A 47262-nucleotide genomic window follows, 5' to 3' on the forward strand; every position below is an offset into this window, starting at 1 on the left:
GTTCGTGCCCTGATTGGTTCGTTGTTGGATACAACGCCGGATAGTACCGCGACGCATTCGCTGGGCATAGCGGCCCGGCGACTGTTTGACCGGGTGTCTGCCGATGAAGGCTCGCTGGGATGGCTGGCCCCGCAGGCCGTCACGTATGTCGCCCGCACCTACGGAACCAGCCCCGCTGCTTCGCGCGAGTGCCTCATCCAGCTTTTTGAGCCCGAACGCTTTGCCCATTTTGGGTACATCGAAGTGCCTTGGCTTGCAGAACAGGTCTTAGCCATCGCGCCGCACGATGCAGACTTTGCCGCACAACTGTTTTGCCGGGTTTTTCGCGGGGGGCGTTTTAGTCGCGAACAAGTTACTTCTCTCTCGCGGAGTTGGATAATCGGCATGTCGTCGAACGCGGCGCAGGATTATGCGATGGCCCTTCATTCCCTCGCCCGGGCGTATCCAGCGTTGCTGCGCCAATTTCCACGGGTCGCTATTCGGGCGTTTGGCGCTACCCTTCGCGGGGTAAGCGAGCCGGAGCTGACCCATGGTAATCGCCCGCCAGGTGAAGTGTTAATCGGAACGGTCGCTCACATTTTTGCCGATGACAGTAGTTACATCTGGGCATGGGAGGTAGAGGGAGACCACCATGCAGATTATGCTACCGTGTACCAAGCGTTTGTAGAATGGGTACCGACGATTGAAGACCATGGGCTACTGATGGAACTACCCGCGCTCGTCCTTCAGGAGACGGGTACTGCATTAGCCTGGCGAGCGCTTTTCACCGTGGCTGCTACTAAGTTGGAGGTGCTCGGCCAGTTACTGTGGCGGGCAGCCGCTACATCGACAGTGCTCAGCTCGCTTGATACGCGTCAAAGTGCCGTGGCTTTAATTGCGGCAATCTATCCTCGCCTTTCTACAATAGAGCGCAAACTAATTGAAGTAGAATGGCTACACTATGATTTTGCGGACTTTGTTCAGCCAACGCACGTTCGTAACCAAGTCCTCGGCACTCTATTCACGAGTATTCGAGCAGAAAACTTAGCCACGACTGAAGCAATCGATTTTTTACAAGCTGCGAAGGGAACGGGTGGCTATTTTGAAAATGCCAACCCGTTCGAATTTTATAGCGACTACCCGAGCTCTGATAATGACTCTGAACCAGCCAGTGGTGACTCCAATGCTCCTATCAATCCCATTCTTGTACTGAGTAACCAGGTAAGACGGGCGAGTGAGGAATTGAAAACGGCGATTTCTTCGGAGCAGGCTGCTACCCTATGGAAGGCGGTTCAATCACTCACCCTTGCCTTAGAAGCTGTAGGAGAGACTATTGAGGCAGCAACAGAATGTGAGGCATCGGATGCGCTGGCCGAGGGACTTGGCTTGGCATTGTTGCACAATGGCATGCCGGCACCCGTTCGTCCGGCAGCCCTTGCGAAACTGCTTGCCCTCGCGCAGCATCCTATACCCAAGCCGTTAGACGAACCAGACGAACCAGCTGTTCATCTACCTTATTGGAGTCCCCCAGCCCCCCGAATTACCGCCGCTAAGGCAATCGCATCGTTGGTTTCAGTACCGGGGCAGTGGCCCCAAATTAGGAAGCAGTTCGAGGAGTTGTTAGTCGATGCTTACCCTGCCGTCCGCTTGCAAGTGATACATGCCCTTCCCCGGATAGGCCGGGTAGACCCTGAAAGCATGTGGTTGCTAGCCGCCAGCTTTGCAGATAATGAATTAAATTTAAGCTTGTTACAGCACGGCTCTTCCGTGCTAGCTGCTTGGCGAGACCAAGCAACCGAATGCTTGGAGCCTATTATCCTGCTGCTGGCTAAACGAACTAGCTCGATTATACGGGGCAATGACAACGTAGCCGCCCAAGTGACATACCTTGCGCTCTATAAGGGGCTAGAAGCATCTCGAACTGCCTTATGGGAGTGGGCAGCAAATTATGAACTGGAGGAAAATCGTCTGCACTTGGTGTTAGGTAATCTCCGGCAAACCTTTCTGCGGGGCTTCGACCCGGCTGACGCTGCTGCCGAAGGGATTAGGGTGCGAACGATTGAATTTATTTGGTTCCTAATTGCTGCGGTCGAGCCTTCAATTACAACTTGGCCAGTCGTTGGCCGCCCGACCGACTCGCAGATTACAGCATTGAAGCTCTTCACTGAAATATCAGACCAACTGTATTATGCGGTCAGCTTCGACAGCACCGAGCCAGGTCTGCCGAGCGTCGCCGCGAAGCAACAATTCCTAGTAGTATATGCTCCGCTCATTGCCAAACTCAATGCGCTTGGCAGTCCCAGAACGGTGCATTACATGCTGCAGGTAATAAGCAAGTTGACGGCCGTTGCGCCGGAGCGGTGTTTTGACCTTTTAAGCGCTGCTATTTTACGTCCCAGTGGAATCGCACATTATGAGCACGAAAGTTTAGGCGCGACGCTCTTCGTCGAACTCATTGGGCTATACCTAGCTGATTACCGAGCCATATTCACCGACTCCAATCGCCGAATGCGACTAGTAGATTGCTTATCCGTCTTCGTAGACGCGGGATGGCCAGAAGCCCGGCAACTATTTCAGCGCTTGCCTGAAATGCTGTAGTAGCCTTCTACGTTATGCATTGATATGAGCAAAGAGGCCCACACCGTCTGCAAACGTACTCATCGCTACGCTCTACCCAGATTGAGGTACCGGACAGGGTTTTATAATCAGCAGCCAAGCCTAGCCTTCTTACCGAAACGAATTATTGCCTTCTTTGTCCAATTACTAACGCATTTCCCTGATGACCCTACGTGGGCTAATGCTGTAAAAGTTTGCCTACATGCAGTGGCAGAAAGACTCCTATTACCTTTACCCGTGACCCGACCAATTCCACGATGGGACTACACACTTAGCTAATACCAAATTTCTCGCAGCGTCTCGGACAGAGACATCGAGCGGTTTTCCACGATATTGTAGCCTCGGCTGCTCAAATAAGACTGTTGAGCCTGCTTCCATTTAGCTAAATCGGCTGCCTTAGCATTGGTGCGGGTAAGCAGCGCATAGTAGGATACCTTGCAAGCCATGTCCGAAGTGCGCCCTAACTCCTCCATTAAGCTGTCCTGTAGGAATTCATCGCGTACTATGCGGGCCAGGAGAGGCTGAATAAAGTAACGATGGTGGTAACGCATATCCTTTTCGTGGGTGACCACCTGCGCTAGAAATGCCATGATGTTGGGCACATCCCGAAATAAGAATTTCAGGTTAAATCCAGCATCATGGTCAATGTATTCCTGAGTTGCAATGGCTTTCTCAAATAGAGCTCGTAGTTGCGGCAAGTCGGGCCAGCCGATGCAGGCGGCCACTATCTTACCCGTGTCGCAAAATGTATCCTCTATGGTCGCCACAAGCGCCCGCACATCGGCATATGCCATAAACTGCTGGCCAATTACTTCGCCGGCATAGGCGCTTTCCTCGCGCTTGTACGATTCGAGCATCCGAAGCGCAATACGCTTAAGCACTTGACTGCCTGGAGCCGCCGTCGCCAGCCAAGCCAGCAGGTCGGGGTTGGTGATGGTATCCGCGTGCTGCTCTACAAAGTTTAGCAGATAGGGCGCGGTGGGCGAGTCGACCGTTGAGTGCTTAGCCAGCGCCCCCCATATCCGCTGTGGTTCTGCCAACGCATACGAGTCGGCGATTACCTCAAAATTTCTTTGAATGCCCGCATACAGCACGTCGAAGTGTTCGACGAGCACTTTCAGCAAGATTGGTTCATGCTTGTTAAATCTGTTCTCAAACTCAAATGCTGGAGACGGTTTCTCATGGGTGTAGCTGTCCTTGGGCAAAGCAAAATACGCCGGCAGGTCATTGAGCAACAGAAAGCCCACAAAGCCAATCTGCCGGCTGGTTTCCTGACCGATATATCTGATGTGAGCCAGACGCGTGCAGATAGCTCGAATAATCTCCGGCTGAGCGTTTTTGATGCCGGTGAAGTACTGCACTGCCGCTTCGCTCCGTAGCAGATTGTCTGACTCCTGTTCGAAGGAGGCGAGTTGCTGCAGGCTCTGCTCATCGGCCAAGTAACGCTCGCCCAGTTTCTCAATCATGGGCAGCCTGTAGCTGGCTGCCAAAGGTTGCGAATATGCCAGCAGGCGGTCAATTACCTCGGTGGCCGTCGGGTAGTAGCGAATAAGTAGGTCGACCGCGTAGACGTCGTGCTGACTAGCTTCGGCGAATACCAGTGCCCGCACTCGCTCGTCGGTATGACACTGTTCCACTAGCGTGGTCAGGCAATTATAATACTGCCCCAGCAACTCCTTCGAAAGCAAACCCAACTCGTGCTCCAGAAACGGCCCCAGCAACTGGCGCACAAAATAATCCCGGTCCAGTTCAACGAGCGGCACCACGGCACGGTTACGGTCGTAGCGCTCGCGGTCAAAGAGTATTTTCTCCAAAATGGCTACCCCCTCGGCCGTTTCCTCCCTAAATAGCTGGCTGACGTAATGAGAAGCAGAGTCCTTATGTGGCGAGTCGCGCCGGAAATACTCGCGCAGCCGGTCCAGCACCTGCGGGTCGTCGCCCCACCCGTCCAGCAAGGCCATCATCGGCCACTGCGGCGATACGGAAGTATCCAGGATGCGCAGTAAGTATTCCCTCGCCACAGGAGTTCGCCCCACCAGGCAGGCAAATGCTACCTCTAGTTCACGAAAGCCTTCGACCCGCAACAGCCACTGGTCGATAGCTGCTACGACGCGCGGGCTGTCGCGGAAGTAAGTAACCATATACTGCCACCCCTGATAGTTAGTCAGGGCGTGAAGCGGATATTCCTGGGTTTCTAACTCAGTTACCAGCCAATCTATTACCTGCTCGTGGTCGTGGAAGCCGTGAAACAGCAGCTTCCAGGCAAGGTCCTTCTTCAAGCTCGAGCGCTCTGTCTTTAGTAACTCCACGCCTGCTAGGCACGCTTCCAGCAGCAGAGGGTCCGTGGGCCAGCCAGTGGCTAGCAGGCTGGTCAGTTCTTCATCTAGCTCGTTTTCCAGCCCGTTTGCTCCCGCCAGCAACTCCAGCAGGTCCTGCTCGGTGTGCTGCTTCAACTCAACTTTTAACTTTGTGCTAAACAACAGCAGTGCGCCCGTAACTGAAGTCGGTACCTGCGCCAGAGCGGCCGCCTGCCGTTCCGGCTGGCCGGTTGATGCCGCGACGCTGTTAAGCGCGAAAGCCAGCAGGTCAGGGCGGGTTGGCCCATTTAACAGGGCCTGCACCTGTTCCCACACCCATTCATCAGCCAGAAACCGACCCAGGGTAGCCGAAGCGGTCAGCTTGGTGGCAGTATTGCCATTCAGCAGCGCCTTAACCAGAAAAGCCTTTTGCGGCACCGAGAGCAATTCGACAGGTACGGCACGCAGGGCGGTCGTTCGGTAGTCGTTGTATGGATAAACGTTGGGGAAATAAGAGTTTAGGTAAGTAAATATCTGCGCTTTAAGCTTTGGGTTCTCGGCTGCTCCCAGCAGCAATTGCAGCAGCAGTTGCTTTACTGCTTCATCCTGCTCGTACTCAAACTCGTATTGAATCTGCGTTAGTGCCTCCCGGGCGGTCGCGTTGGGTGAGTTGGGCAGCCGCAAGCAGATGTCATAGCGCAGAAAGCGCACGTAATGCGCCTTAGCCCGGTCCGGCCCCTCATAATTCACTTGGGCCATAAAATCAGTAAAGTCCGTGGTTTTCTTGGCGGGTATCAAGTTAAAGAAGGTCAGCAGCACCTGATTCCAGGTCTGCTCGGCCGCGTAGGTCTGCAACAAACTGCGCGTTTCCTCCTTGTCCGACTCGTAGAGGTAGCGGGCCGCCAAGTATTCCTGAAACTGGCGATGCCGGAACGCGACTTCCTCGGTGGATTTCTCGATAAGGATACCGATGCTGTTGGCGCTCAAGTCCACAAATTCTCGACCCAGCTTTTTAGCCTTGGCTGGCTCGTAGCCCATCATTCGGTTTAGGTAGCCTTCCACCACATGGGCAGCATCCGTCTTGGCAACGGCCCCATCGTTGCTGTGCCCCTGGATGTAGAATGCCAACTCGGCAAACACATCATTCAACTCAAAATCCCAGCGCACCTCGTCTACAATGCCAGCTTCCCACTGCCGTTTGCCTGGGTGCTTATTCACCAAGTAGTCCGTTATATCTTGAAGGGCGCGCAGCTTGTTGCGGGGCAGTACTGAGTCGCGCAGCTTTTGGGCTACTAGGATACTGAGCAACAATGGGTTTTCAGCCAAGTGCTTTAAGTCGTTTGATTTATCCAGCTCGGCGAAGAAATTGTTCGTTTCGGCCGGGGCCCGTTCTGTGCTGCCCGGTCCGATAGCCCGCAGCCACTGCTCATACCAATTGCGCACGAACGCCCGCTGCTGCGGACGTGAGAAGGGGGCCAGCTCCAGTTGACGTACATTTAGCAGGCGCTCCTGCAACAGCTTATACCCGTATGGGCGGCTGGAATACACGACGGGCACCCCTCGCAGGCTGGCCTGAATCTCAATTTTGGCAATAGTCTGCTCGGCCGCGGCCAGACTATTCCACTCGTCTACCCCATCGATAAGCAATAGTAACCGCTCGTCCTGCAGCGCGAGTTGCACCAGGTCGGCCAGATGCTTTTTATCCATGCTACTGAACCACAGGTGTAACAGTTCGGTCAGGCTGTAGTTGGCATTTACAGTCAACTGCTTGGTCAGGTAAGCGAAAGGAAGCCAAACGGGCAGGCGGCCGGGCAGCTGCCGGGCCACCGTTTCCAGCGTAGGGCTGCTGCTAAGTAAATCGAGCGTTAGATAGCGCAGCAAGGTGCTCTTGCCGGCACCAGGGTCGCCGATGATAATGCTGCGGGGGTGGCGTACCAACTGTACCTCGAAGCGTACCCGCGTCTTAGGAGCAGGACGATAATATTGCTCAGTAGAATTATGGCGTGGTTTGAGGAGCCCGGCTCGTTGCTGCTGCCGGTGGGTATGCATATCCTGGGCCTGCTCACGAACTGCATCGTCCACCGTATCCGCCACCGGTTTGGTCGACAGCTGCGAATAAGCAGCGCTGGTGGTTACTTCGTACACATCGGGTACAATGAAGCGCTGCTGAAGCAAGAAAGGGCTTTCATATAGCTCAGGAATAGTCAAGCCCGGGTCGTAGTGGTTAAACACTACCGCGTAAAAAGCCGCTAATTCCTGTCGGTACTTCACTACTAGATTGGCATCGAGGCGCTGCTGTTCCGTATGAAGGCGCTCATAGGCTTCTGGCCCATTGAAAAGTTTGACCCATTCCCGGCCGAAAAAATCATAGACGATAGGCGGATATTCTTTGAGCAGCCGGGGCAGTTGCACCTTATCCCATTTGCTGAAGCCGATACCTCGGGCAGCCAGTTCGTCGCGCAGTTTTTCAAACTCGTCCTGCTGCTGGGTAGTATTGAGCGCGGCTGTGGTGCACAGCACAAATTCATCACTCTTAGCTGCCCACTGGCCTTTTAAAAACAACTCAACGATTTCCCGGAGCGCACCAGGTGTCAGCGTTTCACAGCGCTTGCACTGGTAAGTAGCGTAGGTTCCGGAGGGCTTCCGAACAAATATATCAATGCCTTGCTGGTCCTGTCCCCTGATGCCGTACAACTCACTGGCCGTTACGCCCGCTTTTGCCTGTACGAGGCGCAGACACAGGCGTTCAAAGTCCTGCCATGCCAATTGCTCTACTGGCAACTCCTGCTGGTTGGTCGTCAGCGGCGGGGCGATAGCGGTAGTAGAGGGGGTAAGCAGGTAAAGCGGTAACAACTCCATATGGCAGTGGGCAACGGCGTACTAAATCACAACAAAGCTGCGGCGCAATTGGCGTTGCGACAAATAAGCCCCTCAATGACTGTTAGCTGAACGATTAATCAACCTGATGACCTCATCGAGCCGGTGTACGCCCCCCCAAATTGAGAGCCGGTAGAGAAAAGCATCTACTCACTACTCTATACTTGACAGTAACTTACCAGGCTTTGAGCCTAAGACCAAGGAGTAGAACGCAACGGCATCCCTTATGGTCATTTTACAAACATTCCTCTGCAAGGCGTCTCAATGGGGCGAACATTAGCTAGACAGGCGTTTTGAAAAGGCCACCGCTTCTCAAACTGCCAACACGGTAGCCCGACACTGAAAATAGCGGAGCTTTTTATACATCGTAAACGAGCGATTATTAGATGTCATCATTCGTTAACACTCATCAGAGGAAAGCCTGATGCGAAAAGCTTCTCGGGGCTGAAACGAACGAAAGGTCTATAGTAGGAGGGGGAATCGAGCCGTAGGGGAAACCGTTTCAACCTGACGTATCGAGCCATGCTCGCCAATAACCCTGCCTGTAGCCAGCCAAGACTTATGGGTCCCCTCCCGGGTCCCCCGGAAAAGCAAAAGGCCCTTCCTGATATCAGGAAGGGCCTTTTATGTGGTCGTGTAAGGAGTCGAACCTTAAACCTTCTGATTCGTAGTCAGATGCTCTATCCAATTGAGCTACACAACCGTTTCCCGTGTTGGGAGCACAAAGGTAAGGATAGAAAAACGGGCTTCACAAGCCTGCTGCGTGTTTTTTGCTGATATTTTTTCGATTTTGGTGCAAGCCGCTCATAATCAAGGGTGCATTTCGGCGCTGGCGGCCCCTTTGCTGAGGGCGCGTTTCAGCGCGTGGCTGAAAATGTAGTAGAGTCCGAAGAATGAGACGACCACCAGGCCCAGCAGCAGCAATTTGCCCGTGGTGCCGGTGCCGGGGTCTTTGAGCAGGGTGAAAACATCCTGCGCCTTGGTACCGAGCCAGTAGAAAAACAGGCTGCGCGGCAGCATGCCCGCCACCGAGGCCAGCAGAAACGGCCAGCGCCGCACCCCCATAATGGCCAGAATGAAGGTCATGAGGGCGAAGGGCGTGACGGGCGACACGCGGGTGAGGAAAATGAGCTGCCAGCTGTCGGTTTTCAGCTCCTTCATCACGGCCTCGGCCTTGGGGAAGCGGCTGATAAAGGCCGTCATCTTGCCATGGTCGAGGGTGGCGGCTATCTGGTAGCCGAGCAGGGCGGCCAGGGCATACGCCACCACCATGCCCGGAAAGCCGCTCCAGCCTAGGTAAAAGCCCGTGATGAGCACCACGGCGGTGGTATTGACCAGCGAAAACGCCATGGCCACGCCCACGATGACAAAGTAGAGCAGGCTCTGGGCCGTGGTGAGCTGTTCGAGCAGCTGCTGGTTGCGGTAGAGCACGAAGGTGAGCGACGAGCTGCCCACAATGGGCACGGCCACCAGCAGCAGCATGGAGAGCAGGGTGGAGAAGTTTTTTTGTAAAAGCTCGCGCAGAAATTTCATGGGCAGCGAAGGTAATAGGGGGCCGGGGCCGGTGAGCCCGATGGGGCCAGCCCCGCCGGATGCAGTCTGTACGATGGTCCGGGGGCGGGGGCTGCCCCGCGCCTCAGGATTCTTTCGCGCCAAGGCCGAGAAACCGTTTCGCGGCGGCCCAGGCACCGGCCACGGCCAGCAGGCCCAGCTTCCAGAATTTCAGCACCACGGCAAACAGGCCCACTTTGGCCAGCACCTTGCCCGCCACCAGGCCGCCGATGGTGTAGGCGGCCACTTCGTCGAGGCCGGGGTTGAAGTCGACGTAGCGCTGGCCCTTGGCAAAGGTGACGCCCGCCAGCAGGCCGGGAATGCTGGCCTTGATTTCCTCAATCTGGCGGCGGTCGCCGATGGCGTTGAGCACCAGTACGCCCTTGCGGCCCAGCAGGCGCACGTTGTAGTTGAGCACCGTGTCGGGGCCCGCGCCGAAGCGCAGCGATTTGGCCCAGTGCAGGGCATTTTTGTCTTTGTCGTAATACGGGTTGGCCGCCCAGCCCAGCAGGTACACCGGGTCGTAGCCCACGGCTTGCCGGTCCTTGTTGCCCTCGTCCACGTCGTTCTGCATTTCTTCCAGCAGCTCATCGTACTTGATGTCCTCGGCATCATTGTCCTTCACGTAGCCCATGGCATCATACTCAATGGAATACGCCCAGTGATTGGGTTCCACGGGCCCCCGGCCGACCGGGAATAGCATGCCCAGGCATTCGCCGTTGGGGTTGCCCCACAGCTGCTCGAGCACCCGGCGGCTCTGGGCCGAGTCGAGGTAGCGGAAGCCCCGAGGCACGGTGAGCTCGCCAATGCCGCTGGGCAGCACAATGTGGCCCTGCTGGTAGTGCAGCGTGTGGTTCACCGAATCGGTGTAGGCTTTGGCGGCCGCCTGCCAAAATGCCACCGAATCCACGGCGGTGGGAGTGGGCCTGGGCCTGGGTTTGGGCTTGGCAACAGCGGCTCCACTCATCAGCAGCGCGGTAAAAAGGAGTAGAATGGATTTCATGCGTAGTGAAACAGGTTGGAAAGGGCCAAAAACTGAAAAGAACCAAACGGCGAATATAGCCGGGCCCCGCCGTTTTGGGGCTGCCCTGGCCGGCGTCCGTAACTTGCCGCCCCAACGCACCGGCTCACGCTGCGTGCCCGGTTCGTTTTACGTCAATTCTCCTTCGATTTTTATGAAATTCGCCACCAAAGCCATTCATGCCGGCGTGCATCCGGACCCCGCTACCGGGGCCATCATGACGCCCATCTACCAGACCTCGACCTACGTGCAGACCTCGCCCGGCCAGAACAAGGGCTTCGAGTATTCGCGTACGCACAACCCCACCCGCACCCAGCTGCAGGATGCCGTGGCCGCCCTCGACAACGGCAAGCACGGCCTGGCCTTCGCCTCGGGCATGGCCGCCATCGACTGCGTGATGAAGCTGCTCGCGCCCGGCGACGAGGTCATTTCGACCAACGACCTCTACGGCGGCAGCTACCGCCTGTTCACGAAAGTGTACGAGCCGCTGGGTATCAAATTCCACTTCGTACCCATGCACGACATGGAAGCCGTGCGTGCCGTGGTGAGCGAGAAAACCAAGCTCATTTGGGTGGAAACGCCCACCAACCCGCTGCTGAATATCATCGACATCGCGGCCGCCGCCGCCGTGGCCAAGGAAGCCGGGGCCCTGCTGGCCGTGGATAACACCTTCAGCACGCCCTACCTGCAAACGCCGATGGACCTCGGGGCCGACATCGTGATGTACTCGCTCACCAAGTACATGGCCGGCCACTCCGATACCGTGATGGGCGCCCTCGTAGTGAACGACGACCAGCTGCTGGAGCGCCTGAGCTTCTACCAGAATGCCTGCGGCGGCACGCCCGGCCCCCAAGACTGCTTCCTGGTGCTGCGCGGCCTCAAAACCCTGCACATTCGCATGCAGCGGCACTGCGAAAACGGCCGCGCCGTGGCCGAGTACCTGCGCCAGCACCCCAAAGTGGAGAAAGTGTACTGGCCCGGCTTCGAAAACCACCCCAACCACGCCGTGGCCGCCCGGCAGATGCGTGATTTCGGCGGCATGATTTCCTTCGTGCTGAAGGGTGATAAGCAGGAAGATGCCATCGCCGTGCTCGAGAAATTCCAGTACTTCACCCTGGCCGAAAGCCTGGGCGGCGTGGAAAGCCTTTCGGGCCACCCCGCCACCATGACGCACGCCAGCATCCCGGCCGAGCAGCGCCGCAAGTCGGGCCTGAGCGACTCGCTCATCCGCTTGAGCGTGGGCATTGAGGACGCCGAGGACCTGATTGAGGACCTGGCCCAGGCCATCGGGTAATGCGGAGCTATGCTACCATTGCTGCCATAGGCGGGCTGCTGAGCTGGGCGCTGCCAGCGGCGGCCCAGCAGCCCGCCCCTACGGCCACCACCCCCGGCGGCCGGGCCAACTTCATATTGGTGCAAACCGCCGCCCGGCCGGATTCAGTGCTGGCCGGGCTGCGCTTGTATCTGAAAAACAATGGCTTTGTGCTGGATACACTGGACCAGGTGCGCGGCCTGCTCACCACCCGCGTATTAGAAGAAGGCGAGATATTGCCGGAGCAGATGAAAATCCGAGCCCTGCGCGGGGCCGGAGGGTGGAAGCTGACGGGGGTTTACTTGATTGGTGGGCCGCAGCTACGCGGATTTGCCGCGTTCACCGCTTTTCCGGCCACGTTTTTCGGGCTGAATGACGCCCCGGCAAAAATGACCTTCCGGCTGCTGGAGGCCGCGGCGCAGGCTATCCCCGGCGGCACCCTGCGCTACGGCCGGGCTAAGGTCCCGTTCGGGGCATTCACCAAGTGGCAGGATGCGCTGAAAATGCCCTGGTGATGCTTCCAGCTTCGGGTCCTCGCTTATCCGCCTGAGCGTGGGTATTGGGGATGCCGAGGACCTGATTGCCGATTTGGTCCAGGCCATCGGGCAAGCACACTGAGGCCGACGGGGCAAGCGTTGGAAGCGCCGGACGGTCCTCGCGGATAGTCCGGCGCTTTTACATTTAGCCGTCTAACCACTTAAACTCTGCTTTCGATGCGTCATTTGTTTCTATCATTGCTGCTGCCGCTGGCGCAGCCTGGGCTGGCCCAAGTAGTCGCGCCGCCCGCTCCCCCGCGTATCATTCTGGTGCGCGGCACCGCCGAGCAGGAGCTGGAGCCTGAAAAGCTCGATTTGCTAATAACTTATCGGTTCTCAGATAATGTGAAGGAAAACGCACACAGCCAGGAGCAGTCGCAGGCGCTGCTACAGGTGCTGAAGCAGGCCGGTATCGCCGCCGATAAGCTGGTTCTCGAAGACCTGAACGCCAGCGGCTACGGAGGCTTTTCGAAGGTAAATAACACCAGTGTGATGCTGTTTAAAACCTATCGCCTCACCCTGGAGCGTCCGCTGCTACTCAATACCCTATTGCCGCAGCTGGTGCAGGCCGGGGCCGATAATGTTCGCCTGGCACACCTGCAAAATGCCCGGTTGGAAGCGGTGAAAGCCGATTTGATAACGCAGGCCGTAGCCAATGCGCGCCAGAAAGCCACCGTAGGTGCCAGCGCTGCTGGCCAGCAACTCGGTGCGGTACTGGGCCTGGTGGAAGTGCTGCCGGGTAGTTCGCGACCCGACGTGCTGCAGGCGCGGTACAAAATCATGGAGCTGGGTAGCAACAGCAGCATGCCTTCGGCGGAAGCAGAGGAAAAGCCGACGCTGCGCAAGATTAACGTCAAAGCAGTGTATGATGTCGTTTTTGAGTTGAAATAGCGCCGCTTCCGTCGCCAATCCCTCCGTTTATGGCCCAAGCCATTCCCATCGAAACCCTGCCGCTCTTCGCCGAGCTCGACCGCCTGCTGCTGGAGCTGCTGCGGAGCCCAACGCCCGCCGACTGGCAGCGCCCCACCCTGGCCCGCCAGTGGACGATGAAGGACATGGCCTCCCACCGCCAAAGTCACCCTGCACCCCGCCGATGCCTGGAAATTACTGTCGTGCAGTAAAAAAGGATTAATGCTCAACCCAATATTCAAAAAGCCGTTTTAAGGAATAATTCTGTTCAAGTAGCCAGCATCAAACTGGTCAAATTCACATGTTATCATTAGCTACTTTGCGCAGCTGGGGCCGGACGGCTCCGTTGGCGGCGCTACTGGGCCTGACGGGCTGCGACCTGCTCGAATTCAGCCCCAACGACCACCGCGTTCCCGAAGAATTCACCAACCTCACCGCGAAGAATCTGGCCAGGCTGGCGGCCCGCCCGTTGCCCGCCGGCGATACGCTGCGTTTCGTTTTTACCGGCGACTCACAGCAGTTCTACGACGAGGTGGAGGACTTGGTAACCAGCGTGAACCAGCAGCCGGGCGTGGCATTTATGGTGGTGGCCGGCGATATTTCCGACTTCGGCCTGGCCCGCGAAATGCGCTGGGTGGATGAGAAGCTGCGCCGCCTGTACATGCCCTACGTCACGGTCATCGGCAACCACGATTTGGTGGGCAATGGCCGCGAGGCCTACCAGCACATCTACGGCGCGCTGGACTATTCTTTTGTGTACGGCGACACCAAGTTTACGCTGCTCGATACCAACGGCCGCGAGTACAATTTCGACGGCTCGGCCCCCAACATGGGCTGGCTAAAGCCCCAGCTCACCAATCTCGATGGTGCCCGCCGCCAAGTGGTTATCTCCCACGTGCCACCCACCAACGATGACTTTGACCCCGCCCTGCGGGCCCCCTACGTGCAGGCCCTGCGCGAAGCCCCCAATCTGGTGTTCCAAATGAACGGCCACAACCATTCCTCCAGCGTTACGCAGCCCTACAATGACGGGGTGACTTATATTAATTCCGACGCTTTTTCGGAGCGCCGCTACATGGTGGTTACCGTGTGGGGCAACCGTCAGTTTCGTATCAAACGGGTAGCGTTCTAATGAAAACACTCTTGCTATCCGCCCTTTTGTTGGCTGCCGGAGGCTCCCATGCCGCCACGCCGCCCGACACAACCGCCACTGCTGCCCCGCGCCCCGAGCGGCCCTGGTACCGCCCCAGCCACCTGGCCCTGCAAACCGGCGGCGGCCTGGGCATGGTGGCCGCCGGAGCCGGCTACGAGTTCAGTAAAAACCGCCTCGAAGCCGACATTCTCATCGGCTACGTGCCCAAGCGCTACGCCGGCTCCACGCTGAGCCTGGCCTCGCTGAAGTTCATGTATTCGCCCTTTCGCCTGCCGATTGGCGAGAAAATTCAGGTGCTGCCGCTCACGGTGGGCGCCTATTTCAGCTACACCCACGGCACGCTCAACGACGAGCTGAAGGGCCAGTATTCGAGTGAATACTACTGGTTTTCGACGGATACCCGCTACGGGCCGCTGCTGGGTAGCCGCGTCACGTTTCTGGCCCCGCCCGTTGCGGCCACTGGCCAGCCGCGCAAAATATCGGTGTATTATGAGCTGGGCAGCAATGACTTGTATTTGGCCAGCTACCTCAATAATCGCAAAGGCGGACTGGGTTTCGGCCAGCTCCTGACCCTGGCGCTGGGCGTGAAGGCTGATTTTTAGCGGCCCGCGAAGTTGCCCTGACGCATCGAATGCCCCGGAGCAATGCTTCGGGGCATTTGTCAGATATTCCGGCCGGCTCTGCGTCTGATTGCGGGCCGAAACCGGCGCTGATGTTCCACTGCAGCTGCCCGCGCCCGGCCGGCGCGTTGAAGTAGCGCGGGGTGCCCTGCATTCGCACCGGTGGGGATGAATAGTGTGAGGCGCGGGCCGCCCGATGCCTAAATAACGACAGGTCAGACTTTAACATTTCGTGGCGGCATTTGTATGCTTGTCTACTCGGTGCCTCGGCCTGTTCGTCTGTTTGCCACCTGCTTTTTGCGTTGTTGCCAACAGGTTGGCAGTAGTTGTTGCTGTTATTGAAGGCAATAGCCGGCCGGGTAGGTCAAATCGTTTGTACATTCCGGCCGTTTCCGCACCAACGCCGCTGCGCCTGTTTGCCGCCCGGCGGGCCGTTGCCGCCCGCGGTTTGCGGTAGCCGGCACACTTTTCTGTCATCCTCTTCTATTTCTCACTAACCCTTCTTTGCATGAAAAACGTCTTACTCCTCTTCGTATTCATTTTGGTTGGGCTGGCGGCCCAGGCCCAGAAAATAACCGTCACCGGCCGCGTGCTGGGCGCGGCGGGCGAGGCTCTGCCCGGCTCCACGGTGCTGGAACGCGGCACCAGCAATGGCACCAGCTCCGGCAGCAACGGCGAGTTCACGCTCTCCGTCAACCCCAACGCGACCATCACGGTGCAGGCCATTGGCTTTGCCACCCAGCTGATTCCGCTCAATGGCCGTACCAGCCTCGACGTGCGCCTCCTGGCCGCCGCGCAGGACCTGAACGAGGTGGTGGTGACCGGCTCGCGCGCCAGCGAAGGCCGGTCCAACATCCTCACCACGGCTCCGGTCGACGTGATTTCGGCCCGCGAAATCAGGGCCTTCGCCCAAACCGACGTGGCCCAGGTGCTCAGCTTCGTGGCCCCCTCGTTTCAATCGGCCCGCCAAACCATCTCCGACGGCACCGACCACATTGACCCGGCCAGCCTGCGCGGCCTCGGCCCCGACCAGGTACTGGTGCTCGTGAACGGCAAGCGCCGCCACGCCTCCTCGCTCGTGAACGTGAACGGCACCGTGGGCCGCGGCTCGGTGGGTACCGACCTCAACGTTATTCCGGCCGCTGCCATCAAGCGCATCGAGGTGCTGCGCGACGGGGCGGCCGCCCAATACGGCTCCGATGCCATTGCGGGTGTGATTAACATTCAGCTTAAAGACGATACCACCGGCGTAAACGTGAGCACCACCGCCGGCCAGACCGTGGAGAGCGACGGCAGCGTGTTTCAGGCCGATGCCAATGTGGGCTTTGGCCTGGGCGGGCGCGGCTTCATCAACTTCAGCGGCCAGTACGTGAACCGCGGCTACACTAACCGCAGCGGCGAGGACACGGCCCCGCTGCTCTACTTCGGCGACAACGGCGGCAATTATCCCGGCACGGCCAACACCCCGGCCCTGCGCCAGGCCCTGAAGGCCCGCGACGATGCCCGCGCCGCCGCCAATGGCTACGACCGCCGCAACCTGCGCTTCGGCAACTCCGACTCGCGCAACTACGGCTTCTTCCTCAACGGCGGCTTCGATTTGGCCCCGGGCTTCGAAGCCTACCTGGCCGGCGGCCTCACGCGGCGCGAGGGCAAGGCTGCCGGCTTTGCCCGCCTGCCCGGCCGCTACAGCGCCCAAAACGACAGCCTGATGTACCCCAACGGCTTCCTGCCCTTCATCGAGCCCACCATCAACGACCGTTCGCTCATCGCCGGGGTGCGCGGCAAGGTGGCCGGGTTCGACTTCGATTTGGCCAACACCTACGGCCTCAACAGCCTCGACTACCGCGTCACCAACTCGCTCAACGCCAGCTTGCCGGCCGGTTATGGGCAGCGCAATTTCTACGGTGGCCAGCTGTTTGCCCGCCAGAACTCGACCACCCTGGGCTTCGTTCGCAAGCTCACCGACGTGGGGCCGCTGACCTCGCTCAACGTGGCCTTCGGGGGCGAGTTCCGGTCCGATAACTTTCAGATTGCCGCTGGCGAACCCAACTCGTACGCGCTGGGCCTGCCCGGCAGCGGCACCAGCCGCCGCGTAAACACTGGCCCTACCAGCACGGGTCTGGCCGCCGCCGGGGCGCAGGTGTTTCCGGGCTACCAGCCCACCGATGCCCTCGACCGCTCGCGCACCAACGTGGCGGGCTACCTCGATTTGGAAAGTGACATCGGCACGCGCCTGCTCGTGGGCCTGGCCGGCCGCGCCGAAAACTACTCCGACTTCGGCAGCAACATCAGCGGCAAGGCCTCGGCCCGCTTCAGCATCCTCGACAACCTGGCCGTGCGCGGGGCCATCAGCAACGGCTTCCGCGCCCCCTCGTTGCAGCAGCGCTACTTCACCAGCACCAGCACCCAGTTTGTGCAGGGTGTGCCTCAAACCGTGCTCACCGCCAGCAACGAAAACCCGATTGTGGCGGCCTTCGGCGTGGGCTCGCTCAAGCAGGAAACGTCCATCAACTACAGCGTAGGTCTGGCCGGGCGCATTGCCCCCAGCCTCACCTTCACCGTCGATGCCTACCAGATTGACCTGAAAGACCGCATCGTGCTTTCGACCCAGTTCAACCGCTTCACCAATGCCACCGTCGAAACCATCCTCACCAACGCCGGCCTCACCCGCGCCAGCAACGGGGCCGGCATCGTGCAGTTCTTCGCCAACGCCGTGGACACCCGCACCCGCGGCCTCGACGTGGTCCTCAACGAGCGCCTCGCCCTCGGAGCCAAAGGCAGCCTGACGCTGACGGCCGCGGCCAACTTCACCGAAACCACCGTCACGAGCGTAAACGTGCCCAGCACCCTCGTGGCCGATGAGGGCCTGCGCAATACCTTCTTTGACCGGCAGCAGCGCGGCCGCCTCGAAAGCGCCCAGCCCAACAGCAAAATCGTGCTCAGCGCGGGCTACACCGTCGGCAAGTTCGGCCTCCAGCTCCGCACCGTGCGCTTCGGCGAAGTGCGCTTCTTCGATGCCCGCCTCGACCCCGCGCCCACGGCCGAGGTAAGAAATTCGGCCGGCGTGGTCACCGCCATCGCCGTGACCAACCCCGTCCGGTTCTCGGACATTGACCAGACCTTCGGAGCCAAGTGGGTGACCGATGCTACCGTCAATTTTCAGCTCCTCAAACCGCTGGGCATCGCCATCGGGGCCAATAACCTGTTCAACGTCTACCCCGACAAATACCGCGTAGCCGCCCGCAACAGCGCCACCAATTTCAGCGTGGACCCCAGCAATAGCCCCGCCACCAACGGCGACAACACCGCTTACGCCTCCAACCTCGACAACACCAACCGGGGCCGTACCCTCTACAACCCCAACCAATTCGGTTTCAACGGCGCGTTCTATTTCGCCCGCCTGAACTACACGCTGTAGTACGGCCGGTTTCTTTCAACACCAAAACGCCCCCGGCATGGTTGCCGGGGGCGTTTTGGTGTCAATACTGGTGGTCATATCCGCTGGCCGAAGCCGCTGGCCGGAGTTTAAGCGTAGCGACAACTCCGCGCCGCCAGTTGTGCGAGTTTGCAACTCGCCTGCTGAACGAACGGCCCGCCACATGGGCGAGTTGTTGTTATCCGCTGGCCGGAGTTTAAGCATAGCGACAACTCCGCGCCGCCAGTTGTGCGAGTTTGCAACTCGCCTGCTGAACGAACGGCCCGCCACACGGGCGAGTTGCAAACTCGCGTTACTGCCGGGCGCGGAGTTGTTGCTACGCTTAAACTCCGGCCAGCCCGCAACTCGCGCTACTGCCGGGCGCGGAGTTGTCGCTGCGCTTAAACTCCGGCCAGCTTGCCAGCGCGTTGGTGGGCCAGTTACTTCCCGCCGGCCGAGTTGCTGTCCAGAATCTGAAACAGCTCGTTGAGTTTTGGGGTCAGGATGATTTCCGTGCGGCGGTTCATGGCCTTGTTCTGGGGCGAGTCGTTGGCGGCTACCGGCACGTACTGGCCGCGGCCCGAGGCCGTGACGCGCGCTGGCGAAACCCCCGCCGTGGTGAGCAGGCGGGCGATTTCGGTGGCCCGCAGGGCGCTCAGGTCCCAGTTGTCGGTCATACCAGCCGTGCCCGACCGGATAGGCACGTTGTCGGTGTGGCCTTCCACCACTACGTTCACGTCTTTCTGCTCTTGCAGCACCGTGGCCAGCGTTTTCAGCGCCTCCTGGCCCTTGGGGTCCACTTTCGTCGAGCCCGATTTGAACAATAGTTGCTCGGAAAGCGACACGTACACCTTACCATCCTTCAGCTTCACCTGAAGGTCGCTGCTGTTGAAGCTGAGCAGGGCCTTGCTCACGCGGGCCTTCAGGTCGGCCACGGCCTGGTCCTTGTCGGCCAGGGCTTTGGTGAGCTCGGTGAGGCGCACTTCGCGGGTTTGGAGGTCGGCGGCGAGGCGGTCGTTGGCAGCTTTGCTTTTTTGGAGCGTGGTTTCCAGCTCGCCCAGCTCGGCCTCCCGGCGGGCCAGGTCTTTGGCCACCTTGTTATAGTCCGAGGACTTGTTGGCCAGCTCCCGGTCGCTGTTCTTGAGTAGCTTATCGTAGCTGTTGTTCAGCTCGTTGTAGAGGCTGCGGGTTTTGCGGTAGGCCGAGCCGGTTTCGGCCGAGTCGGTCACGAGGCGCTTTTGGGTGAGGCGGAGCTGGGCCAGCTCGTCGGAGGCTTTTTGCAGCTCGGCGGTGGCCCCGCGGTACTGGCGCTCCACGGCGGCCTTGCCTTCGGCATCGGCCTTCTGGCGGGCGCTGAGGTCGTCGTATTTCTTGGCCGTCACGCAGCTATTGAGGGCCGGGGCGGTCAGCAGCGAGAGGGCTAACAGGGCAGGAGAGAAGCTTTTCACGGATGGGGGAGGCGCAATGGCATGCCGTCGGCGTGCCGGACTGCCCGGCCGCGTTGGCCCGGCAAGGTAGCGCCTGGCGCGCCGCCAATGCGCCAAAATCACCTTCGGCCTCCAAAATTCGACCTATATTTGCCGGCCTCCCCACGCAGGATTTTACGTCCTGAATTCCACCCTAATTCCCTCTTTTCTAATGGCCTCCACCCTCGTCCTCAGCCCCGAAAACGAAGCGTTGCTCACTTACCAGGCCCGCGTGGGCCGGGAGCTGATTCACGCCCCCGGCCCCGACTTTCTGGACCGCTGCTTTGTGCCCGGCAGCCGCACGCCGCAGGTGCTGCGCAGCCTGGGGGCCATCTACAACCACGGGCGGCTGAGCGGCACCGGCTACCTCAGCATCCTGCCCGTCGACCAGGGCATCGAGCACACCGCCGGAGCCTCGTTTGGGCCGAACCCAATGTACTTCGACCCCGAAAACATCCTGCGCCTGGCCGTGGAAGGAGGCTGCAACGCCGTAGCCACCACCTTCGGTACGTTCGGCGCGGTGGCCCGCAAATACGCCCACAAAATCCCGTTCCTGGTCAAAATCAATCACAACGAGCTGATGACCTACCCCAATAAATTCGACCAGATTCTGTTCGGCTCGGTGCGGCAGGCCTGGGACATGGGCGCTACCGCCGTGGGGGCCACCGTGTACTTTGGCTCGGCCGAAAGTACACGGCAGATTGCCGAAATCACGGCCGCTTTCGAAGAAGCCCACGCCCTGGGCATGGCCACCGTGCTCTGGTGCTACATCCGCAATAACTCCTTCAAAACCACTGACAAGGATTTCCATGTGGCCGCCGACCTCACCGGCCAGGCCAACCACCTGGGCGTGACTATGGGGGCCGATATCATCAAGCAGAAGCTACCCGAAAATAACGGCGGCTTCCCGGCCCTGAAATTCGGCAAAACCTTCTCGGCCATGTACGACCAGCTCAGTACCGACCACCCCATCGACCTCACCCGCTACCAGGTGCTGAACTGCTACGCCGGCCGCATCGGCCTCATCAACTCGGGTGGCGAAAGCCTCGGGGCCGGGGATTTGGAAGCCGCCATCAAAACGGCCATCATCAACAAGCGGGCCGGCGGGCAGGGGCTGATTTCGGGCCGCAAGGCCTTTCAGCGGCCCTTTGCCGAGGGCGTGGAGCTGCTCAACGCCATTCAGGACGTGTACCTGGATAGCCGGATTACGTTAGCGTAAGGCCGAAGTCGCGGCCCGCAGGTCAGCGCACGACAGCGTTACTTATAGCTTAACTTATGACTTATCTTTGACGCCCGGTTTTACTCAGCCCTGGCAAGCCCGACGCTTGCGGCTTCTCCCCCTCATATAAAAGCTGCTGGCTACCCGCCAAAAGCTCCTAGTTTACAAGAAATATGGCCTGGTTCAAGCGCGTAGAAAAGGGCATCGTCACCCCCACCGACCAGAAAAAAGAAACGCCCGACGGTCTCTGGCACAAGTGCCCCGAGTGCAAAACAGTGGCCACCATGGCCGAGCACAAGCGCCTGCTCCACGTGTGCGGCAACTGCAACCACCACGACCGCATCGACGCGGCCGACTACTTCGAGTTTTTGTTCGATAAGGGCGAATTCACGGAGCTGGATGCCGACCTGACTTCCGGCGACCCACTGCACTTTGTCGACACCAAAGCCTACCCGCAGCGCGTAGCGACTACCGAGCGCAACACCGGCCTGAAAGATGCCGTGCGCACCGGCTACGGCCTGAGTGCCGGCCAGCCGCTGGTAGTAGCGGCCATGGATTTCAAGTTCATCGGCGGCTCGATGGGCTCGGTGGTGGGCGAAAAAATTGCCCGCGCCATCGACCACGCCCGGCAAACCCGCGCCCCGTTCCTCATGATTTCGCGCTCCGGCGGGGCCCGCATGATGGAAGCCGGCTACTCGCTGATGCAGATGGCCAAAACCTCGGCCAAGCTGGCGCTGCTCTCCGAAGCCGGCGTGCCCTACGTGAGCCTGCTCACTGACCCCACCACGGGCGGCGTCACGGCCTCGTTTGCCATGCTGGGTGATTTTAATATTGCCGAGCCCGGCGCGCTCATCGGCTTTGCCGGCCCCCGCGTTATCAAGGAAACCATCGGTAAGGACTTGCCCAAGGGCTTTCAGAGCGCCGAATTCGTGCTGGAGCACGGCTTCCTCGACTTTATCGTGGACCGCCGCGAGCTGAAGCAGCGCCTGGCCGACCTGCTGGGCATGCTGAAGCCCGCCCCGGTGGCGGCTGCCGGGCCCAGCGAAGCCCGCCGAACTTCTACAAAAGTGCATTAGCAGGCTGTAAGGGCAGTTTTTGGCTTTCGGCACACTTATTGAAAACCCGCTTCTTATACCGGAGCGGGTTTTTTCCGTACAAGGCCCCAAATACCATCACCAAACACTTTTTTACATGAATACCTCCAAATCCCTTCTTTCTGTGCTGATGGCCTTCGTGCTGCTGTTCAGCTCCTGCGCCACTTCGCAGCAAGCCGGCTCCACTCAGCCCGACCTCTCGACTAATAACGGTACCGGTGCCCGCAAAACCGGCATGAGCAAAACTGCTAAAGGCGGCCTGTTGGGCGCTGGTGGCGGAGCCGTAATCGGTGGCGTAGTTGGCGGCCTGCTAGGCGGCGGCAAAGGCACGGCCATCGGCGCTATTGTAGGTGCTGCCGCTGGCGGTACCACGGGTGCCATTATCGGCCGTAAAATGGATAAGCAGGCCGCTGACCTTCAGAAAGATATGCAGAACGCCAAAGTAGAGCGCGTGGGCGAAGGCATCAAAATCACCTTCGACTCGGGCATCCTGTTCGATACCAATTCGTCAACTTTGCGTTACGCTTCGATGAGTGAAATCGACAAGATGGCTGCCGTGCTGCAAAAGTACCCCGATACCAACGTGTTGGTAGAAGGCCACACCGACGCGTCGGGCTCGGATGCCATCAACCAGCCGCTTTCGGAGCGCCGGGCCCAGGCCGTGGCCAGCGAAACCATCTCCAAAGGCGTGTCGTCGAGCCGCATTACCACCCAGGGCTACGGCTCGACCCAGCCCATTGGCGACAATAGTACGATGGAAGGCAAGCAGGCCAACCGTCGCGTGGAAATCGCCATCTACGCTAATGAGAAAATGAAGAAGGCGGCTGAGAAAGGCACGCTGTAAGCATTCAGACCAGGGCCAATCAGGCCTCGGGTATAAAGAGGCCGCCTGCGAGGGCGGCCTTTTTTCATGCTTGCTACTGCCTGAATATGAGCTGATTCGGGTGGAATTATGAATTTATTCAGCAACCCTGGTTGTTGTGCCTGCGTTGAAAACCAGTTATTGCTTCTGTTCATTCTAACTGTATCGCATCATGAAATTTTCCAGCGCAGTATTCGCCTTTCTGTTAATGTTCTTCATGCTGGCCGGGGCCGGTGTCCAGGCTCAGACGCCTAAGAAGGGGTGGAGCAACAAGGCTAAAGGAGCCGCCATCGGCGGCGGTGCCGGAGCCGTGACCGGGGCCGTAATTGGCGGCGGCAAGGGGGCCATTATCGGCGGCGCGGCGGGCGTTATCGGCGGGGGCCTGATTGGCCGCAACAAAGACAGGAAAAAAGACCCCGCCCGCTACAACGCGTACCGGAACAGGAAAAAGTAAGCTGGTCCCTTGCCAAAGGCGCCAGTCTACCTAAACGGCCTTGCCTTCACGGCAGGGCCGTTTTTTTGGCTCCTGGCCGGCACCAGCCAGGTTTGGCCGGGCAGGGAAGCATGTTGAGCCCAAATAGTTTGGCAAGGTGGTTGCAAATGGCGTACTTGCCGGCCAGTTGCATATACAGCAGCTTTTCGCAGGCATTTTTTATCAAAAACCCTTTTTCAAACATGAAAATCTTTCGTTCGTCCCTAACTTTCCTGCTGGCCCTGCTGCTGTTGGTGAATACCTTCGCCCAGGCCCAGACTTCTACCGTTTCAACTGGCCGGCCTAAAGGCACCATGAGCAAAACCCTTAAAGGCGGCCTGATTGGCGGTCTGGGTGGCGCAGTGGCCGGTGGCGTGGCTGGCCGCCTGATTGGCGGCAAGTCGGGCACCGCTAAAGGGGCCATCATCGGAGCCGTGGTAGGCGGCGCGGGTGGAGCCCTCATCGGCCGCCGGATGGATAAGCAGGCCGCTGAATTGCGCCGCGACCTGGAAGGCGCCAAAGTAGAGCGCGTGGGCGAAGGCATCAAAATCACCTTCGCTTCGGGCATCCTGTTCGGCACCAACTCGTCGAGCCTGACCTCGGAAGCCGCCGGCAACATCGACCAGCTGGCTGCTACGGTGAAAAAATACGCCGACACCAACGTAGTGATTGAAGGCCATACCGACAGCTCCGGCTCGGATGCTATCAACCAGCCCCTCTCGGAGCGTCGCGCTCAGGCGGTGGCCAACGAAATTCAGGCCCAGGGCGTGGATTCCGGCCGTATCACGTCTACGGGCTACGGCTCGACCCAGCCCGTGGCTGACAACACCTCGGCATCCGGCAAAGCTGCCAACCGCCGCGTGGAAGTAGCCATCTTCGCCAACGAGAAGATGCAGAAGGCTGCTAAACGCGGCCAATTGTAATAATTAGTGCTCCCGCGCCAAGCGGCAACAGTTCATTGAAAAGCCGGCGACCCATTGTGGTCGTCGGTTTTTTTGTGTCAGGTCAGTTGGGTAATGTATTTCGGGCAACCTTGCTCCGCGCCAGCCGGTACAACCGGCCATGCCCGCACCCGACGTTACCTACGCCACGGCCGCTGCCGAAAAAGCCTGGGCCGACCACCAGATTCTCGACCACTTTTACGGCCATCTGCCGCCCGAACCGCGCCGCCCGCCCATGCGCGAGCTGATTTCGACGGTCCTCTCGCACCGCACCACCCACGCCGACGAGGAGCTGGCCTACGACCGGATGCTGGCAGCTTTCGGCGACTGGCCCGGCGTGCTGGCCGCCCCTACGCCGGAGCTGGCCCACGCCATCCGGACCACGCGCTGGCCCGATACCCAGGCCCCGCGCATTCAGGAAATCCTGCGGCGCATTCAGGCGGAGACCGGCGGGCCGTTTGACCTGGATTTTCTGGCCGACTGGCCAACTTCAACAGGCATGGCCTGGCTGACGGATATGCCCGGCATCGGGCTCAAAACGGCTTCTTTGCTGCTGCTTTTCAATTATCACAAGCCCGTCTTGCCCGTCGATACTCATGTGCACCGGGTGGCGCAGCGCGTGGGCTTTCTGGGGCCGAAGGTGTCAGTGGAGAAGGCGCACAGCGTGCTGCTGGCGCTACTGCCGCCCGATGCCGAAACGCTGTTCAACTTCCACAAACACAACTACTGGCACGGGCAGCAAATCTGCTTTTTCCTGAAGCCGAACTGTGCCCGCTGCCCGCTGAAAGGGTTTTGCAGCTACTATGAAGAGCATTTCGGTGAGGTCACGGCCGAAGCCTTGGCCGCCACGCCGGCTAAGTGGGACCCTACCGCTTGGGGAAAGCTGCCGCATTAGAATAGTCACCCGAACGTCATGCTGAGCTTGCCGAAGCATCTCTACCGCGCAAGCAATCAGTTACTATTGCGGTAAAGATGCTTCGGCAAGCTCAGCATGACGTTTGGGTGACTGTACCTTTACGCCATGCGCCTCGTCAAGCACCCCGTCCTCTGCAATTACTACGTCACGTACCGCTGCAATGCGAAGTGCGCGTTTTGCGATATCTGGGAGAAGCCCTCGCCCTACATCACGCCGGAGGACGTGGCCAGCAACCTGCGCGACCTCAAGCGCCTGGGCGTTTCGGTGATTGATTTCACCGGCGGCGAGCCGCTGCTGCACCGCCAGCTGCCCGAATTTCTGGGGCTGGCCCGCGACATGGGCTTTATCACCACCGTCACGACCAACGGCCTGCTCTACCCCAAAAATGCCGAAAAGCTGCGCGGCAAGGTCGATATGCTGCACTTTTCGCTCGACTCGGCCGACCGCGATACCCACGACCTGGGGCGGGGCGTGGCCTGCTACGATTTCGTGCTCGAAAGCATTCGCGTGGCCAAAGAGCTGGGCGAGCGGCCCGATATTCTCTTCACCGTGTTCCGCAAAAACCTGGCGGATTTGGAGGCCGTGTACCGCGATATCACCCAGCCCAACGGCCTCGTCCTCATTCTCAATCCCGCCTTTGAGTACGGCGATGTGGAAACCGGCGAGCAGCTCACGCCCGAAGAGCTGGACTACCTCTCCGCCTTTGGCAAGCGCAAGGGCGTGTATTTGAACGAAGCCTTCATCGAGCTGCGGCGCGATGGCGGCAACCATATTGCCGCGCCCGTGTGCCGGGCCGCCAGCACCACGCTGGTCATCTCGCCCAGCAACGAGCTGGTGCTGCCCTGCTACCACCTCGGCGAGCAGAAATTTCCCATCGAAGGCAAGCTCTTCGACCTTTACAACGCGCCCGAAACCCAACGCCTGGCAGCGCTGGAAGGCCGCCTGCCCGCCTGCGAAGGCTGCACCATCAACTGCTACATGCAGCCCAGCTTCGCGGTCGAAACCAGCAAGTATTTCTGGCAGGCGCTGCCCAGCACGCTCAAGTACAACTGGGAAAAGGGGACGTGGAAGCGGCTGATTGGGGTGGCGTAGAACGTCATGCCGAGCGCAGCCGAGGCATCTCGCGTGAATCGTTGGATGATTGAGTCACTTTCCCGAGCGAGATGCCTCGGCTGCGCTCGGCATGACGTTCTTTTGCTCACTGCTCACTGCTCACTGCTCACTGCTCACCGCTCACTGCTCACTGCTCACTGCAAATGCCCGCCCTCATTCTCCCCGTTCACGGCATCTCGCCCATTATTCCCGCCGACTGCTTCATTGCCGATAACGCCACCATCGTAGGCGACGTGGTACTGGGTTCCAAATGCACCGTCTGGTTCACGGCTGTCATTCGCGGCGATGTGCACAGCATTCGCATCGGCGACGAAACCAATATTCAGGACGGCGCGGTGTTGCACTGCACCTACCAAAAAGCCCCGCTGAGCATCGGTAGCCGCGTCAGCATTGGGCACCGGGCGCTGGTACACGGCTGCACGGTGGAAGATGATGTGCTCATTGGTATGGGGTCCATTGTAATGGACCACGCCGTGGTGGGCACGGGCTGCATCATCGCGGCCGGAGCCGTAGTGCTGGAAAATTTCGTGTGCGAGCCGGGCTTTTTATATGCCGGGGTGCCCGCCAGAAAGATTAAGCCCGTGACGGCGGAGCAGCGCGAAGGGCTGAAGCGCACGGCCGCCAATTATCAGACTTACGCCAGCTGGCTGCAGAGTTAAAAGTTAAAACCCCGTCTGACGATTCAGATGGGGTTTTTAACTTTTAACTCTCAACTTTTAACAGACCCTACATCTCGCCGCCCAGCTCCCCGCGCGGGGCTTCGCGCTCGGCGGCAGTAGTCACGCGCAGCTGCACCAGCTCCACGGCGCGGCGCGAGCGTTGCAGCACCCGGAATTCGTAGGGGTCGAGCACGGCCACGTCGCCCACTTCCGGAATGCTGCCGTAGATGACGTTGAGCAGGCCGCCCACGGTTTCGTAGTCTTCGCCCTCGGGCAGGGGGAAGGGGAGGTACTCGTTGGCGTCGGAGATGGGGGTGGCGGGGTTCACGCGGTACTCGTCCTCGGCCACCTTCTCCACTACCGGCACCTCGTTATCGTACTCGTCCTGGATTTCGCCCACCAGCTCCTCCATGATGTCCTCGATGGTGACGATGCCCGACACGCCGCCGAACTCGTCGCTCACCACGGCCATCACAATGTGCTTGCGCTGAAACTGCCGCAGCAGCCGGTTTATTTTCTTGGTTTCGGGTACGAAGTAGGGCGGGCGCATGATGCGGGCCAGCTCCACGGCCTCGCCGCGCCGGATGATGGGCAGCAGGTCCTTCACGTTGAGCACGCCCACGATGTTGTCGATGTTGCCCTCGTAAACCGGCATCCGGGAGAAGCCTTCGGCGAAGATGATATCCAGAATCTGCTCTACGGGTGCATGTACATCCAGGGCCGAAAGCTTGGTGCGGGGCACCATTATCTGCTTCACCATGCGGTCGTTGAACTGAAAGACGTTCTCAATCAGCTCGTGCTCCGAATCCTGAATTTCGCCGCTCTCCTTGCTCTGGTCCAGCAGCATGCGCAGCTCGTCGGAGGTGTGGGCCTCGTTGCCGTGGCCGGAGTTTACGCCAAACATGCGCAGCACAATATTCGACAGCTTATTAAGTACCCAGATGGCCGGGAAACTGATGATGTAGAACAAGCGCAACGGCAGGGCCACGGCCAGGCTCAGGGCCTCGGGCCGCTGAATGGCCAGCATTTTGGGGGCCTGCTCGCCAATAACGATGTGCAGCACCGTGATGGTGGCGAAGGATACGGGCAGCGCAATCTGGTGGGCCAGCTCGGGCGTTACGTCCAGATTGAGGGCGTGCACGGCTGCCAGAATAATGGAGGCCACCACGCTTTCACCAATCCAACCCAGGCCCAGCGAGGCCAGCGTGATGCCCAGCTGCGAAGCCGACAGGTAGGCTTCCAGGTCTTGTAACATGGTGAGCGTGAGGCGGGCCAGGCGGTTGCCCTCCTTGGCTTTGAGCTCAATCTGCGAGAGCCGGACCTTGACCAGCGCGAACTCGGCGGCCACAAAAAAACCGTTTACAAGGACTAGTAAAACGGTGAATAATATTTTTAAACCCATGTTGGCGGCCCCCGCGACGCGGTCGGTCTGGAGGCCTTTGTTGCCCAAAAGTACGCAAGTTTGACGCAGGTAGTTGGCACGATGAACTTTCAGCTCATCCGTTTGTCATCCGGGGAGCCTTAATTTTGCGGGCGAAAGCGTTTGTAACGTTTGTAAGCTAATGCGGCTTCCGCCGACTACCCTGCTCCAATGCCGGGCCAGTGGCCGCAACGAAGGCAGGTTATTTCCTGTTAGCTAGCCTGGGCCCTGGCAATAACAAGGCGTGATGTATCGTACCAAGTCAATGAAGAATTCCTGGATTATTACCTCATTACTGCTCATACTGGGCCTGAGCGGGCCCGTCACGGCCCAGATTCTGACCCCCACGCACCTAAGCACAGCCCTGAGCCGGCCCACGGCCAAGGTGGGCGAAGAGGTAGAGCTCATCATCAATGCCCGCATCGACGACAAGTGGCACCTCTACGCCTCGGATTTCAGCGACGAGGTGGGCCCCGTTGTCTTCACCCTGAAGTTCACGCCCAGCCCGGCCTACGCGCTGGTGGGCAAGCTGCAAGCCATCAAGTCGCACCACGAGCAGGACGAGGTATTTAAAGGCGAAGTAGCCTTCTGGGAAAAGACCGGGCAGATGCGCCAGCGCATCAAAGTGCTGCAGCCCGGCCCGCTCACCATCTCGGCCGAGGCCGACTACCAAAGCTGCACCACCGTGGACGGCAAGTGCGTGCCCGGCAACGAAACCCTGAAATTTGGACCGCTGACCGTGATGGGGGCCGCTGCCAAGACCATCGGTGCCGTGCCGCCCGTTACTACCGAAACGAAAGTCGCGGGTACGCCCGCCCCGGCTGTGGCCCCCGCCCCGGCGGCCCAGCCAGCCGCTACCACCGCCGATTCGGCGGCCCGGTTGGCGGCCGCGACTGCCCCTGCGCCTACCGCCCCGGCCGCCGCTGCTTCCACCGAAGCCAAAGTGGCCCCGGCTCCGGCCGTAGCCGGCGTGGCCATGGATGCCGACCCCGTGAACAAAGCCGGCGGCCTGTGGGCTTTCGCGCTGCTGGCCTTCACGTTTGGGCTGGCCGCGCTGGTCACGCCCTGCGTGTTCCCGATGGTACCCATGACGGTTTCGCTCTTCACCAGCGGCAACGACAGCCGCCAGCGGGGCATCTTCAAGGCGCTGGTGTACGGGGCCAGTATTATCGGTATTTATGTGCTGATGGGCGTGCTGGTGTCGGTGCTGCTGGGCGAGGACGGCCCCAACCTGATAGCCACCCACTGGGTGCCCAACCTGATTTTCTTCGTGGTTTTCGTGGTATTCGGCCTGTCGTTCCTGGGCCTGTTCGAAATCACGCTGCCCCACCAGATTGTGAATCAAGTGGATACCCAGGCCGATAAAGGCGGCTGGGCGGGTATCTTTTTCATGGCCCTCACGCTGGTGGTGGTCTCGTTTTCGTGCACCGCGCCCATCGTGGGCAGTATTCTGAGCTTGGCCGCGCGCGGCGAGCGCATTCAGCCCATCGTGGGTATGCTGGGCTTTTCGCTGGCGTTTGCGCTGCCGTTCACGCTGTTTGCCATCTTCCCCTCGTGGCTGAAAAGCCTGCCCCGCTCGGGCGGCTGGCTCAATACCGTGAAAGTGGTGCTGGGCTTCGTGGAGCTGATGCTGGCCCTCAAGTTCCTGAGCACCGCCGACCTGGCCTACCACTGGCACCTGCTGAACCGCGACGTGTACATCGTGCTGTGGATTGTGCTCTCGGCGCTGCTGGGCTTTTACCTGCTGGGCAAGTACCGCCTCTCGCACGACTCACCGCTCGACCACCTCAGCGTGGGCCGCCTGCTGATGGCCGTGCTCGCGTTTGCCTTCACCGTGTACCTGGTGCCGGGCCTGTTTGGCGCGCCGCTGCCGCTGCTGGCCGGCTACCTGCCGCCCCAGAGCAAGCACGATTTCTCGCTGGCCACTACTACCAACGGCGGCAGCCCGGCCGCTGTGGCCACGGCCGGTGTAGGCAGTACCGTGCCCCGCGAAACTCCCCGCTTCGGCGATTTTCTGGAGCTGCCCCACAACCTCGACGGCTATTTCGACCTGGAGCAGGCCCGGCGCGTAGCCCGCCTGGAACACAAACCCATTTTCATCGATTTCACGGGCCACGCCTGCGTCAATTGCCGCAAGATGGAAGCCACCGTGTGGAGCGACCCACAAATACTGGAGAAACTACGTAATGATTACGTGGTTGTAGCGCTCTACGTGGATGATAAGACCGAGCTGCCCCAAAGTGAGTGGTACACTTCTACCCACGATAACCAGCTCAAAACTACGCTGGGCAAGCAAAACGCCGACCTGCAGATAACCCGCTACGGCTTCAATGCGCAGCCGTATTACGTGCTGCTCGACCCCGACGATGCAACCTACAAGCCCCTGCTTACGCCTATTGCCTACGAGCCCGACGTCGCGCAATTCAGCGCCTTCCTGCGGGCCGGTTTGCAGCAGTTCAATAACCAGCGCACGCCCGTTGCGGCCCGCTAAGCTTACCACCCCCTTTTTCCTTTCTGTCTTAAACACGAAGAGGCGGCCCCCACCCAGAGGCCGCCTCTTACTACTTGTGAGGAGCGCATCCACCCAGATACGCCGCCCCGTTTTCCCCTCTTCTCCTCTGTATCCAACCACAGCAGTAGTGAAAGAAATGAGCCTTTCTTGAGGAGATTAGCCCGCGATGCCGCCGATTACCCGGTCGAATCTGCTTGCCGTTCTCCGCTACTTTATCGCCGTGGCCTTCTGCCTTGGATTATGACAAATGTAAGAGGGTGAGTCATATGATGCAAATAATTTCATGGTTTAACTTGAAATTTGTGACAAATTAAATTTTAACCCCTTAATTTTGTATTGTCTTTAAATCCTTTCTGCAAAACATGGCCCGAAATTACGAACTTGATGATACTGACCGCAGTATCCTGAATCTGCTCATTCAGGACGCTAAAATGCCCTATACTGAAATCGCCCGCAAGGTGAATGTTTCGGGGGGTACGGTGCACGTGCGAATGGCACGCCTGGAAGAAATTGGCATAGTGCAGGGTGCTACCCTGCGCATTGACTACCAGAAGCTTGGCTACGGAGTAAATGCCTTTTTGGGCATTTATCTGCTGAAAAGCTCGGAGTATACCAGCGTGGTGAAACAGCTGCGCGACATTCCGGAAGTGGTGAGCATCCACTTTACGACCGGGGCCTACGGGGTGTTTGCCCGGCTGCTGTGCCGCGATACCCAGCACCTGCGCGACGTGCTGCACGACCGCATTCAGCCCATCGATGGCATTGAGCGCACCGAAACCCTGATTTCGCTGGAAGAAGTCATCAACCGCCCGGCCAACCTGGTGTAGGTAAATCGGAGGTAGTTAGTGGCCCCGGTCGAGTGAATACCTCGGCCGGGGCTTGTGGCTATGCGCAATACTGCCACTTATCCGGGCGAGCGGCCGTAATTTTGGGCCCCGCTTATGCCGCATTCTCCGCCCGCCACGCTCCTCATCCAAACCGCTTTCATTGGCGATGTTATTCTGATGACGGCGCTGCTGGAATACCTCGCCCTGCACGAGCCCGCTACGCCCGTCGATGTGCTGGTGCGGCGCGGCAACGAAAGCCTGCTGGCCGGCCACCCCCACGTGCGAAACGTGCTGATTTGGGACAAGAAACACCGCAAATACGCCAACCTGTGGCACTTGCTGCAGCAGGTACGGGCCACTGGCTACGGCCAGGTGGTCACGCTGCAGCGCTTTGCCAGCACGGGCTTTCTCACCGCCTTCTCGGGCGCACCCAAGCGGGTGGGCTTCGTCAAAAATCCGTTCAGCCGTTTTTTCACGCGGCGCGTGCCGCACGCCATCGGCGATGGGACCCACGAGGTAGAACGTAACCTGCGGCTGCTGATGAGTGACGAGGCGTTGATGGAATTAAAAATTAAAAATGAGAAATTAAAAATGTCGGGTGAAAGCCTTGCTCACGGTAGCGCATCTGCTCCCATTTTTAATTCTTCATTTCTGATTTCCAATTCCATTGCCCCCAAGCTGTACCCTTCGGCGGCTGACGAGGCGGCCGTGGCTCCTTACGCGGCCGCCGGGCCGTACATCTGCCTGGCCCCCACTTCGGTCTGGTTCACCAAGCAGTACCCCGAGGAGAAGTGGCTGGAACTGCTGGCGGCGCTGCCGGCCGGCCGGCAAGTGTACCTGCTGGGCGGCCCGCCCGACGTGGCCGCCTGCGAGCGCCTGGCCGCCGCCAGCGGCCGCGCCAACGTAATCAGCCTGGCCGGCAAAATCGGCCTGCTGGCCTCGGCCGCCCTCATGCGTGGGGCCGTGATGAACTACGTCAACGACTCGGCTCCCATGCACCTGTGCTCGGCGGTGGGCGCACCCGTGACGGCCGTGTTTTGCAGCACGGTGCCCGCGTTTGGGTTTGGGCCGCTCAGCCCGGTGTCCTTCGTGGTGGAAACCAGGGAGGAGCTTGCCTGCCGGCCGTGTGGGCTGCACGGGCACGCGGCCTGCCCGCTGGGGCACTTTCGCTGCGCGCACGGCATTGAGGTGGGGCAGCTTCTTAAATCAATGGTTAATGATTAGTGGTTAACGCTTAATAAATAAGCGGGGGATAAAACGCTCATTAACCGTTAACCACTAATCATTAACCATTAAGCGAAGCCGTACCTTTGCACTACTTATGCTTGATTATCACATTCACGAATATCCCAACGGCATTCGCCTGTTACACAAGCAGGTACTGCATACCAAAATTGCGCATTGCGGATTTCTGCTCGACATTGGCTCACGCGATGAGGCCCCGCACCAGCAGGGCCTGGCCCACTTCTGGGAGCATATGGCGTTCAAAGGCACCGAAAAGCGCAAGTCGTTCCACATTCTCAACCGCCTCGAAACCGTGGGCGGCGAGCTGAACGCCTACACCACCAAGGAAAAAATCTGCTTCTACGCGGCGCTGCTTAGCACGCATTTCGAGCGAGCGTTTGAGCTGCTCACCGACCTCACGTTCAACTCCGTGTTTCCGGGCCGCGAGGTGGAGAAGGAGCGGGGCGTGATTCTGGAAGAAATGAGCATGTACCAGGATGCTCCCGAGGACGCCATAATCGATGACTTTGACACGGTGGTGTTTGGCGAGCACCCGCTGGGCGTGAACATTCTGGGCACCCGGGAGAGCGTCAGCAGCTTCCAGACTGCTGATTTTCATGCTTTTCTGCGGGAGCAGCTGCGCACCGACCGGCTGGTGTTCAGCTCGGTGAGCAATCTGTCATTCGTGGAAGTGAAGCGGCTGGCCGATAAGTTTCTGGCCCCGCTGCCGGCCCAACTGGGGCCGCGCACGCGCCGCCCGGTGGGTGGCTACGAGCGCAAAACGCAGGTCGAAACCCGGCCCATTTCCCAGGCGCACTGCCTGGTGGGTGGCCCGGCTTATTCGCTGAACAATGCCCGCCGCATTCCGTTCTTTATGCTGAACAACATCCTCGGCGGCCCCGGCATGAACTCGCGCCTCAACCTGGCCGTGCGGGAGAAATACGGCCTCGTCTACACCATCGACAGCACGTATTCGCCCTACACCGACACCGGCCTGTTCGGTATCTACTTCGGCACCGAGGGCAAGCAGCTCAATCGCACGGTGGGCCTGGTGCAAAAGGAGCTGAAGCTGCTGCGCGAAAAGGAGCTCACCACCAACCAGCTGCACACGGCCAAGCACCAGCTCATGGGCCAGCTCGCCATGAGCGAGGAAAGCAACGGCGGCATGATGCAGCTGCTCGGCAAAAGCACGCTCGACCTGGGCCGCGTGGAGCCGCTGAGCGAAATCTTTGAAAAAATCGAGCAGATTTCGGCGGCCGAGCTGCGCGATATGGCCAACGAAGTGCTGACCGAAGAGCACCTGAGCGTGCTGCAATACGTGCCGGAAGGGAAGTGAGTACGCCAGCATTTGGTCACGTAGGTACGGCTCGGCCGGGCGACTTATTTGAGTCGCGGCTGGAACTGTCACTGCACCGGCAGCACCGGCCCCGGCAAGCAGGCATTTGCGCCACGCAAAAGGAGGGGGCCGAAAGCATCGTCTTGTCCGATAAGTACGAAGACGACAAAGTGCATGAAGATTTCATACTTTATACTGGCCACGGCGGGCGTAACCAGGAAACGGGTAAGCAGGTAACCGACCAAACCCTAACGGATTCGAACCTGGGTCTGGCACGGAGCGAAGCCACTGGTTTGCCAGTAAGAGTGTATCGAAAAGTGCGCATTCCCTCCGGCACCACAGCATTTCGCTACGAAGGGTTATTTCGGGTGGCCGGCCATCAACTCGCGGTTGGAAAGTCAGGCTTTAAGGTGTTTCGGTTTCGACTAGAGCTTGTTGTAGCAGCAAAATCTGCGGTGCCGGTGTCCTACGCTACGCCTAGTTTATTCGACGAAACAGCTCCAACTGTGGCCGAAGCGGCTCTGCGCTACGAAGCCACAACCTCCCGGCTCATTCGGGATACCGCCGTAACGCGGCAGGTGAAAGCGTTGTATAAATACCACTGTCAAGTATGCGATACTCGGCTTGAGGCTCCCGCCGGATTCTATGCCGAAGCTGCTCATATCAAGCCTCTTGGGGCACCGCACAATGGGCCCGATATCCTGCCTAATGTGTTGTGCTTATGCCCAAATCATCATGTGCTTTTTGACTTGGGTACCTTCGCCATTGCCGACGATTATACCTTAATTGGACTACCCGGAAAGCTGCACCTGAAGCCCCAGCATCAAGTAGCAATTGAGTTTCTGACTTACCAGCGGCAGCATATTCATTTGAAAGCCGCGCTAAACCCGCTCAGCAAATGAGCCAGGACCCCATCGAACGCTACGCCGAGCGGCACACCGCCCCGGAACCGCCGCTGCTGGCCCAACTCACCCGCGAAACCCACCTGCAACTGCTGCTGCCGCGCATGAGCAGCGGCCACGTGCAGGGCCGGCTGCTGAGCATGCTCAGCCACTTGATGCGCCCGCGGCGCATTCTCGAAATCGGGGCGTTTTGCGGGTATGCCACGCTGTGCCTGGCCGAAGGACTGGCGGATAACGGCCTGCTGCACACCATCGAAATCGACCCCGAGAAGGAGGCGCGCATCCGGCGCTACGTAGCGGCGGCTGGTATTACGGAGCAGGTGCGGCTGCACATCGGCGCGGCGCTCGATGTTTTGCCGGGGCTGGTCGATGAAGTGTGGGATTTGGTCTTTATTGATGCCGACAAGCGCCGCAACGACGCGTACTTTGAAGCAGTGATTGACCATGTGCGCCCCGGCGGGCTGCTCATCATCGACAATGTGCTGTGGAGCGGCAAGGTGCTGCCCACGCACGCGCTCAAAGCCAACGACAAAGACACGCCCTTCGTGCGGGCCTTCAATGACAAGGTAGCCCGCGATGCGCGCGTGGAGCCGGTTTTTCTGGCCCTGCGCGATGGGCTCCTGCTGCTACGGAAAGTCTAGGTCTGAACCGCGGATTTATCGGATTCATCGGATTTCGTGGCCGACTGTGGCACCTGTTTAATGGCCTTTGCCTAGCCCCGATGTAGCCAGCACTATTACCGCAGACTGCCCCGCCCACAAAATCCGAATAATCCGATGAATCCGATAAATCCGCGGTTCAGACACCTGTTTATTTTGCTGTTATTGAGCATCGGCGCTGCCCGTGCCCAGGCTCCCACTACGGTGAGCGGGCGCGTGGCCGACGGCAAAGACCAGTCGCCGCTCATCGGGGCCAACGTGCTGCTGATTCATTTGCCGGACTCGGTGAGAACCGGCACGGCCGTGGATACTGACGGCAAGTTTCAGTTTGATAACGTGGCGGCTGGGCGCTACCTGCTCGATGCCTCGTTTGTGGGCTACCAGAAGCTGCGCCAAACCGTGACGGTGGCCGGGCAAGCCGTGCAGCTGGGCACGCTGGCGCTGCAAACGGGTGGTATCCAGCTCAAAGGCGTGGTGGTGACGGGGCAGGCCGCGCAGTCGGTGCAGAAGGGCGATACCACGCAGTTCAACGCCAGGGCCTTCAAAACCAACCCCGATGCCAATGCCCAGGACCTCATTGAGAAGCTGCCCGGCGTGAGCCGCGGGGCCGATGGCAAAGTGCAGGCCCAGGGCGAAAACGTGCAGCGGGTGCTGGTCGACGGCAAGGAATTCTTTGGCAACGACCCCGACGCGGTACTCAAGAACCTGCCCGCCGAAATGGTGGATAAGGTGGAAGTATTCGACCAGCGCAGCGAGCAAAGCCGGTTTTCGGGCTTCGACGACGGTAACACAACCAAGACCATCAACATCGTGACGAAAGTGGAATTTCGCAACGGCACCTTTGGGCGGGTGGTGGCCGGCGCGGGCCCGGAGCGCTACAAGGCCAACGGCAACGTGAACAACTTCAAGGGCACCCGGCGGCTGTCGGTGCTGGCGCAGTCGAACGATGTGAACGAGCAGAACTTCGGTACCGAAGACCTGCTGGGCGTGGTGGGCAACTCGAACCAGGGCGGCGGTGGGCGCGGCGGCCGGGGCGGGGGCGGGGCACCGGGCGGCGGCGGCAACGGCGGCAATGCCGGCGATTTCCTGGTGAACCAGAGCGGCGGCCTCACCAGAACCAACGCCGTGGGCCTGAACTATTCCGACTCCTGGAACAAGAAAACGGACCTCTCGGCCATCTACTTTTTCAACCGGGCCGATAACACGCTGCTCAGCACCACCCAGCGGCAGTACGTGCTGCCGCAGACCTACACTCAAACGGCCAACACCACCAGCCTCAACACCAACCAGCGCTTCAATATGCGCCTGGAGCATAAGATTGACTCGGCCAATTCCATTCTGTTTCGGCCCCGGTTCAGCTACCAGCAAAACGAGGCCACCAGTCTGGTGGCCGGCCTCACGCGCCGCACCAATATCGAGCAAAACACTACCAACAGCAGCAACATCAACAGCACCTACGAGGCCGACAACGCGGGCCTGAACACCGGCGGCGACCTGCTACTTCGCCACCGTTTTGCCAAGGCCGGCCGCACCGCCAGCCTCAGCATGGGCGGCACCTACAGCGAGCGCGACGCCACCACCACCCTGCGCACCACCGACACGGGCGCGGCCCGCGCCAACCTCAACCAGCTCAGCACCCTGAAGCAGCAGGGGGGCAGCCTCAACGCCAACCTTTCGCTCACGGAGGCCCTCACCAAGCGGGATATTTTGCAGGGCAGCTACGCCATTAACTACGCGCCCAACAACTCGAATAAGTACACTTACGACGTGCTGACCGGCGACACCCGCCAGCTGAACGAGGGCCTGAGCAACGTATTCGATACCTACTACTTAACGCAATCGGGCGGCGTAACCTACCGGCACATCACGCCGAAGTACCAGGCCAGCGTCGGCCTGTCGGGGCAATACGCGGAGCTGTACAGCGATGCGCGGTACCCGCGGCCCGGCATCGGGCGCTACACGTTTGTGAACGTGCTGCCCAATGCCAATCTGAACTACCGGTTCACGAAGCAGAAAAACCTGCGCCTGAACTACCGCACCAACACCAATCCGCCCAGCGTGAGCCAGTTGCAGGCCGTGGTGAATAACTCCAATCCGTTGCAGCTCACCATTGGCAACCCCACGCTACGGCAGGAATTTCAGCACTCGGCCAACCTGCGCTACTCGGCCTCTAGTCCCGAAGTGGCCAGCAATTTCTTCGCCCTGCTGTCGGGCTCCTACACTCAGAACCCGATTTCGAACCGCACGCTGGTGGTGGCCCGCGATACCACGGTGGTGCCCGAGGGCGCACCCGACGTGCGCCTGCCGGCCGGCGGCCAGCTGGTGCAGCCCACCAACCTGAGCCAGCAGTACGCGCTGCGCTCGCTGCTGAGCTACGGCCGGCCCATCAAGGCCATTAAAACCAACGTGAACCTGAGCGCCAATGCCAGCTTCACCCAAACGCCGGGCCTCGTGAACGGCGGCCTGAACTATGCCCGCGTGCCGGCCTTGGGCGCGGGCCTCACGCTGAGCTCCAACATCAGCCCCCAGTTCGATTTCACGGCCTCCACCACCTCCACCCAGAACTTTGTGCGCAACACGCTCCGGGCGCAGCTCAATTCCAACTACTTCGCCCAGGTGTCGCGCCTGCGGCTGAACTGGATTGTGGGCCCGGGCATCAACTTCGCCACCGACCTCGTGCATCAGGCATACTCCGGCCTCGCGGCGGGCTTCAACCAGCAGTACGTGCTCTGGAATGCCAGCCTGGGGAAGAAGCTTTTCCCCTGCCAGCGTGGCGAAATCAGGGTTTACGCCTTCGACCTGCTGGGCCAGAACCGCGCCATCCAGCGCAACGTGACGGAGGCGTATTACGAGGACGTGCAAACCACTATTTTGCAGCGCTACCTCATGCTCATGTTCACCTACAACATCCGCAGCGGCAACGTGATAGCGCCAACGCCGCCCGTCGAGGGTGAGCGTCGGGAGCGCAGCTTTGGTCGGCCCGAGGGGGGCGGCCGGCGGGAATAGCGAAAAACTGCTCGGAAAAAGAACGTCATGCTGAGCGTAGCGAAGCATCTCTACCGCGCAGGCATTCATTTACGCTCGCGGTAGAGATGCTTCGGCAAGCGGACACCAGATGAAGCTTGACGTTCTGGGAGTATTGCCCAAAATTCAGGTTCTTTGTAGCTGCCGGGCCGAACTGCCCGCGTTGCTTATGCGAAATCCTGTTGCCCTACTATTGCTGCTGCTGGCCCTGGCCGGGCCGCTGGCCGCCCAGCCCCTTGCCCCAGGCCCGCACCGCGATGTGCCCGCTGCCCTCGACGTGGCCGGCCTGCACCTCGTGCTGAGCGAGGAAGCCCGGCAGCTGGTGCAGCAAAAAGCCGATGGTCTGTGCCGTCACCAGCCCTCGTTTCAGGCCCGCGTAGATTTGGCCGATGCCGCCTTTCCCATCATCGATAGGGTACTGCGCGAAGAAGGCGTGCCGCTCGATTTTCGCTATCTGGTGCTCCAGGAAAGCGCCCTGCGAGGCGATGCCCGCAGCAACCACGCCGCCGTGGGCTACTGGCAGCTCAAGCAGGAAACCGCCACCGGCCTGGGCCTGGTCGTGAATGAGGAAGTCGATGAGCGTCAGCACCTCACGGCCAGCACCCGCGCCGCCGCCCGCTACCTCACCCGCAACAATGCCGCGCTGCGCAACTGGCTGAACGCCCTGCTCAGCTACAACACCGGCCTGACGGGCGTGAAACCCTACACGCTGCCCACCGATGCCGACGCCACCGAAATGGCCATCACTGAGGCCACGTCGCCCTACGTGCTGATGTTTCTGGCGCAGAAAATCGCCTTCGAGCCCGCCTGTGGCCAGAACCCCAGGCCCCCGTTGCGCCTCCAGGAATTTCCGGCCACGTCCGGCCAAACCCTCGAATCCCAGGCCCAGCTACTGCACGTAGAGCCGGCTACCCTGGCCGCGCACAACCATTGGCTGCTGGCCCCCGCCGTGCCCGCCGACCGCCCCTACACGCTCATCGTGCCCGTGGGCGACGTTACCCAGGCGGCCGGTATCGTGGCCAACCAGCGCCTGCAAAGCAGCAAGGAATTGCTGGCCCTGCCCGCCGTAGCCGGCAATGCGGCCGAAGTTGAGATAAATAACCTCCGCGCCCTTATCGCGCTGCCCGGCGAAACCACCGTGGACCTGGCCCGCCGCGCCAACCAGAAGCTGGGCGAATTTCTGCGCCACAATGAAATGACGGGCTTTGATGCGGCCGTAACCGGCCGGCCTTACTACCTGGAAAGCAAGCCCGATGCCGGGGCCGTGGAATACCACGTGCTCCAGCCCGGCGAAACGATTTTCGACGTGGCCCAGAAGTACGGCATGCGCCAAAAGGCCGTGTACGCTAAAAACCGCATGGCCCGCGTCGAGGAGCTGCGTTCTGGCCGGGTGCTGTGGCTGCAGCACACCCGCCCCCGCGAGGTGGCGGTGGAATACCGCAGCCTGCCCGAAGGCGCGGCCCTGGAGCGGCCCGCCACGGCCGCCACGCCCGCCGAAACCGATGCCCTGGTGGAGCGGGCCAACGAGGCCGCAGCTACCTTACGCGAATCGGCTCCCGACGGAGTCAAAGTCAAGGTAAAAATCAAGGTGAAGAACGGCGGGGCTGAAACCAGGGAAGTGGTGAGAGCAGAAGCCGATGGCTGGGGCGAAGCGCTATCAACCGCCACTGCCGCCGCCCCGTCGGCTCCGGCCCCCGCCCCGGTCGTGGCTCTCGTGCCAGAGCTGATGGCGGCACCTGCGTCAGCTCCGCTGCCAACCCGGCCTGCCGCACCCGCCGCCCCCACAATTGCGCTGCCGCCCCCGGCCCCCGCGCCCGCGCCGGCTCCTCTGGCCGACGAGCCCACGCCCGTTGAGGCAGGGGGTGTGCCTGTTGAAAGCCTGCCGACCGAAGCCCCGGCCCCGGCTCCTGTGTCAGCACCCGCGCCACGGGTGGCGGCGCCGGGCATCGTGTACACACCCGCCCGCCCGGCCCTGGCTCGTCCGGTAGTGGCTCCGCCTGCCGCTGCCCCGCGCGCGCCTGCTGCGGCCGTAGCCGGGTTGCCCGCCGCCGCTCCCAGCGACACCTATCACCGCGTCGAGCCCGGCGAAACCGTGTATTCGGTGAGCCGGCGCTTCCAGGTGCCGCCCGCCACGCTCATTGCCATCAACCAATTGCCACCCTCGGCCAAGCTGGTGGCCGGCCAAATGATGCTGCTGAAACCAGTGGGCCCCGCCGGGGCAACGCTGCCCGCCAGTCGCCCCACCGCTTCCGCCGACCCCAACGCCACCACCCACACCGTGGCCGTGGGCGAAACCCTCTACAGCATCTCCCGCCTCCACAAAGTGACCGTGGCCGACCTGCAAGCCTGGAACGGCCGGGCCGCGACCGATACATCGGTCAAGATAGGGGAGGAGCTGCGGGTGGTGGCCGGCGCGAAGTAGGCCAGGCGGTAGCCCACAACGGATAGGCAATTCATTGCTTATCGAGTTCAGCTAGTTGTTTTAGCTTGTGCAGAAGCAGCGGCAATTGGCTGCCCCGCCCCATTACTGCTTCGAATAATTCTTCTACGTTCGGCTTGCGCCGGACGCTGGCGCACTGGTTAGCAATGAAGATTCTGACGTCGGAAGCCGCAGTGGCGACCTCTTCAACTACTTCCGCTCGTTCCTCCAGTACGTACACGATATCCTCCCAGTCGTGACTCAGGCGTAAGTCGCTTGCCCGGTTTTGCAGCGCACAAAACTTGGTAGCCAGCAGATAGGCAGGGTGCAAAATCCGGATAATGGTGCCATCGGGCAATGTATGGGATTGCGCGGTAGCCATCCCGACCGGATACCACGGGTTGCTGAATCCCAGTACCCGCGCGTCGGTGGGCATCACGTCAACTGGTATGCCTTCGTAGAGCCACCGAATTTGTACCCTGCTCTCCACGTCATTGCGAAAACCACGGGCACGCAGCCGTTCTTCCAGCGCCGCAAAAGCACCGTACGAGGCCAATTCAATGATGCAGTCCACGTCGTCGGTGGGCCGGGAAATGGGAGCGGCCGGGCTGCTGGCGTAGAGCCCCACGGTGGCTCCTCCCACGAATACTACTTCGGGCAACAGGTTGCCCAAACCCTGGGCCACTGCTTGCAGGGCTACCGTGTTGATGATTTCAGCCACGGAGTATATACTTTTTGAGTAAGTCCTGCGCCAGGATAATTTCGCGCACCCGGCCAACCCGCAGCGCGTCTACCAGGGCCAAAAGGGCATAAAGCGTCGCGTCCTGCCGTGCCGCGAAAGGCACCGACGGATACAGCGGTACAATGGATTCGCCCCGTGCGGTGCCCTCTGCGCTGGGCCATACATACGTCTCAGCGCTGCGAATCAAGGCATTGAGTGGTGGGGCCGAGTGGGCAGTTGGCATTCCCCGGTACACCGGGCCCGGTTCGGCCGGAAACACGTAGCGCAACCCGTAGCACAGAAACTCAAACAGCGCCTGCGGATGCACCTGCTGCCGGTCCTGAGCCACCAGTCGGGCCACGCGGCTCCGGCGCAACGAAGCAGATATTTCCGATTGACTCATTCCCAAAGAAGCAGCCAGCGCTTTCTGCTGAAGTGCCTCCGATTTTACTAAAATTTCTTCCTGGTGCGCCACGCTGACCAGTTTCAGCAGTACCACCACGTCGTGTGGCCGCATCCCTTTGTGCTCTGCCATGTTACAAGCTGTATCGCATATCGCGATATGCGATACACAAATGTAGGTGACTTTTCTGACTGTCTCCCCGTGTTGCCAAGCTCCCCGGACGGGGGTATCTTTACTAAAACCGCCGCTCGGCTATCAATTGCTCACTGTTCATTGATAACTGTTAACTGAAAAGAAATGCCCGTTTTCTCGCACCTCCACAGCCACACGCAATACTCGCTGCTCGACGGCCAGGCCAGCATCAGCAAGCTGATGAAGAAGGCGCAGGCCGATGGCATGCCCGCCGTGGCCCTCACCGACCACGGCAACATGTTCGGGGCGTTCAACTTCGTGGCTGAGGCTAATAAGTACAACGTGAAACCCATCGTGGGCTGCGAGTTTTACCTGGTGGAGGACCGCCACAAAAAGGCTTTCAGCCGCGAGAAAGGGGAGAAGGACGTGCGCCACCACCAGCTGCTGCTGGCCAAAGACCAGGCCGGCTACCACAACCTGAGCAAGCTCTGCTCGATGAGCTTCATCGAGGGCGTGTACTCCAAATTCCCGCGCATCGACCGCGAGCTGCTGGAGCGCTACCACGAGGGCCTGATTGCTACCAGCTGCTGCATCGGGGCCGAAATCCCCCAAACCATTCTCTTCAAAACCGAAGCTGAGGCCGAGGAAAAGCTGAAGTGGTGGCTCGATATGTTCGGTGAGGACTACTACATCGAAATCCAGCGCCACGGCCTGATGAACTTCGACGGTACCGGCAAAAGCCAGGAAGACGTGAACCAGGTGCTGCTGCGCCTGGCGCACAAGCACAACGTCAAAGTCATCTGCACCAACGACTCGCACTACGTCAACCAGGATGACTATGCGGCCCACGACCTGCTACTGTGCGTGAACACCGGCGAGGAGCACAGCAATCCGATTGGGGATATCCGAACCAATTATTACACCTTGATGACCGGCAAGGGCGAGGTGAAGTATGACCTGCTCGACAACCTGCGCCGCGACCACAGCCGCGACGAAAAGGCCCAGCGCCAGCTCCGCCGCATCGACGAAGAACTGCAGAAGCCCAAGCCCCACACCCGCTTCGGCTTCGCCAACGACCAGTTCTTCTTCAAGACCCAGGCCCAGATGAACGAGCTGTTCATCGACGTGCCCGAGAGCGTGGACAACACCAATGAGATTGTTGACAAAATCACGCCGCCGAAGCTCCAGCGCGATATTCTGCTGCCCAACTTCCCCATTCCGCCCGAACACGCCAATGGCGATGCCTTCCTGCGTCACCTCACCTACAAGGGCGCTTTCGAGGGAGCGAAGCCGCGCTATTCCATCCGCACGCCCGAAATTGAGGAGCGGCTGGACTACGAGCTGCGCATCATCCAAACCATGGGTTTTGCGGGTTACTTTCTGATTACGCAGGACTTTATTAACCACGGTCGTTCGGTGGGCGTGGCCGTGGGGCCGGGCCGGGGCTCGGCGGCCGGCTCGGCAGTGGCTTACTGCGTGGGCATCACCAACATCGACCCGATTAAGTACTCGCTGCTGTTCGAGCGGTTCCTGAACCCGGAGCGCGTGTCGATGCCCGATATCGACATTGACTTTGACGACGTGAATCGTCAGAAAGTCATTGACTACGTGGTGAATAAGTATGGAAAAACGCAGGTGGCCCAGATTATCACCTTCGGCACCATGGCGGCCAAGTCGGCCATCAAGGACGTGGCGCGGGCCATGGAGCTGCCCCTGCCGCAGACCAACGACCTCACCAAGATGGTGCCCGAAAAGCCGGGCACCACCCTGGCCGGGGCCTTCGCCGAAAACCAGGAGCTGGACATGATTCGGCGCGACGAATCGCCGGATAACCTCAAGGGCCACATCCTGCGCCTCGCTACGCAGCTCGAAGGCTCAGTGCGCAACACCGGCATTCACGCGGCCGGCGTCATTATCGCGCCGGATGACATCACGAAGTACATCCCGGTTTCGACCTCCAAGGACTCGGACCTGCTCATCACGCAGTTCGACGGCAAGGTGATTGAGTCGGCCGGGATGCTGAAAATGGACTTTCTGGGCCTCAAAACCCTGACTGTCATCGTGGATGCCATGAATCTGATTGAGCGCAACCACGGCGTGAAAATCGACATCGACGACATTCCGCTCGATGATGAAAAGACTTATGCGCTGTATCAGCGCGGCGATACTATCGGCACGTTCCAGTTCGAGTCGGAAGGCATGCGCCAGTACCTCAAAGACCTGAAGCCGACAAACATCGAGGATTTGATTGCGATGAACGCCCTGTACCGGCCGGGCCCGATGCAGTTCATTCCGAACTTCATCAACCGCAAGCACGGCCGGGAAGTGGTAGAGTACCCGCACGAGCTGTTGAAACCCATCCTGGAGTACAGCCAGGGCATTATGGTGTACCAGGAGCAGATTATGCAGACGGCCCAGATTCTGGCCGGCTACTCGCTGGGCGGGGCCGACTTGCTGCGCCGGGCTATGGGTAAGAAGGACATGAAAAAGATGGCTCTGGAGCGCGAGAAGTTCATCGATGGCGCGAAGAAGCTGCACGATATTCCGGCCAAAAAGGCCAACGACGTGTTCGACGTGATGGAGAAATTTGCCGAGTACGGCTTCAACCGCTCGCACTCCGCTGCCTACTCCGTGGTGGCGTATCAGACTGGCTACCTGAAGGCCAACTACCCGGCCGAGTACATGGCCGCCGTGCTCACCAACAACATGGGCGACATCAAGAAGGTGACGTTCTTCATCGAGGAAGCCCGCAAGCAGGGCGTGCCCGTGCTGGGGCCGGATGTGAATGAAAGCCTGCTGAAATTCAACGTGAACCAGGAGGGGGCCATCCGCTTCGGCATGGGCGCGGTGAAGGGCGCGGGCGAGCTGGCGGTGGAAAGCATGGTGCAGGAGCGCGAAAAAGCGGGCAACTACTCCGATATCTTCGACTTTGCCAAGCGCGTGAACCTGCGCACCGTGAACAAGAAAACCTTCGAAAGCCTGGCCCAGGCCGGCGCGTTCGACGGTTTCGACAAGCACCGCCGCCTCTACCTCGACGCCCCGGCCGGCGACCAGAGCCTCATCGAAAAGGCCATGAAGCTGGGCCAGCAGCACGCCGCCGCCAAGGAAAGCAGCCAGCACAGCCTGTTCGGGGCCTCCGCATTTGGGGCGGTAGCCGCGCCGCTGCCCAAGATGCACGAGATGGAGCCCTGGAGCAAAACCGAGCAGCTCCGCCGCGAAAAGGAAGTGGTCGGTTTCTACCTCTCGGGCCACCCGCTCGACGCCTTCAAGCTGGAGCTGGATGCCTACTGCACCTGCGGCCTGGAGAAGGTGGACGAAATCAAAAACAAGGAAATCGCCGTGGCCGGGCTGATTAACAACGTATTATTCAAGACCACGAAAACCGGCCAACCCTTCTGCACCTTCACCCTTGAGGACTACGAGACGAGCATCAACCCGGCCCTATTCCGCGACGACTACACCAAGTTCGCGCCCCTCATCAACCCCCGCAACTACCCCAACGAGCAGGTGCCGCCCATGTACGTGCGCCTCAAGCAGGAGCTGCGCCGCCACACTCAGGACCAGTGGGACCTGCGCATCCTGACGATGGAACCCCTGGCCGATGTGGCCGAAAAGCGCAGCAAAGGCGTGCGCGTGCGCCTCGACCTGCGCACCGTGACCGGTCCCATGCTCGACCGTTTGCAGGACGCCATCGACCACGCGCCGGGCAGCAAGCGCCTCGAAATCCAGTTCGTGGAGCCCCACGAGCATCTGGCGGTAGACATGTTCTCGCGCAAGTTTCAGATTGAGCCTAAGACGTTTATCGAGAAGATGCACGAAATGGAGATGGAAGTCTGCACGCTGATTTAGAGCAGCAAATGAACCTGGTAAAACGTCATGCCTAAGCTGGCGTCCGCTTGCCGAAGCATCTCTACCGCTTCGTTGTGACGATTGAGTGAGTTACGCGGCAGAGATGCTTCGACAGGCTCAGCATAACGTTCAGATAGAATATGGCACCCTTCACCTCGCCCAAGCCATCGGGCTGAACTTTCCCCTACCCACGCTGTTTACCCGTCCATATCTGCTACCTTGCGACCCCATTGGCCGTATACGCCAGACTATTCTTTAAACCCCAACCCAAATTGAAATGGGAAACAAAGCAATTGAAATAACCGACGCCAATTTTGACGAAATCATCAGCGGCGACAAGCCCGTATTGGTCGATTTCTGGGCCGAATGGTGTGGCCCCTGCCGCATGGTGGGTCCCGTGGTAGAGGAGCTGGCCGGCGAATACGAAGGCAAGGTCATCGTGGGCAAAGTTGACGTAGACGCCAACCCCCAGACTTCCATGAAGTTCGGTATCCGCAGCATTCCTACGCTGCTGGTCTTCAAGAACGGCCAAATCGTTGACAAACAAGTAGGCGCCGTGCCTAAGCACGTACTCGCCCAGAAATTAGAAGCCCAGGTTTCGGCCTAAATAAGCCGCTGCCAGGCAGCAAAAAGCCCCTTGCCAATTTGGCAAGGGGCTTTTTTTAGTAATTTGTCGGGTCCGGAAATAGGTTGACAGCTTTCCCAAAAGATGTCATGAAAACTGAGTTTGAGCCGCGTGTGCGGCGTAGTCAGCGCGACTACAGTTTGCCCTTTAAATTGGCCGTGGTGGGTGAAGTCGGCCGCGG

34 protein-coding genes and 1 tRNA gene (1 of these 35 only partly in view) are annotated in these 47262 nt (G+C 59.8%); 26 read left to right on the forward strand and 9 right to left on the reverse strand.

Annotated features, from left to right (window positions below; translation table 11 throughout):
• Window positions 1-2577: the 3' portion of an NACHT domain-containing protein gene (locus ABD819_RS07395; RefSeq protein ID WP_345122621.1), read on the forward strand. 1215 nt of this gene lie to the left of the window's left edge; only the last 2577 of its 3792 coding nucleotides appear in the window; its start codon lies off the left edge, out of view; the stop codon is at window positions 2575-2577.
• Between the two features lie 293 nt (window positions 2578-2870).
• On the opposite strand, the gene ABD819_RS07400 is transcribed toward ABD819_RS07395, so the two are convergent.
• The 4 genes from ABD819_RS07400 to ABD819_RS07415 form a co-directional block, all read right to left on the reverse strand.
• Window positions 2871-7751, reverse strand: a complete 4881-nt coding sequence (locus tag ABD819_RS07400; RefSeq protein WP_345122623.1) for an NACHT domain-containing protein — start codon at window positions 7749-7751, stop codon at window positions 2871-2873.
• A 647-nt stretch (window positions 7752-8398) separates the two neighbouring features.
• Window positions 8399-8472 (reverse strand) — tRNA-Arg (locus tag ABD819_RS07405).
• A gap of 107 nt (window positions 8473-8579) precedes the next feature.
• Window positions 8580-9302, reverse strand: a complete 723-nt coding sequence (locus ABD819_RS07410) for a TVP38/TMEM64 family protein (RefSeq protein WP_345122625.1) — start codon at window positions 9300-9302, stop codon at window positions 8580-8582.
• A gap of 103 nt (window positions 9303-9405) precedes the next feature.
• Window positions 9406-10323 (reverse strand): DUF2167 domain-containing protein, encoded by a 918-nt coding sequence (locus ABD819_RS07415; RefSeq protein ID WP_345122627.1) that lies wholly within the window; start codon window positions 10321-10323, stop codon window positions 9406-9408.
• Between the two features lie 172 nt (window positions 10324-10495).
• Between ABD819_RS07415 and ABD819_RS07420 the strand changes: the two genes are divergently transcribed.
• The 7 genes from ABD819_RS07420 (at window position 10496) to ABD819_RS07450 (ending at window position 18289) form a co-directional block, all read left to right on the forward strand.
• Entirely contained in the window at window positions 10496-11635 is a 1140-nt protein-coding gene (locus ABD819_RS07420) for a cystathionine gamma-synthase (RefSeq protein WP_345122629.1), read from the forward strand.
• On the forward strand, window positions 11635-12168 hold the full coding sequence (locus tag ABD819_RS07425; protein ID WP_345122631.1) for a hypothetical protein: 534 nt from the start codon (window positions 11635-11637) through the stop codon (window positions 12166-12168). Before ABD819_RS07420 ends, ABD819_RS07425 begins: the two co-directional genes overlap by 1 nt.
• Window positions 12169-12366: 198 nt before the next feature.
• Window positions 12367-13080, forward strand: a complete 714-nt coding sequence (locus ABD819_RS07430; RefSeq protein ID WP_345122633.1) for an SIMPL domain-containing protein — start codon at window positions 12367-12369, stop codon at window positions 13078-13080.
• 29 nt (window positions 13081-13109) lie between these two features.
• Window positions 13110-13310: a maleylpyruvate isomerase N-terminal domain-containing protein gene (locus ABD819_RS07435; RefSeq protein WP_345122635.1), complete on the forward strand. Its 201-nt coding sequence runs from the start codon at window positions 13110-13112 to the stop codon at window positions 13308-13310.
• Window positions 13311-13399: 89 nt separating this feature from the next.
• Window positions 13400-14230: a metallophosphoesterase family protein gene (locus ABD819_RS07440; RefSeq protein ID WP_345122637.1), complete on the forward strand. Its 831-nt coding sequence runs from the start codon at window positions 13400-13402 to the stop codon at window positions 14228-14230.
• 26 nt (window positions 14231-14256) lie between these two features.
• Window positions 14257-14853 (forward strand): hypothetical protein, encoded by a 597-nt coding sequence (locus ABD819_RS07445; RefSeq protein ID WP_345122639.1) that lies wholly within the window; start codon window positions 14257-14259, stop codon window positions 14851-14853.
• Between the two features lie 526 nt (window positions 14854-15379).
• Entirely contained in the window at window positions 15380-18289 is a 2910-nt protein-coding gene (locus tag ABD819_RS07450) for a TonB-dependent receptor (protein WP_345122641.1), read from the forward strand.
• Between the two features lie 437 nt (window positions 18290-18726).
• Here ABD819_RS07450 and ABD819_RS07455 read toward each other — a convergent pair whose 3' ends face one another.
• On the reverse strand, window positions 18727-19734 hold the full coding sequence (locus ABD819_RS07455) for an OmpA family protein (RefSeq protein WP_345122643.1): 1008 nt from the start codon (window positions 19732-19734) through the stop codon (window positions 18727-18729).
• Between the two features lie 190 nt (window positions 19735-19924).
• Between ABD819_RS07455 and ABD819_RS07460 the strand changes: the two genes are divergently transcribed.
• The 8 genes from ABD819_RS07460 (at window position 19925) to ABD819_RS07495 (ending at window position 27028) form a co-directional block, all read left to right on the forward strand.
• Window positions 19925-20971: a class I fructose-bisphosphate aldolase gene (locus ABD819_RS07460; RefSeq protein WP_345122645.1), complete on the forward strand. Its 1047-nt coding sequence runs from the start codon at window positions 19925-19927 to the stop codon at window positions 20969-20971.
• 173 nt (window positions 20972-21144) lie between these two features.
• The gene (gene accD / locus ABD819_RS07465) at window positions 21145-22047 is read left to right on the forward strand and encodes an acetyl-CoA carboxylase, carboxyltransferase subunit beta (RefSeq protein ID WP_345122647.1); all 903 of its coding nucleotides are present in this window, start codon (window positions 21145-21147) and stop codon (window positions 22045-22047) included.
• Window positions 22048-22162: 115 nt separating this feature from the next.
• Complete coding sequence (locus ABD819_RS07470) at window positions 22163-22909, forward strand: YiaD family glycine zipper/OmpA-like lipoprotein (protein WP_345122649.1); 747 nt, start codon at window positions 22163-22165, stop codon at window positions 22907-22909.
• A gap of 190 nt (window positions 22910-23099) precedes the next feature.
• On the forward strand, window positions 23100-23381 hold the full coding sequence (locus ABD819_RS07475) for a YMGG-like glycine zipper-containing protein (RefSeq protein ID WP_345122651.1): 282 nt from the start codon (window positions 23100-23102) through the stop codon (window positions 23379-23381).
• Window positions 23382-23602: 221 nt separating this feature from the next.
• Entirely contained in the window at window positions 23603-24322 is a 720-nt protein-coding gene (locus ABD819_RS07480; RefSeq protein ID WP_345122653.1) for a YiaD family glycine zipper/OmpA-like lipoprotein, read from the forward strand.
• 139 nt (window positions 24323-24461) lie between these two features.
• Window positions 24462-25235 (forward strand): endonuclease III domain-containing protein, encoded by a 774-nt coding sequence (locus ABD819_RS07485; protein ID WP_345122655.1) that lies wholly within the window; start codon window positions 24462-24464, stop codon window positions 25233-25235.
• Between the two features lie 126 nt (window positions 25236-25361).
• Window positions 25362-26348 (forward strand): radical SAM protein, encoded by a 987-nt coding sequence (locus ABD819_RS07490; RefSeq protein WP_345122657.1) that lies wholly within the window; start codon window positions 25362-25364, stop codon window positions 26346-26348.
• A gap of 164 nt (window positions 26349-26512) precedes the next feature.
• Entirely contained in the window at window positions 26513-27028 is a 516-nt protein-coding gene (locus ABD819_RS07495; protein WP_345122660.1) for a gamma carbonic anhydrase family protein, read from the forward strand.
• Between the two features lie 67 nt (window positions 27029-27095).
• Here ABD819_RS07495 and ABD819_RS07500 read toward each other — a convergent pair whose 3' ends face one another.
• Window positions 27096-28478 carry a hemolysin family protein gene (locus ABD819_RS07500; protein ID WP_345122662.1) on the reverse strand — a complete coding sequence of 461 codons (1383 nt, stop codon included), beginning with the start codon at window positions 28476-28478 and terminating at the stop codon, window positions 27096-27098.
• 235 nt (window positions 28479-28713) lie between these two features.
• On the opposite strand from ABD819_RS07500, the gene ABD819_RS07505 reads away from it, so the two are divergent.
• The 8 genes from ABD819_RS07505 (at window position 28714) to ABD819_RS07540 (ending at window position 41354) form a co-directional block, all read left to right on the forward strand.
• A complete protein-coding gene (locus tag ABD819_RS07505) occupies window positions 28714-30939 on the forward strand; it encodes a protein-disulfide reductase DsbD family protein (RefSeq protein WP_345122664.1) in 2226 nt (741 codons plus the stop codon).
• A 383-nt stretch (window positions 30940-31322) separates the two neighbouring features.
• Entirely contained in the window at window positions 31323-31787 is a 465-nt protein-coding gene (locus ABD819_RS07510; RefSeq protein ID WP_345122666.1) for an Lrp/AsnC ligand binding domain-containing protein, read from the forward strand.
• Window positions 31788-31901: 114 nt separating this feature from the next.
• Window positions 31902-33011, forward strand: coding sequence for a glycosyltransferase family 9 protein (locus ABD819_RS07515; protein ID WP_345122668.1), 1110 nt, complete (start codon window positions 31902-31904; stop codon window positions 33009-33011).
• 97 nt (window positions 33012-33108) lie between these two features.
• Complete coding sequence (locus ABD819_RS07520) at window positions 33109-34347, forward strand: M16 family metallopeptidase (RefSeq protein WP_345122670.1); 1239 nt, start codon at window positions 33109-33111, stop codon at window positions 34345-34347.
• Complete coding sequence (locus ABD819_RS07525) at window positions 34344-35249, forward strand: YDG/SRA domain-containing protein (RefSeq protein ID WP_345122672.1); 906 nt, start codon at window positions 34344-34346, stop codon at window positions 35247-35249. The genes ABD819_RS07520 and ABD819_RS07525 overlap by 4 nt, the downstream gene beginning before the upstream one ends.
• Window positions 35246-35890, forward strand: coding sequence for an O-methyltransferase (locus ABD819_RS07530; RefSeq protein WP_345122674.1), 645 nt, complete (start codon window positions 35246-35248; stop codon window positions 35888-35890). The genes ABD819_RS07525 and ABD819_RS07530 overlap by 4 nt, the downstream gene beginning before the upstream one ends.
• 174 nt (window positions 35891-36064) lie before the next feature.
• A complete protein-coding gene (locus ABD819_RS07535; protein ID WP_345122676.1) occupies window positions 36065-38914 on the forward strand; it encodes an outer membrane beta-barrel protein in 2850 nt (949 codons plus the stop codon).
• Window positions 38915-39101: 187 nt separating this feature from the next.
• Entirely contained in the window at window positions 39102-41354 is a 2253-nt protein-coding gene (locus ABD819_RS07540) for a LysM peptidoglycan-binding domain-containing protein (RefSeq protein ID WP_345122678.1), read from the forward strand.
• Between the two features lie 31 nt (window positions 41355-41385).
• Here the strand turns inward: ABD819_RS07540 and ABD819_RS07545 are convergent, their stop codons facing one another.
• Both ABD819_RS07545 and ABD819_RS07550 read right to left on the reverse strand, forming a co-directional pair.
• A complete protein-coding gene (locus ABD819_RS07545) occupies window positions 41386-42072 on the reverse strand; it encodes a nucleotidyl transferase AbiEii/AbiGii toxin family protein (RefSeq protein WP_345122680.1) in 687 nt (228 codons plus the stop codon).
• Entirely contained in the window at window positions 42065-42607 is a 543-nt protein-coding gene (locus ABD819_RS07550; RefSeq protein ID WP_345122682.1) for a hypothetical protein, read from the reverse strand. Before ABD819_RS07550 ends, ABD819_RS07545 begins: the two co-directional genes overlap by 8 nt.
• Window positions 42608-42772: 165 nt before the next feature.
• Here ABD819_RS07550 and dnaE point away from each other — a divergent pair, with 165 nt between their 5' ends.
• Together dnaE and trxA are read left to right on the forward strand one after the other, a co-directional pair.
• Window positions 42773-46456, forward strand: coding sequence for a DNA polymerase III subunit alpha (gene dnaE, locus ABD819_RS07555; protein WP_345122684.1), 3684 nt, complete (start codon window positions 42773-42775; stop codon window positions 46454-46456).
• 277 nt (window positions 46457-46733) lie between these two features.
• Window positions 46734-47063: a thioredoxin gene (gene trxA, locus ABD819_RS07560; protein ID WP_188562614.1), complete on the forward strand. Its 330-nt coding sequence runs from the start codon at window positions 46734-46736 to the stop codon at window positions 47061-47063.
• On the opposite strand, the gene ABD819_RS07565 is transcribed toward trxA, so the two are convergent.
• Window positions 47060-47262, reverse strand: a 203-nt coding sequence (locus ABD819_RS07565) for a hypothetical protein (protein ID WP_345122689.1), incomplete at its 5' end; no start/stop codon positions are given. The genes trxA and ABD819_RS07565 overlap by 4 nt on opposite strands.

Origin of the sequence: Hymenobacter antarcticus (assembly GCF_039539545.1) — a bacterium.
Classification (GTDB): Bacteria; Bacteroidota; Bacteroidia; order Cytophagales; family Hymenobacteraceae; genus Hymenobacter; species Hymenobacter antarcticus.

Coding starts and splice junctions, on each gene's coding strand:
- ABD819_RS07485 (WP_345122655.1), top strand. CDS start 24,462: ATGCCCGCACCCGACGTTACCTACGCCACGGCCGCTGCCGAAAAAGCC.
- ABD819_RS07490 (WP_345122657.1), top strand. CDS start 25,362: ATGCGCCTCGTCAAGCACCCCGTCCTCTGCAATTACTACGTCACGTAC.
- ABD819_RS07420 (WP_345122629.1), top strand. CDS start 10,496: ATGAAATTCGCCACCAAAGCCATTCATGCCGGCGTGCATCCGGACCCC.
- ABD819_RS07415 (WP_345122627.1), bottom strand. CDS start 10,323: ATGAAATCCATTCTACTCCTTTTTACCGCGCTGCTGATGAGTGGAGCC.
- dnaE (WP_345122684.1), top strand. CDS start 42,773: ATGCCCGTTTTCTCGCACCTCCACAGCCACACGCAATACTCGCTGCTC.
- ABD819_RS07540 (WP_345122678.1), top strand. CDS start 39,102: ATGCGAAATCCTGTTGCCCTACTATTGCTGCTGCTGGCCCTGGCCGGG.
- ABD819_RS07505 (WP_345122664.1), top strand. CDS start 28,714: ATGAAGAATTCCTGGATTATTACCTCATTACTGCTCATACTGGGCCTG.
- ABD819_RS07435 (WP_345122635.1), top strand. CDS start 13,110: ATGGCCCAAGCCATTCCCATCGAAACCCTGCCGCTCTTCGCCGAGCTC.
- ABD819_RS07470 (WP_345122649.1), top strand. CDS start 22,163: ATGAATACCTCCAAATCCCTTCTTTCTGTGCTGATGGCCTTCGTGCTG.
- ABD819_RS07460 (WP_345122645.1), top strand. CDS start 19,925: ATGGCCTCCACCCTCGTCCTCAGCCCCGAAAACGAAGCGTTGCTCACT.
- ABD819_RS07530 (WP_345122674.1), top strand. CDS start 35,246: ATGAGCCAGGACCCCATCGAACGCTACGCCGAGCGGCACACCGCCCCG.
- ABD819_RS07425 (WP_345122631.1), top strand. CDS start 11,635: ATGCGGAGCTATGCTACCATTGCTGCCATAGGCGGGCTGCTGAGCTGG.
- trxA (WP_188562614.1), top strand. CDS start 46,734: ATGGGAAACAAAGCAATTGAAATAACCGACGCCAATTTTGACGAAATC.
- ABD819_RS07430 (WP_345122633.1), top strand. CDS start 12,367: ATGCGTCATTTGTTTCTATCATTGCTGCTGCCGCTGGCGCAGCCTGGG.
- ABD819_RS07510 (WP_345122666.1), top strand. CDS start 31,323: ATGGCCCGAAATTACGAACTTGATGATACTGACCGCAGTATCCTGAAT.
- ABD819_RS07515 (WP_345122668.1), top strand. CDS start 31,902: ATGCCGCATTCTCCGCCCGCCACGCTCCTCATCCAAACCGCTTTCATT.
- ABD819_RS07475 (WP_345122651.1), top strand. CDS start 23,100: ATGAAATTTTCCAGCGCAGTATTCGCCTTTCTGTTAATGTTCTTCATG.
- ABD819_RS07440 (WP_345122637.1), top strand. CDS start 13,400: ATGTTATCATTAGCTACTTTGCGCAGCTGGGGCCGGACGGCTCCGTTG.
- ABD819_RS07550 (WP_345122682.1), bottom strand. CDS start 42,607: ATGGCAGAGCACAAAGGGATGCGGCCACACGACGTGGTGGTACTGCTG.
- accD (WP_345122647.1), top strand. CDS start 21,145: ATGGCCTGGTTCAAGCGCGTAGAAAAGGGCATCGTCACCCCCACCGAC.
- ABD819_RS07495 (WP_345122660.1), top strand. CDS start 26,513: ATGCCCGCCCTCATTCTCCCCGTTCACGGCATCTCGCCCATTATTCCC.
- ABD819_RS07410 (WP_345122625.1), bottom strand. CDS start 9,302: ATGAAATTTCTGCGCGAGCTTTTACAAAAAAACTTCTCCACCCTGCTC.
- ABD819_RS07480 (WP_345122653.1), top strand. CDS start 23,603: ATGAAAATCTTTCGTTCGTCCCTAACTTTCCTGCTGGCCCTGCTGCTG.
- ABD819_RS07520 (WP_345122670.1), top strand. CDS start 33,109: ATGCTTGATTATCACATTCACGAATATCCCAACGGCATTCGCCTGTTA.
- ABD819_RS07450 (WP_345122641.1), top strand. CDS start 15,380: ATGAAAAACGTCTTACTCCTCTTCGTATTCATTTTGGTTGGGCTGGCG.
- ABD819_RS07400 (WP_345122623.1), bottom strand. CDS start 7,751: ATGGAGTTGTTACCGCTTTACCTGCTTACCCCCTCTACTACCGCTATC.